This window comes from Romboutsia sp. BSD2780061687b_171204_C1, from assembly GCF_015560225.1.
GTDB lineage: Bacteria > Bacillota > Clostridia > Peptostreptococcales > Peptostreptococcaceae > Romboutsia_C > Romboutsia_C hominis.
Genome location: NZ_JADMRK010000005.1, coordinates 115,344 through 164,949 on the forward strand (window position 1 = coordinate 115,344; position 49,606 = coordinate 164,949).

The window sequence follows — 49,606 nt, forward strand, 5'->3', positions numbered from 1 at the left end:
CCATTTTTAAAATCACCAAAATTAATAGGCAAGGATATAGGCTTAAATGTAAATGACAGTGCTTATATATTCTTAGCACCATCAGTAGCTAGTTATGTAGGAGGAGATATTACAGCAGGGGTATTATCAGCTGGAATATGGACAAGTGAAGAAAATATATTATTTATAGATTTAGGAACTAATGGAGAAATTGTATTTGGAAATAAAGATTATATGATGAGCTGTGCTTGTTCTGCAGGTCCTGCATTTGAAGGTGGAGGTATAAGTTGTGGAATGAGAGCATCAAATGGTGCTATAGAAAAAGTTAGTATAGATAAAGAAACTTTATATCCAAAGTTATCTATTATTGGAGATGATAAACCTATTGGTATATGTGGTTCAGGAATAATAGATTTAATATGCCAAATGTTACTTAGTGGGGTAGTAGATAGAAGAGGTAAGATAAATAAAGATTTAAACAATGACAGAATAAGATTTAATGAACATGAAATAGGGGAATACGTATTAGCATTTAAAGAAGAGTATGGTATTGAAAATGATATAACAGTAACAGAAGTGGATATAGATAATTTTATAAGAGCTAAGGGTGCAATATATTCTGGAGCTGCAACACTAATAGAAAGCTTAGGGATGGACTTTAGTGCTATAGATAAGGTATATATAGCTGGTGGAATAGGAAATAATTTAAATATAGAAAATTCTATTTTAATAGGATTACTTCCAGATATAGAAAGAGAAAAGTTTGCATATATAGGAAATAGTTCATTAGTTGGTTCTTATCTTGCTCTTGTAAGCAAAGATGCTAAAATGAAACTACAAGATATAGGTAATGAAATGACTTATGTAGAATTAAGTGTCTATCCAACATATATGGATGAATTTATATCTGCATGTTTCTTACCACACACTAACATAGAACAGTTCCCAACAGTTAAAGAACTGTTAGGAGATAAAGTGAAAATATAAGTATATAATTAATTAAAATCAATTGCGTTATATAGTACAAGGTGATATACTCAAAGTATATAATGTATAGTGATTTGAAATCATGAAGGTTTCTTTATAGTATTGAAATATTAAATACTAAAAGAGACCTTTTTTTGGAGAAAATCACAAACGTTTTCAAGAGGGTAGTTATAAAGTAAACAATAATAATTTAATATTAAGTTAAAACATGGAGGGGTTATTATGTGTGAATCAGCAGCTTATGTACAAAAAGGGGATAAATTAGAAAGAATAATGGAAAATGTAGTAAGTGTAGATCCATTTGAAGGGAAAGTGTACTTAACTGATTTATTGGGAGAACAGAAAATAGTAGATGGAAGTATAAAAGAGATAAGGCTAATGGAACATAAAATAATAATATCAGAGTAAAAAATAAACATAAGAAAAACAGGGGAAGATAGTATGATAATAGCAGTTATAGATGGAATGGGTGGCGGTATAGGGGCCCAGATAGTATCAAATCTGAGAGAAGAATTACCATCATACATAGACATATATGCACTAGGTACTAATTCAATAGCAACAAGCTCTATGATGAAATCTCATGCAAATAAGGGAGCTACAGGGGAAAATGCAATAGTAACTTCTGTAAAGAAGGCAAATATAATAGTAGCACCAGTATCTGTTTCAATGCCAAATTCTATGATGGGTGAAGTAACTTGCAAAATGAGTGAAGCTATAGTAGATAGTGAAGCTCTAAAGATATTTTTACCTATATTGCCTGAAAATATAGAGGTAGTAGGAGTGGAAAACAAGCCATTAGCGCTGTTAATAAAGGATAGTATAGATTTAATAAAGAAAGAATTTAACATAAAAAAATAAGGGGGAGTATATATGTTAACTAATGATAGAATAAAATTACATCATGCAGATGATCATGATCACCCACATGGGCATTGTCATGATCATTCACACCCACATACACATGGTGAAGATGGAGAAAGTAAAGACGAAAAAACTTTAAAAATATTACTACTTCATTGGGTAAATCATAATGAAAGCCATGAGGAAGGATTTAGAGAGTGGGTAGATAAGGCTAGGGCTATAGGAAAAGAAGAAACAGCTAATAGTATAGAGAAAGCTATAGAATATATGCAAAAAGCTAATGAAATGCTTATAGAAGCTAAAAAGCATATGTAATTAAATATAATAGATATATAGCATACTTAGAATAATTAAATTTAAAAGTATGCTATATACTTGATATGACAATAAAGTTTATAGTAAATTTTTATGCATGATAATGTATATTTTAGTTTAAATTATGTAATCTGTGTCTGTTGATAATTTTAAATACATATTATTTAGTATATTGTAAAAAAATCATAAAAATTAAAGAAAACGTATTGACTAAAATTATATAAAAATATATAATAAATATGTAAACAAATACGTAACAAATATGGAGAAGTACTCAAGTGGCTCAAGAGGAACCCCTGCTAAGGGTTTAGGCTGGGTAACCGGTGCGAGGGTTCGAATCCCTCCTTCTCCGCCAGTAAAGACTATCGATTTTTTTAAGCGATAGTCTTTTTTCCTTTTCAGTGAATATAATATAAATGAAAGGAGTAATTTTATGATAAGTACTAATAAGGAAAGAGCTTATAATATATTAAAGAGAAGTCAAAATTCTAAGTATAGGTTAATAAGAGATTCTTTACTTGTAGGGATAGCTGTAGGTCTAATAATTGTTGTATACAGAATACTGGGTTCAAAACTAATGGAATTATTCAAGGGTCTATATTCTAAGGGTAGAGAAGATATACTATTTATACCAGTTATATTTATGATATTAATAGCTTTAGGATATATTGTAGCTCAACAGGTAAAAAGAGAGCCGATGATATCGGGAAGTGGAATACCTCAAGTTGAGGGAATTCTTACCAGAAGAATTAAAATTAACTGGTTTAGGGTTTTAGTAAATAAATTTATAGGAGGCTTACTTTGTTTAGGAGTAGGTTTTTCAGTAGGTAGAGAAGGTCCATCAGTGCAAATGGGTGCATGTGTAGGAGAAGGTATATCTAAAGGATTAGATAAATTAGATAATGAGGAAAAGTATTTTGTAACATGTGGAGCTAGTGCAGGTTTATCAGCAGCTTTTAATGCACCTTTAGCGGGAGTTATGTTTGCATTAGAAGAAGCACATAAGAACTTTTCTCCATTAGTTTTAGCATCTGCAATGACAGCATCTATAACAGCGGATTTTGTGTCAAAGCAATTTTTTGGATTAATGCCATCATTACATACCGCAAAATTAAATGCAATGCCTTTAAAATACTACTGGGTCTTAATAATATTAGGAATTGTAGTAGGAATAAGTGGTGTATTATTTAATAGTGGTATATTAAAAACTCAAACTATATTTAAAAATAGTAAATTAAGCAAAGAAGTAAAGATAATGATTCCATTCATCTTAACAGGAATTATTGGTCTTATATCACCAGTTTTATTAGGTGGAGGTCATGAACTTATTATGACATTGCAAGAACAGAACTTTACATTAAATTTACTAATGATATTACTTATAGCAAAATTTATATTTACATTTATATGTTTTGGATCAGGGGCTCCAGGAGGGATATTTTTCCCATTGTTAGCATTAGGGTCAATAGTAGGTAATATAGTAGGAATTATAAGTGCTATGTATATGGGAATACCATCAACTTATATAATTAACTTTGTAGTTCTAGCAATGGCAGGTCACTTTGCAGCAATAGTAAAGGCACCTATAACAGCAATTATATTAATACTAGAAATGACGGGATCTCTTGATCATTTGTTACCACTTTCGATAGTTGTAATAATAGCTCAATTGACATCAGATTTACTTAATTCTCATCCTATATATGAAAGTCTTTTAGAAAGACTTCTTGAAGGTGGGGAATATGAATGTGAGACTGGTGTAAATAAAAAGACATTATTTGAAACAGTGGTCCATATTAATAGTGATTTAGATGGAAAATGTGTAAAAGATATAATTTGGCCTAAAAATTGTTTAATAGTAGGGATAACTCGAGGAGATGTTGAGATAATTCCTAAAGGTTCAACAAAGATAATGGCAGGTGATTATTTAACTATAATGGCAAACCAATGTGAATGCTCGAATGTATTAGATGATGTAGTCAATTTAGCGCAAAATTAAAATTGTATAATATGATATATTTCAAATTATAAATTATCGTAATAACTAAGTTATAATAAAAAAAGAACTAAAATCCTTATAAGGATTTTAGTTCTTTTTTTATTATATACTCACATAGGTTATAAATATTTGAGTCTAAAAAATTATCGTTAACTTTTAAAGGAATTATTTTATTTAATTGATAAAATAAAACTATATTATTGTCTTTATCTATACCTTTATTCAAACTTATACTAAGTAAAATGTGCTTATCATCTGATAATATAGAGTAATTATCGCTATAAATATTTATAGGTACTTTGTTACCATCAAATATATTATATTTAAGTGTTAATTTAGAATTATTTATCTTAAAGGATAATGGTATAAGTTTTAAGAATAAATCTTTATTATTAATTACAATGGGCTTTAGTTTCTCTTCTAATATATCTTTTATTTTATAAAGGTACCCTAAATAGTATATATCTTCATAGTTGTGAAGTAATATTTTGCTTTTTAAATCATCAGACTTAGAAGACACAAATTCCTTGTATAGTTTTACGCTTTCTTTTCCTGAAATAGTATCTTCTCTAGATATACCAATGTATTTTTCTATAGTTTTTAGTTTACAATCAGAAAGAGATAGTAAGCCTTTAAATGGCCTTACAATATTTAAAATATCAATATCATCATTTTTATTTAACTCAAAATCAATATTATATTTATTAAAACGAGAATTTAAAAATGGAATATCAAAGGCTAATCCATTAAAGGTTATATGAGTATCAAAGGTACTGATATCATTTATAAATGCTAATAATAAATCTTTTTCATCATCTTCAGTTTGAGCAAAATATTGTTTAATTATGGTTTTATTATCTTTATTAAATAAAATTCCTATAAGTATAACTTTACAAAACTTAGGGCTAAGACCTGTAGTTTCTATATCAAATACGAAGGAATCTGAAGGAATATTTACGAAATTATCTAATGTCTTAGTTATGATTTCCATAAAATTTCTCCTTTTTGAAATTATATATTATAATATAGTTTAGCTATATAACTAATATAAAAAGTTATATTTATATTATAGATTAATGAAAGAATACTTCAAGGTGGTAAGTTATGATAAGTATAGATAAATTAAATGAAAATCAAAAGGTTGCAGTAGAACATGTAGATGGACCTTGTATGGTATTAGCAGGTCCTGGATCAGGTAAAACGAGGGTTATAACATATAGGATAGCAAATATGGTAGTAAATAAAGGTATAAGCCCTCGTAGTATACTTGCTATAAGTTTTACAAAAGCATCCTCAGTAGAAATGAAAAATAGAGCGTTAAGTTTAAGTGATGATCATAGAATGAATAAGGTTACATATGGAACATTCCATTCTGTATTTTTTAGAATACTTAGGTACTTTGAGAAATATAGCTTAGACAATATATTTGATGAAAAATCAAAGAGGCTACTACTAAAAGGCATATTGAAAAGCTTAAATATAGAAAATGCAGATGATGATGAAACTATAGGACAGGTAATAAATGAAATATCCTATGTAAAAAATGAATTGATGGATATTAGAGACTTTACATCCGAGCTATTAACTAGTGATGAATTTTTAAAAACTTATAATCTATATGAAGAACACAAAAATCAACATAATAAAATAGATTTTGATGATATGTTAATAAAGACATACCATTTATTAAAGCACAATAAATCGGCACTAGATATGGTTCGTGGAATATATAGATATATATTAGTAGATGAGTTCCAGGATATAAATAAGGTTCAGTTTGAGGTACTAAAATTAATAGCTAATCCCAACAATAATATATTTGTAGTGGGAGATGAAGATCAAAGTATATATGGATTTAGAGGTGCTAGACCAGACTTTTTATTGGAGTTTGAGCAATATTTTAAAGGAACTAAAAAAGTTCTATTAGATATAAATTATAGGTCAAAAGATGAAATAATAAATATAGCTAATAGACTGATAGAAAAAAATGAGAATAGATATGAAAAAGTTATAAAATGTCATCAAGGAGAAGGTGGAAATGTTAAATATATATCTCCTAATGATTCAGAAGAAGAGGCAGTATTTATAGCTAAAGATATACTAGAAGAAATGAAAAAAGATTATGTTGAGTATACTGATTTTGCTGTAATATATAGAACTAATATACAATCAAGAGCATTAGTAGATGTATTTATGGATATGAGGATACCTTTTATAGTGAAAGATTCGATAATTACTATATATGATCATTGGGCATCTCAAGATATATTAGCTTATTTAAGAATAGGCGTAAATCCAGATTCAAATAAAGATTGGGTTAGGATAATAAATAAACCATTTAGATATATATCAAAAGAACATGTGAATATGGTTAAGGATGAAAAAAACTTTATAAATGCTTTAATAAATAAATGTAACCTTCATCCAAAACAAGTTAAGACTATAAATGATTTGGATATAGATTTAAGTTATTTAAAAACATTAAATCCTAAAAATGCAATTTCTTATATAAGAACAAGTTTAGATTATGATAGATATATACTAGATTATTGTACAAATAGAAAAATAAAGACAAATGGTTTAATAGAAATATTAAATGAACTAGAAAGTTCTGCTACAAATTTCAATACAATACAAGAATATTTAGATCATATAGAAAGAGTAAAGTCAGAATTGATAGAAAATAAAAATAATCAAAATTCTGATGGAGTAATATTTACTACTATGCATAGTGCTAAAGGATTAGAATTTAAAAATGTATATATAATAGGAGCTACAGAAGGAACTATTCCTCATGAAAAGTCTTATGATATAAATGATGAAGAAAAAAAAGTTAATCAGATTGAGGAAGAGAGAAGGCTTATGTATGTGGCTATAACAAGAGCTGAGGAGAATATATATATAAGCTCTCCATCTAATAAATATGGAAAAAAAGTATCTAAATCTAGATTTATAGATGATATTAAAGGAGCGACTAAAAAAGAAATAGAAAGCTTAACAATAGGAGACAAAATTTATCATAAAAGATTTAAGGAAGGTACAATAGTACAAAAAAATAATAACTTAGTTAAAGTTAAGTTTAGTGATGGAGAAAGAACTTTAGATTATAAAGTGTGTTCAATAAAAAATGTAATTTATAAAATATAGCTTTAGTCAAATATAAAATAAGATAACTTAAATATCTTGTCAATAAGCAAAATTACTTGATTGGAGGTAAGTAACTAGAAATATATATTAGGAGAGAGTATGAGTAAGAAAGTATTAAGAAAATTAGCATATAGTCTAACATTATTTATTCAGATAGCATTAGCCGTATCTATCTTTATAATAGAGTATTTAACTAACAAAAATGCTGGAATTATGCAATATGTGCGATATAATAAGTTTGTATTTGAACATGGAATTTTAAATACAAATAACCTACAAGTGATAAAAATAATATCGATAATACTATTTATAATATTTGGAACGATATTTATGCACTGTATTAAGAATAAGAAAAATACATTTATTAGATATCAAATTACTATATCTATGATAATGAGTATAATAGTTAGTATGGTTATAAGTAGTAATTACTTTATAGGTATGTTAGCTTATCATTATTTCATAATAACATTTATTTTAGTATTACTTATACAGATGTTGGTTGTAGGTATAACATTTTATATAGATAATAAACAAAAAAATAGGACTTTATAAAGTCCTATTTTTTATTTTAATAATATATACCTTTTTCAAAGAAATCTTTTATCTCATCTAAATCATTTGTTTTTCCTAAAGCTAGCATAAGCTTTATTCTAGCCTTTTGACCAGGTAACTCTCCTCCAAAAATACATCCTAAGTTCTTTAAGTCTCTTCCAGAACCTAAGTATCCATAACTATCAAATACCCTTCCAGAATGACATCTAGAAACTATTACAACAGGTATATCTTTCTCCCTAGCATATTTTACACCTTCATACATCTTAGGAGGTATATTACCTCTACCCATAGCTTCTATGACAATACCCTTGTATCCATTATCAGTAGCGAATTTTATAAGTTCATCATCCATACCAACTCCAGATTTAAATAGAGCAACTTTAGACTCAACTTTATCTGTATCTATTATAGATCTATTGACAACATCCTTATATAAAACTAATTCGTTACAATCTATTATACCAAGAGGTCCAGATGTTAAAGATTTAAAAGTATTTAATGATAATGTATTAGTTTTAGTAGCTTCAGAAGCTAAAAGTACTTCATTGTTTAAAACTATAAGAACACCTTTTCCTATAGCATCATCAGATATAGCAGTACAAACAGCAGCAGATAAGTTACTTGGACCATCATATCCAAGCTCTGAACTACTTCTCATAGCTCCTGTGACTATAACAGGTTTTATACTAGTTATAGTTAAGTCTAAGAAATAAGCAGTTTCTTCTAAACTATCAGTACCATGAGTTATAACAACACCGCATATATCTTCTCTAATAAGTAAATCATTAACATAATCCTTTAACTCCATCATTCTTTCAGGAGTCATATGAGGACCAGGTATTTCATCAAAGTTTAAAACTTCTATTTCAGCAACTTTATCTATATTAGTTACCATAGACATTATTTGCTCACCAGATAAAGTAGGAATAGCAGCTCCAATTTCTTTATCTACAGTCATTGATATAGTTCCACCTGTGAAAACTATAGCAACTTTTTTCTTTTTAGTCATGAATGTCCCTCCTTAAAAATATATACATATATATCATAAGTAAATTATATCAAAAAAAAACTATATAAGCATGTTAAATAAAGTTAATTATTTATTAAAAAGAAAGTAAAACTCATAGAAATATAGATAAAAAGTTAGAGGATTGCAAAAAAAGACGATAAATGTAAAATAAAAATGAAATTATACTTAGTATATAAAGAACTTTTAAAATTTATAAGAAAATATTCAAAGTCAAAAATTTTAGTAAAATATATACTCATTAAAATAATTTATATTTTATTATATAAAAAAAAAGAGCTCGGGGAAGCTCTTTTTTGCTATCAAGTTGATTTCCGTTATCAACTTGATAAAATGGATATAAAGTTTATCCGTTCAAAAGGGGTATTGGGAATAGAGATTTTAATTAAGGTTATCAGGGGGATAACCATGTCTATATACTATCAAATTTCGACATAAAAATCAATACTTTTCAAGAAAGTTAATTTATTGTCAAACGAAAATTATAAAAATAAAACCTACTTCTTTTCCGATCTGAAGTAGGCCTTAAATGAATTAAATATTCATTTAAAAGGGGTATTGGGAATAGAGATTTTACTAAGGTTATCAGGGGGATAACCATGTTTATATATTATCAAATTTCGACATGAAAATCAATACTTTAAAGAAAAATATTGAAAAAAATTACAATTCTACAAAATAGTGATAATTTATAATTATTAAGTTAAAATTATAAGTGAATATATAAAATAAAACAACAATTATATTTAATATATATTTAGTAATATTATTATTAAACCTTAAAAAATAACGTAAATATGATATAATAAATAAGTCTATTTAGGTTAATATATAATAGATAAAATTTTTATTTCAATTTGATAAAATAATTTATAAATTGGAAAGAATAAATAAAACATATTTGAATAATTTTGAATTTATATAAATACTTAATACAGGAAGCTGGTGAAAAATATGGAAATATATTTAGATAATAGTGCAACAACTAAACCATATAGTGAGGTTATTGAAAAAGTTGTTTATGCACTTAGCCATGATTACGCAAACCCATCATCTTTACATAGAAAGGGTGTTGAGGTAGAAAAGAATATAAAAGCCATAAGAAGTGAGATTGCTAAAACTTTAGGTGCTAAGGATAAAGAAATTTACTTTACATCAGGAGGAACAGAATCTAATAATACTATAATTAGAGGTGTAGTCAATCTACATAAAAAAAGAAAAAACCATATAATATCTACGAGTATAGAGCATCCATCAGTTTTAAATACATTAAAGGATTTAGAAAACGATGGATGTGAGGTAACATATTTAGATGTTGATAGAGAAGGTAAAATAGATTTAGAGGAACTTAAAAAAGCTATAAAGCCTACTACATGCTTAGTAACTATAATGCACGTAAATAATGAAGTAGGATCCATACAACCTATCCAAGAAATAGGTAAGTACCTTAAGTCATTAAAAGACAAAGTTTATTTACATGTAGATGCAGTTCAATCATATTCTAAGATAAACTTTAGACCATCAAGATATAATATAGATTTTATGAGTGTTAGTGGGCATAAATTCCACGGGCCTAAAGGTATAGGATTTATGTATATAAAGGAAACTAACAGGATAAAACCTATGTTAACTGGTGGGGGACAAGAAATCGGTGTAAGAGCAGGGACAGAAAATGCACCTGGTATATATGGATTAGGCGAGGCTATAAAAATTATAAATGATGATTTAAATTCTAAAATAGAAAAAATATCTTCTTTAAAGAATTTACTTAAAGAAGAAATATCTAAAAATATAGAAGATATAAAAATAAATTCTCCAGAAGATGGAGTGTGTCATATACTTAATATCTCATTTAAAGATATAAAAGGAGAAGTGTTACTTCATTGCTTAGAGCAAAAAGGTATGTATGTATCTACAGGTTCTGCATGTTCTTCTAAGAAAAAAGGAAGTCATGTACTAACTCAAATGAAATTAACTAATGAAGAAATAGAAGGAGCTATAAGATTTAGCTTATCAGATTTAAATACAGAAGAAGAGATTTTAGAAGCTGTAAAAATACTTAAAGAGGAAGTTGAATCTTTAAGAAAAATAATAAGAAGAAGTTGAATTTTTAAGAAAAACAACAAGAAGACGATAATCAAAATATGAGGTGATACATTTGTATAATATATTAATAGTTAAGTACGGGGAAATAGGTGTAAAAGGAAAAAATAGATACTTATTTGAAAATAAGTTAATAAAAAATGTAAAAAATATGCTTAAGCCATTAGGTGAATTTAAAGTTTATAAAGAATTTGGAAGAATATATGTAGACTTAGAAGACTATGATTATGAAGAAGTTGCAGAAGGAGTAAGAAAAGTATTTGGTATAGTAGGAGTATGTCCAGCAATAAGAGCTGAAAAAGATTATACTAAATTAAAGGAATTGGCGTTAGAAGTATTAGAAGAAAAAATAGACGCAGGAGCAAAGAGCTTTAAAGTAGAAAGTAAAAGAGGAGACAAGAGCTTTAAATTTACTTCTCAAGAAATGAGTAGAGATATAGCAGGTTACTTAGTATCTCAAGTTAAAGACAAAATAGCAGTAGATATAAGAAATCCAGAAGTTAGAATACGTTGTGAATATAGAGAAAATCATGTAATGGTATACAGCGATACTATACCAGGTTATGGAGGATTACCTCTTGGAACAAACGGTAGAGCTATGTCTTTATTATCTGGAGGTATAGATTCACCAGTTGCATCTTGGATGGTAGCAAAAAGAGGTATGGAACTAGAATGTATACATTTCCACAGTTATCCATTTACTAGTGAAAAATCTCAAGAGAAAGTAAGAGATTTAGGAAAAATATTAGCTAAGTATTGTGGAAGAGTAAGACTTCATAAAGTTAATATGTTAGAAATACAAAAAGCTATAGGTCTAAATTGTAAAGATGAAGAAATGACTATAATATCAAGAAGATTTATGATGAGAATAGCTCAAGCAGTAGCAGAAAAAAGACACTGTGATGCTTTAGTTACAGGAGAGAGTATAGGACAAGTTGCATCTCAAACTATACAAGGACTAACTTGTACAAATGCATCAGTTAGTATACCTGTATTTAGACCTCTTATAGCTATGGATAAAACTGAAATAGTTGATATAGCTCAAAAAATAGGAACATTTGAAACATCAATACTTCCAGAAGAAGATTGTTGTACAGTATTTGCTCCTAAAAAACCTGTGACTAAGCCTAGATTAGAGAGAATAGAAAAGTCAGAAAATGCATTAGATGTAGAAAAATTAATACAAGATGCTATAGATAACATAGAAGTAGAAGATTTAGAATTCTAATTCTAAAATATATAACAAAAAAAAGAAGCCCTAGGACTTCTTTTTTGTTATATATAAATTATTCAAAGAAATTTAAGGGCTTATTTATTAAATACCTCAACACCAAATTCTTTTAAAACTTGGCTAGCTTTTTTAATATCTTCTGGAGTAGCATCAGGAACACCTTTTAACTCATATTCAATTCCCATACTTTCCCATTTGTGAACACCTATTGTATGATATGGTAATAATTCAAGTCTATCTACATTGTTAAGAGTAGATACAAATTTACCTAATGCCTCTAAGTTTTCTCTATCATCTGTTATACCAGGAACTAAAACGTGTCTTATCCAAACAGGTATATTTCTTTCATCTAAGTGTTTAGCTAACTTTAATGTTTTTTGTATTGTTACACCTGTTAAGTCTTTAGCTTTATCATCTATCATATGTTTTAAGTCAAGTAAAACTAAATCAGTATTATCAAGTATTGGATCTATTTTATCTATATCTACAAATCCAGAAGTATCTAAGCAAGTGTGTATACCATTTTTCTTAGCTTTAGCAAATAATTCTGCTACAAATTCTGGTTGAAGTGTAGCTTCACCACCTGAAACAGTTAAACCACCACCAGAGAATTTCATATAAGATGAGTACTTAAGCACCTCAGTGATTAATTCGTCAGTTGTATATTCTTTTCCACCTTTTGCATCCCATGTATCTCTATTGTGGCAATACTTACATCTTAATGGGCATCCTTGCATAAATACTATAAATCTTATTCCTGGACCATCTACTGTACCAAATGTTTCTATTGAATGAACTCTTCCTTTTATCATAATATCCACCTCTAAGTCGTTTTATAAATTGCGTTTTAAATATACTGTATACATAATATCATCTAAATATATTATAAATTATTATATCTTTAAAGTCTATATTGTTTAAGTAATGTATAATTCCTTATATTTTAATTATACCCAGTAAGTACCTATACAAACTATAAATGTAAAAAAATTTTAGATTATAATGTTATTATATATAATTGATTTTAAAATAAATAAAAAAAGAGTGTAAGTTGATGAGACTTACACTCTGAAAAATTATATACTTTGATTTTTGATAATTGTTAAACTATCTGATGTAAGATTATAGATGTTATAAATTAAGCCATTTTTCCGTGGAATGTTCTGTTTATAACGTCTAATTGTTGCTCTCTAGTTAACTTGATGAAGTTTACAGCGTATCCTGAAACTCTTATAGTTAATTGAGGGTATTTTTCTGGATGCTCCATAGCATCTTCTAATGTAGCTCTATCAAATACGTTAACGTTTAAGTGATGAGCTCCTTGAGAGAAGTATCCGTCCATCATTGAAGATAAGTTGTTTACTCTTTCAGTCATATCTTTTCCTAAAGCACCTGGTACTATAGAGAAAGTATTAGATATACCATCTTGAGCATGCTCGTATGGTAATTTAGCAACTGAAGATAATGAAGCTAAAGCTCCGCTGTTATCTCTTCCGTGCATTGGGTTAGCTCCTGGAGCGAATGGCTCACCAGCTCTTCTTCCGTCAGGAGTGTTACCAGTCTTCTTACCGTAAACAACGTTTGAAGTTATTGTTAATATAGATTGAGTATGGTAAGAATCTCTGTAAGTTTTGTTCTTTCTTATTTTATTCATGAAGTTTTCTACTAAGTCACAAGCTATTTGGTCAACTCTGTCATCGTTGTTTCCGAATTTTGGATAATCTCCTTCTATTTCGAAGTCAACAGCTATACCAGCTTCGTTTCTTATAGTTTTAACTTTAGCATGTTTTATAGCAGATAATGAGTCAGCGCAAACTGATAAACCAGCTATACCACAAGCCATAGTTCTGAATATTTCTCTATCATGTAAAGCCATTTCTAATGCTTCATAAGAGTACTTATCATGCATGTAGTGGATTATGTTTAATGTATTTACGTATAAGTTAGCTAACCAATCAGTGAATGGTTCGAACTTAGCCATAACCTCATCGTAATCTAAGTATTCTGAAGTTATTGCTTCGAATTTAGGTCCAACTTGTACTCCTGACTTCTCATCAACACCACCGTTTATAGCGTATAATAAAGTCTTAGCTAAGTTTACTCTAGCTCCGAAGAATTGCATTTGTTTACCTATTCTCATTGCAGATACACAACAAGCTATACCGTAGTCATCTCCCCAGTATGGTCTCATTAAATCATCGTTCTCGTATTGAACAGAACTTGTATCTATTGAAACTTTTGAACAGAAGTCTTTGAATCCTTGAGGTAATCTAGTAGACCATAATACTGTTAAGTTTGGCTCTGGAGATGGTCCAAGAGTGTAAAGAGTATTTAACATTCTGAATGAGTTTTTAGTTACTAATGTTCTACCATCTATACCCATACCACCGATTGATTCAGTTACCCAAGTTGGGTCTCCTGAGAATAAATCGTTGTATTCTGGAGTTCTTAAGAATTTAACCATTCTTAACTTCATAACGAAGTGATCCATTATTTCTTGAACTTCTTCTTCAGTTATTGTTCCGTTAGCTAAATCTCTTTCGAAGTATATGTCTAAGAATGTAGAAGTTCTACCTAATGACATTGCAGCTCCGTTTTGATCTTTTATAGCTCCTAAGTATCCAAAGTATAACCATTGAACAGCTTCTCTTGAGTTAGTAGCTGGCTTAGATATATCGAATCCGTAAGATAAAGCCATTCTCTTTAATGCTTCTAAAGCTTTTATTTGATCAGATATTTCTTCTCTAGCTCTTATAACTTCTTCGTCTATGCATCTTACTTCGTATTCAGCTTTTTGAGCTAATTTATCTTCTATTAATCTATCTATACCGTATAAAGCAACTCTTCTGTAGTCACCTATTATTCTACCTCTTCCGTAAGCATCTGGTAAACCAGTTATTATACCAGATCTTCTAGCAGCTCTCATTTCAGGAGTGTAAGCATCGAATACCCCTTGGTTATGAGTTTTTCTATATTTAGTGAATATTTCGCTTATTTCAGGATCACATTCGTATCCGTAAGCCTTACAAGAATTTTCAACCATTTTTATACCACCGAAAGGCATAACAGCTCTTTTTAATGGTGCGTCAGTTTGGAAACCAACTATTGTTTCTAATTCTTTATCTAAGTATCCTGGTGCATAAGCATCTATCATAGATACTGTTTTAGTATCAACGTCTAAAGTTCCGCCATTTTCTCTTTCTTTTTTGAAAAGAGCCATAGCTTCTTCCCATAATTTTTTAGTGTTTTCAGTAGCTCCAGCTAAGAAAGAATCATTTCCTTCATATGGAGTGTAGTTTTCTTGGATGAACCCTCTAACATCTATTTCTTTAGTCCATCTACCTTCTTTAAATCCTTGCCATGCATTCATGTGAATAGCCTCCTTGTTAGGGTTTAAAATTTGTAAAGTTATTTATTGTTATTTAAATTTAAATATTTAATATTATTATTTAAATTCAAATATTTAAAAAATTTATATTATTAATCTAGCTAGATAATTTTTAGACAATATAATAATAACATATAAAAGGTATTTTGTATACAACCTTTCGCATAAATATTGTCGATAATTTTTAAATTTAATCTGAATTTGTTTTCCTTATAATCATATAATACCCAAGTGTTTTTATGCTAAAACAAAAAAATTTTAAAATAAAAAAATAGTATATATGTCCAAATAATGAATATCTATCTTATATAGGGGAGGGATATTATGTTATTTATTATTATACTATTTATTTTAGGTTTTATATTAATAACAAAAGGAGCAGATATATTTATAAACTATACAGTAATAATAGGGAAGAAGACTAATATATCGGAATTGGTACTTGGTGCTACGATAGTAAGTTTTGCAACAACTCTTCCAGAGTTAACAGTGTCAACAGTAGCATCTTTACAAGGGCATACAACAATGAGCCTAGGGAATGCAGTAGGTTCTATTATTTGTAATACAGGCTTAGTACTTGGGTTAGTAGCATTTATAAGTCCATTTAAAGTAGATAAAAATATGTTTTTTTCAAAATCAATAATTCTTTTAATATCAGTATTTTTAACAATATTGCTTAGTATAGATGGAAATATTAATAGAATAGATGCATTATTGCTTCTTTTAATGCTTTTAGTATATATGTATACAAATTATAAAAGTGTAGAAAAAGATAGTAAAACAGACTTAAGCAAAAATTATAATAGAGGAAGTATAAATATAAAGGAAACATTGAAAATAGCTGTCTTTTTTATACTTGGATTAGTAATGATGGTTTTAGGCTCAAAATTATTAGTAGATAATGGGATAAAAATAGCAGAAATTATAGGCATACCACAAGGAATAATAAGTCTTACTGTAATAGCACTAGGTACGTCACTGCCTGAATTAGTATCATCAATAACTGCTATAAGGAAAAAGCATCATGCTATATCAGTGGGAAATGTATTAGGTGCTAACATATTAAATATAGTATCTGTAATAGGAATATCAGCAATACCAAATGATATACCAATTTTGGCACAAACAGCAAAAATAGATTTTCCTTTTATGATAGCTCTACTTTTGATTTTAATAATACCAACTATTAAAAAACATAAATTACATAGATGGCAGGGAATGCTAATGCTTTCAACATATCTTTTATATATGGCTACACTATATTATATATATATCGTTGCTTAATGGTATAAAACAAGTTGTATTATCTTGAATATTATAGATGAGTAAGGGATAAAATACTAATTGCATATTATTCGAATTAAATATATAATAGATAAGTTAATATAATTAGATAACGGAAAGGAAATAATATATGAACACAATAAAATTCGAAGACTTACCAATAAGTGATGATATAAAAAAAGCTATATCGGACATGGGGTTTGAAGAGCCATCTCCAATACAAGCTCAATCTATACCTGTTGTATTATCAGGTAAAGATGTTATAGGTCAAGCACAAACAGGTACGGGAAAAACAGCAGCATTCAGTATACCAATACTAGAAACTATAAATCCAGAGGACAAAAGTTTACAAGCGGTGGTACTTTGTCCTACTAGAGAACTTGCAATACAAGTTTCTAAAGAAATAAGAAAAATATCTAAATACATGCACGGAATAAAAACTTTACCTATATATGGTGGGCAACCAATAGATAGACAAATAAAGTCTTTAAAAGGGGGAGTTCAAATAGTAATAGGAACTCCAGGTCGTGTTATAGACCATATAAACCGTAAAACATTAAAAATGGATAATGTTAAGATGGTTGTATTAGATGAAGCGGATGAGATGTTAGATATGGGGTTCAGAGAAGATATAGAAACTATAATAAGTAGAACTCCAGAAGATAGACAAACAGTATTCTTCTCAGCTACTATGCCAAAAGGGATATTAGAGTTAACAAAGGCATACCAAAAAAATCCAGAGCACATAAAAGTTGTTAGAAAAGAACTTACAGTGCCTAATATAAAGCAATATTATATAGAAACAAGATCTGCAAATAAATTAGAAGTATTATGTAGATTAATAGATGTTTATAATCCAAAATTATCAGTAGTATTCTGTAATACTAAGAGAGGTTCAGATGAATTAGTTAGTGAATTACAAGCTAGAGGATATTTTGCAGATGCATTACACGGGGATTTAAAGCAAACTCAAAGAGATATAGTTATGGATAAGTTTAGAGGGGGAACTATAGACATACTAGTAGCGACAGATGTTGCAGCTAGAGGAATAGACGTTGATGATGTTGAAGCGGTATTTAACTATGATCTTCCTCAAGATGAAGAATACTATGTTCATAGAATAGGTAGAACTGGTAGAGCTGGTAGAGAAGGTATATCTTTCAGCTTTGTATTTGGAAAAGAAATGAGAAAGATGAAAGATATAGAACGATATACTAAGACTAAGTTAATTAAGCATGGTATACCTTCAATAGCTGATGTTGAAGAAAAGAAAGTAAGTGCATTCTTCAAAGAAGTTAAATCAACTATGGAACAAGGTAAATTAACTAAACAAATGCAATGGTTAGAAACATTCTGTCAAGAAGAAGATTACTCTACAGTTGACGTAGCTGCTGCACTTTTAAAATTAGCTTTAGGTGAAGAACTTAAAGAAGAAATAGTAGAAGAAAAACCAAGACAACGTAGAGAAGCGCGTTCTAAAGGTGGATCAACTGGGGCTCAAGAAGGTATGGCTAGATTATTTATAAATGTAGGTAGAAACCAAAGAGTTCAAGCTAAAGATATATTAGGCGCAATAGCTGGAGAAGTTGGGATACCAGGAAAACTTATAGGAACTATAGATATATATGACAAATATACTTTCGTTGAAGTACCTAAGCAAAATGCTAAAAAAGTATTAGAAAAGATGAAAGATATAAAAATAAAAGGTAACAAGATAAACATAGAAAAAGCAAACAACAAAAGAAGATAGATAAAAAGCATAGCAAAAGCTATGCTTTTTTATATGCAAAAATTTTCTATTAATTATTACTTTATATAAAGATAAATAAATTAATAGAAAAAAATGTATATTAATAAAAAATATGTAAATAATAAATATGTGGATTGCCAACATTTAACATCATTAATTATATAATTTATGTCTGATGTTGATTAAGACATAATAAAACAAAAGTAGTTAAATTTTGTTGAAGGATAAAAAGTAAATATAATAGAATTGATTAAGAGTTAATATACTCAATAATCAGGGGGGATACAAATGATAAACTACTACTTAGAACAAAAAACTCTAACAATAGAGTTTGTATTTACAGAACTAGACCACCATATAACAAATGAGGTTAGAGATGAAATAGATAATATATTACTATCTAAGCCTATAAAAAACATAATATTTGATTTTAGAAATATTAAATTTATGGATTCATCAGGGATAGGTGTAATTATAGGTAGATACAAAAAAATATCAGCTGAAGGTGGAAAAGTATCTATAATAAATGCAAATGAAAGAGTTGAGAAAGTATTTAATTTATCTGGAATGAATAAAATTATAGACATAAACAATACAGATGAAGTAGTAAGTTCTATATAAGGGGGAATACAAAATGAAGAACATTATGGAAGTTAAATTTTCTGCTAAATCTGAGAATGAAAGTTTTGCTAGAGTTATAGTAGCTTCATTTGCTGCGAAATTAGATCCGACTATAGATGAACTAGCAGATATAAAAACTGCAGTATCAGAAGCTGTAACCAATTCAATAATTCATGGATATGATGAAAATGAAGAAGAATTCGTATATTTAAGATGTGAAATAGAAGGAAATACTATAAAAATAGTAGTAGAAGATAGAGGTAATGGTATAGAAGATGTTCAAATGGCTATGCAACCACTTTACACATCAAAGCCAGAGCTTGAAAGATCAGGAATGGGATTTACTGTAATGGAGAGTTTTATGGATGATGTATGGGTAAGTTCAATAAAGGGTGAAGGGACTAAAATTGTAATGACTAAAAAAATAAACTTACCACAATAAAGTCCAAAAGAATAGAGGTTTTATTATGGGGATAATTGCAATAAAAGAAGAAAAGAGAGTATTGCTTAGTCATGAAGAAACATTAAAATTAATAGATAAAGCACAAAATGGAGATGAGGAAGCTAAGGAAATACTAATAACTAACAATCTAGGATTAGTTAGAAGTGTTGTAACTAAATTTTTAAATATAGGTTATGATAGAGATGATTTATTTCAATTAGGGTCAATAGGTTTAATAAAGGCTATATATAAGTTTGATCCTAAGTTTAATGTAAAGTTTTCTACATATGCTGTACCAATGATATTAGGAGAAATAAAAAGATATCTAAGAGATGACGGAATGGTAAAAGTATCTAGGTCTTTAAAGCAAATAGCTATAAAAGCTAAAACACAAAGTGAAATACTTAGCAAGAAACTAGGAAGAGAACCAAGTATAGAAGAAATAGCTAATGTATTAGAAGTGGAAAAAGAAGACTTAGTTATGGCAATGGAATCTAATTTTTCTGTAGAGTATTTACATGGAGTTATACATGAAGAAGAAGGAAATCCAATTTGCTTAATAGATAAGATTAGCTTAAAGGGAGAGTGTGAAGAAGAGAAAGTAATAGATAATCTTCTTTTAAAAGAAGTTTTAGGCAAATTAGAAAAAAGAGAAAGACAGATAATAATGCTTAGATATTTTGAAGATAAAACTCAAAGTGAAATTGGGGATATGTTAAATATATCTCAAGTACAAGTTTCTAGAATAGAGAAAAAAGTATTAGCTAAATTAAAATCATATATTAGTTAATAAAAATAAAAAGCACCCAATAGACAAATATTTGTTTAGTGGGTGCTTTTTATTTGAAATAAATTATAGGTAAAAACAACCTAGGTTAAAATTTATATAAATGTTGCTTAAGTTTTAATATATTAGAATATTTTATTAGCTTAAACAAATAATAAAGTAAGAAGGAGGTATTATATATGGATGATATTTACTTAATACCTAAGAGTATAAAACCTTTTAACATATCAAAAAAAGAGATTTATTTAGGTGAAATATATACTATCTATCCAGAGGCTTATGAAGCGAAAATAAAAGATATATGCTTAAGAAGCTACGACAATAATACATCTAAATATGATGTAATACATTTAGGTGAAGTTATAGAAGAAGTAAATAATAGGTTTCCAAAATTAAGGTTAAATTTTTTGAAACCTGAAGATATAATAATCTTCTTTGACAGCTACAAAAAAGATAGAACTAAATACATAAGAGTTTTCATAGTAGCAGTAGTAGTACTTATGGGTTCTATAATGGGAATAATGAACTTTCATGCAGATGTAAATATGGCTCATTCGCAATTTATGATGGTAAATGCAATCACAAAAGATGCAAAGTCTTATATGCCATATTTTCAAATACCATACTCAATTGGTATAGGAATTGGCGTAGCATTATTTTTTAATAAATTCATACCAAATTATTCTAGAGGAGAGCCTAGTCCTTTAGATTTAAAGATGGTTTCATTAAATAAAGAAATAGAAAATCAACTAAGAAAAAAACAGTGAGGTATTTTGTGAAATTATTTTTAATAATATTTGGAATATCATCAGGAGTAGTTGTTGGGTCAGGAGTAGTTTCTTTACTAATACTTGTAGGTATAATACCTAGAATGGCACAAATAAGTAAGACAAAAGAATTTATAGGGGCATATGAAAGTCTACTGGTTATAGGAACTTTATTTGGAAGCTTAATTTCAATTCAAGGCATGAATATACGCATAGGTAAAATGGGTGCTTTAGTAGCAGGGCTTGCTTATGGAGTATTCGTAGGTTTTTTAAGTTCGGGCCTAACAGAGATATTAGATTATATACCTGTAGTTGCAAGAAGATTAAAAATACCTGCTTTGTATTTAAAATATATAATTATAGCAATGCTTGTGGGAAAAGTAATTGGATCTTTAATAGGATGGTCTATAATTCAAGGAGGTTAATTTATGGATAAAAATTACAAAAAGTATGTTGAAGAAAAAAGCCCAAAACCAACATACGCGAAAAACTATATATTAGCATTTATAGTTGGTGGAATAATATGCGTAATAGGACAAGGTATAAATGATTTTTATATGAATTTTGTAGGGCTTGGTAAACTAGATGCAGCAGGCGCTACATCAATAACTTTGATATTTATAGGAGCTTTATTAACAGGTCTTGGTGTGTATGACCTTATAGGAAAAAGGACAGGTGCAGGTTCAGCTATACCTATAACAGGATTTGCAAATTCTATAGTATCACCTGCTATGGAGTTTAAAAGAGAAGGTTATGTACTTGGAGTAGGAGCAAACTTATTTAAAATTGCAGGTCCAGTATTAGTATATGGAATAGGCTCATCTATTCTATGTGGATTTATATACTATATTTTCAATCTTATAAAATAAGGAGACTAAAATATGAAAAGTAAAAGAATTGGAAATAGAACAGTAAAACTAGAAAATAAGCCAACTATTATATCAGCTAGTTCAGTTGTTGGTCCCAAAGAAGGAGAAGGACCATTAAGAGAATATTTTGATATTATACTTGAGGATGACTTATGTGGTCAAAAATCATGGGAATTAGCAGAAAGTGATATGGTAAAAACTGCTATGAAAAAAACATGTGAAAAAGCTAATAAAAAATTAGAAGATATAAATTATATGATAGGTGGAGATTTGCTCAATCAAATATTTCCTGCATCTTTTGCTGCTAGGGACTTATCTATACCATTTATAGGAATATATGGAGCATGTTCTACTATGGCAGAAGGTATGTGTATAAGCTCTATGCTTATAGACGGAGGATTTGCAGACTTGATACTATCTGGAACATCTAGTCATTTTTGTGCAGCAGAGAGACAATTTAGGTTTCCTCTAGAATTTGGTAATCAAAAACCTATGACAGCTCAATGGACCGTTACTGGTGCAGGTAGTGTATTAATATCTCCAAAAGGGCAAGGGCCTAAGGTTACCCATGTAACTATTGGAAAAGTAATAGATAAGGGTATAGATGATGGTAATAATATGGGAGCAGCTATGGCTCCTGCAGCAGTAGATACTATATACTCATATTTTAATGATACAAAAGATGACCCAAATAGCTTTGATGTAATAGCTACAGGAGATTTGGGAAAACTAGGTAAAGAAATAACAGAAGAATTATTAGCTCAAAGGGGACTTGATATATCAAAAGTATATATGGATTGTGGAATAGAAATGTTTAATATGGAAAAACAAGATGTACACTGTGGAGGTAGTGGATGTGGATGTTCAGCTACTGTTTTCTGTGGATATATTTACAAAAAACTTAAAAATAAAGAATTCAATAAAGTAATGCTAGTATCAACAGGGGCTTTATTATCACCAACTAGTACTTTACAAAAACAAACAATACCCTGTGTAGCTCATGCAGTAATTATTGAAAATAAGGAGTGATTAAATATGCTTATGGATTATGTAAGGGCATTTATAGTAGGAGGAATAATTTGTCTTATTGGTCAGATTCTTCTTGATTACTTTAAAGTACAAATGCCCTATATAATGGTATCTTATGTTACTAGCGGAGTAATTTTAACATTTTTAGGGATATATGAACCTATAGTTAAGTTTGGAGGATCAGGAGCGACAGTACCTATAATAGGATTTGGATATTCATTAGCAAATGGCGTAAAAAAAGCAATAGAGACTGATGGGTTTATGGGAATATTCACAGGAGGTACAATTGCAACTGCAGGAGGAATAGCAGGAGCTATATTTTTTGGATATATGATGGCACTTATTTTTACACCAAAAGCTAAACCTTAAAATTAATAAATGTATATAAGTTAATAATTTAAGTTATATAAAATATTATAATATAAGGCATAAATAAAAAAAGACTATCTCAAAATAGAGAATAGTCTTTTTTATATATATTAAACTATTGTCCAGTTGGATTACTAGCTGGATTAGTAGCTCCACCGCTATTATCGGCAGGAGGAGTAGTATTTCCACCACCATTACTAGGAGGAGGAGTTGCAGTTCCGCCGCCATTATTAGGAGGAGGAGTTGTAGTATTTCCGCCACCATTATCGGCAGGAGGAGTAGTATTTCCGCCACCATTATCAGCAGGAGGAGTAGTATTTCCACCGCCATTATCAGTAGGAGGAGTAGTATTTCCACCGCCATTATCAGCAGGAGGAGTAGTATTATTATCTACAGTACCTTCATTATTTTGGCTTTCAGGAGGTGTAGTAGATTCTTCATGTTTTGGCTTTACAGCATTGGCTCTAGAAGTATATTTAGTTGGAGATGTTCCATCTATAAATGCTGCTTTAACACCAGATGAAGATCTTCCACCATCTATTAAGTTAATTTTAGCAAAGTATACTTTATCAGGAACTTTGAAATCAACTTTCTTTAAGTTTTCATGAATTTGTCTCATAACTATAGACCAAAGTTTTGCTGCTGAACCACTTCCACCTTCAACACTTTCACGAGGTATAAATTCTCCTGTAGTAGGATTTTTTCTACCTGCATCATCACCTATATAAGTTGCACCAACGTAGTATGGAGTGTAACCAACAAACCAAGCATCTAAAGCTTTATTAGTTGTTCCTGTTTTACCAGCAACAGGCATTCCACCAGGTATAGCAGCTTTACCACCGATACCTTCAGTTATAACTGCCTTTAGCATATCAGTAATTACGTAAGCAACATCAGGATCAACAACTTTGTGTTGTTCAGGAGTATTTTTAACTATTAATTGTCCATCATAACTTGTTATAGTTGTAAATATAGTTGGCTCTATATAAACACCGCCATTAGCTAAAGTTCCATAAGCAGAAGCCATTTCAAGAGGTGATATACCATGAGTCATACCTCCAAGTGTTAATGCTGGGAATCTTCTATCATTACTTTCTGCATTTGCAGTATTACTATCAACTAAAGTTGTTATACCAAAATTCTTTAAGTAATCCATCATTATATCAACACAGTCTTTATAAGAATCACCTAAAAGTTCGGCAGTTCTTATAGCTATAGTATTTGATGAGTAAGCTAAAGCTTTACGTAAACTCATGATATCTTTACCAGGAGTAGTCGTATTTGGATTCCACTTATTATTTTCCTTAAATTTATAAGGTGTAAGATTTGCAGTAGTATCACTTAATGCAGTAGCTTGAGTTAATTTAAGTGTATCTATAGCAGGTGTATAAACTGATAATGGCTTTATAGTTGAACCTGGTTGTTGAGGAGTAGTAGCTCTATTTAGAGTTTTTCTTCCTGTTATATGTCTACCACCAACTAAAGCTTTTATTTCACCAGTTTTGTAATCTAATATAACCATAGATGATTGAGGTTGAGTCATTCCATTGCTATGACGGCTACCAGGGAAGTTATTATCATTATCATATTCTTTTTCTAATATTTTTTGCATTTTAGGGTCTATAGTAGTGTGTATCTTTAAACCACCATTATAGAACATATTATATGCTTCGTCTTTAGTATTACCTTGTGCTACTAAAGCATCTATAACTTTATATTCTATTAAATCCTCAACTGAAGAAGAAACACTTTCTTTAGGCTTAGGTAGTTTTATATTTATTTCCTCAGCCACAGCCTCATTGTATTCTGATTGTGTTATAGCTCCAGTTTGTAGCATTTTACCTAAAACAATATTACGTCTTTCTTTAGCCTTAGGATTAGGTACAGCTTTTCTAACAACCATAGTACCAGCTTTTAATTGCTTGTAAGTATCATCGTTAGGAATAAGTCCCCAAGAATTTAACTTTTCAACCATATCTAATTCCATTGGAGTAGGATCATCAAGAGTATCATCAGGAGTATTTATGAAAAATAGTAATCTATTTGCAACATCATCCTTAGTTTCATTACCTTCCAGCTTAGCAGTAATATAAGCTGAATATCTTGACGGGTTTTGAGTAGAACCTGCAAGTAATGCTGACTCACCAAGAGTAAGTTGCGATGCTTTTTTATCAAAATATCCTCTAGCACCAGCCTCAGCACCAGCTAGACCCTTACCAACGAAGAAGTTATTTAAGTAAAGTTCTAATATCTCATCTTTACTTAAGACTTTACTCATTTCATGAGCATAGTATATATCCTTTATTTTACGAGGAAGGCTTTGTTCAGTAGATGTTAGTAACATTTTTGATACCTGCATAGGTATTGTACTACCACCTTGCTTATCTCCAGTAAGAGTTTTTACTACAGATCTTAGCAATCCTCTTATATCTACTCCACCATGTTCATAAAAACGCTCATCTTCTATAGCTACTATTGCCTTAGGAAGATATTTACCCATATCTTTTAGAGGTACAGGTTGCTTTTTATTTACACTAGGGGCATTAGAAAGTAGATCATTATTAGCATAGTATATACGCGTTGTTTGATAAGTCTTTTCTTCTAAAAGAGCTTTTGATATTGGCTCAGCGTTTCTTAATGAAGCAAAGACTACACCAGTTCCAACGGCTACTCCAGCAACTAATAAAACTAAACAAACTACCAAAATAGACCTGAGAGTCTTAAACTTATCTTTTTTCTTTTTTGGTTTAGTTTTTTTATTTGAGCTACTAGTAGATGAACCACGAGAAGTAGATGAACTACGAGTGGTAGATGAATTACGAGTAGCTGTTGAAGAAGAAGAACTTGCTTTCTTTCTTCTTATTTTATTTCTATTTTCATTATTATCATTATTCATTAAGTTAACCTCCTTACTTAATGCAATATTATACCATATATATATGAAATTTTCTAATTACAGAATAAAATAGTCATAATTTATATATACTAAAAATCTGCAAAATACTTCCAAAACAAACATGTTATTAATTATATAATTTAAAAAATTATTATAACTTTAATAATAATTATTTTTATCTAATAATATAAAAAATATGTGATACTTTGTTTGCATAAAATATTATGGGGGTGATATTTTGAATAAAAATAGATATGATTTAAAAAATAGCTTTATTAAAAAACCACTAATAATATTTTTAATTATATCTATATTATCTATATTAATAGGAAGCTTTATATATGTAGATAAAAATTTAAGACCAACAATAACAGTTCTTGCAGAAACAAAAGCGATAGAACTGGCAAACAGATCTATAAATAAAGCTGTTGGAGACATTGTAAAAGATAAGATTAATTATTCAGATTTAATGAATACAAATATGGATTCTCAGGGAAAAATAACTATGATTCAAGCCAACACTATAATGATGAATCAAATAGCTTCAGATGTTGCTTTAGAAATTCAAGAAGAATTAAAAAAGGTAAAATCAACAACTGCATACATACCTATAGGAACAGCTCTTAAAAGTCCCATACTTGCTAAATACGGTCCTCAAATTAAGGTATCTATTGAACCAATAGGAACAGTATCAGTAGATTTTGAAACTAAGTTTGAATCATCTGGTATAAATCAAACTAGACATACAATATATCTTCAAGTTAAGACACAAGTAAGAGTAGTAATACCACTTACAACATCAACTAAAGAAGTTAAAGCTAAAGTACCTATATGTGAAACTATAATAGTAGGAGATGTACCAAATAGCTTTATTAATTTACCAGAAAAAGGTTTACTAAATGTATCTCCTTAAATATAAAGATAAGCCAGGATTAACCTGACTTATCTTTACATTAATTTTCATTCATCCACTTTATATAAACTGCATATCCAAGAGCAGGATTGTTTTCAATAGCATGTGATACAGCTCCGATAATTTTATCACCCTGAACAATAGGAGCTCCACTCATACCTTGAACAATACCACCTGTAAGAGCTAATAAATCTTTATCTACTACTTTTATTTTAAAAGTTTTAGCTTTAGGAGAATGTTGAAGTTGTATATCAACTATTTGTATATCAAATGCATCTTTTGTATAAGAACCAGTTTGTAAGATTATTTGAGCTTTTCCTAGTTTAACCTCATCCAAAGAAGCAACTTTATAAGGTTTTAACAAAGAATCTTTAAATGTAGCTATTTCACCTTTTATACCAAAATCTGAGTTATGGGTAAACTCACCAATAACATCTTTTCTTACAGCATTAATGCAACCAACATGACCTCTACATGACTTGTCGATAGTTAAATCTTTTGTAGTATATATATTACCATTTTTGATAGGAACTTTTCTTGCTAAACCAATACTTATAGGATGGCCGACAGCTCCAAATCTATTTGTTTTAGGATTTATATAAGTTAGTGTAGCAAATCCACTTATATAGTTGTTACAATTTACCTTTTCTAATTCATTTTTAGTAGTTTTAAATGAAAAAGTATTTTCGCCTCTTTTTACAAGAACAACTACATCATCTTTAGTAGATAAATTAGATAATAAATCTGTAAAATCTTTGTAACTATTAACCTGAGTTCCATTAACTTTTAAAATTGAATCTCCCACACAAAATGAAGAACCTTCAATAAAATTTTTAACAACTAAATTTTCTAATTCAGCATCTATCTGGATTAGATTTCCCATAGGAATTAGGTAATCTTCATCTTTTTGGATAGAATGTGAATAAATTAAATTAGTTGAGAGAAAATATAATAAAAATGATACAAATAAGATAAATTTTAACTTTAATAAACTTTTATTTTTTAAATCTAAAAATTTATACATAAAACACCTTCTTTCTGTCTATACTTGATTGATTTTGGTGCCTTAATAATATATTGCACACTAATTTTCTTTTAATCCTTGTAAAATAGAAGCAATATAGTTTTAGATTACATAAATAAATAATTAATCAATAACCTAGAAAAAAATACTTTTTAAAATATAAATACATAATCAAATATCAAAATAAAAATAAAAAGTATTCATTTATAGTTCATAATATAGGGTATTTTAAAAATAAAATAAAAAATAATTACAGTTAAAGTATTTACATAAAAAATATTCACAAAAAAATAAAAACACTTATACAAAAATTGTTAAGTGTTTTTTCTTTTTACTTTTTTATAAACTTTCCTTTTATAAGATTTATTTCTAATTTTTTTAGTAGGTATATTAGTTATAGCAACATCTGGAATAGGAGATGGAACTGGTTCTGAGTCATCTTCTGAAAAGCATGCTTCAACTGATGAAATTAAAGCAAGTTCATCAGACAATACTGCAAAAAAAGAAGCTAAGATACTCAAATCTTGAGTATCAAACTCCTCTGCAAGGGCAATGGATATAGTTGAAGCTAACACTATATAATCAACATAACCAAATTTACATAGTCTAGGCTTATTTTTATCATTACACTTATCATTCATTTTTATAACCACCTCCTATAAAAGGTCATATAAATATATATGAGTTCAATAAAAAAATAAAACCATAATATAAAAGTATAAAAAATTTCAAAAAGTAAAATATGTAATATTTAACTAAAAATGAATATAAGAGTACATTTAATGTAAAAATATATAAAGATATTAGTTTTAATATAAATTGAAATTTAGGAAGGTGTATGTAGTTGAAAAAATATAGAATATTAGTATTATCCATAATGACCATAGCAATTATAATAATATTTACTTCAAACCCAATGAGCAATTTAAATAAAGGGACAGGTTTAATAGGTAACATCATAAAACAAAATGAACAATCTAATGATGAAAAAGAAGCAAAAGATAATAAAGTTAATGACAATAGTACAAAAGAAAAGAATAAAGCTGATCAAAAAGAAATATTAATATGCATAGATCCAGGACACCAAGAAAAAGGAGATAGAAGGCCAGAACAGGTAGCTCCTGGTTCGGGTCAAACAAAGGCAAGAGTGTCATCTGGTGCGACGGGTGTTTCAACAAAAAAACCAGAATACATATTAAATTTAGAAGCATCCATGGTTTTAAAGCATATATTAGAGGGTAAAGGATACAATATAGTGATGACTAGAGAATCTCATAATGTTAATATAAGCAATGCAGAAAGAGCTCAGTTAGCAAATGATAAAAATGCCAAAATGGTAATTAGAATTCATGCAGATAGTATAAGTAATCCATCAAAAACAGGAGCGTCGATTTTAATACCAGCTAAGGATGGTAAATATACAACTTCAATATACGAAGAAAGTAGTAAGTGTGCAAATTTAGTACAGGAAAAGATGAAAAATGATGGTATAAATATAAATGGTATATTTGAAAGAAATGATTTGACAGGATTTAATTGGTCTAAGGTACCAGTAATTTTAATAGAAATGGGATTCTTAAGTAATCATAGTGAAGATCAGATGATGTCAAATCCAGAATATCAAAGAAAGCTTATGCAAAGTGTAGCTGACGGGGTGGAAGAGTATTTTTTGACTAATTAGATTAGGTGAGGACAATGAAAAAAAAAATAGAAGGTGTTTATGCCAAAGCACTAACAAATACTTTTAAGTTTGTAAATCCAATAAAAAAAAGTATAATAAAAACAACTTGTGAAGTACATTTATTTATAAATGAAAATTCACTAGAAATATTAAAAAAAGAAGGAAGTTATGAAATATATAATTTTTTTAAGGAATATGTAAATGATATAGAAAGAGGTCTTGTATGGGCAGATCAAGACTTTAAATCATACCACCATTTTTATAATCCAAAAGAAGGTAAAGGTAAGTATGGGTATGAAGATAATGCTCTAACAGTAGCTATAGGATATTACGATAAAGCAAAGAAATATTTTAAGGCAGGTAATTACACAAGAAGTATGTTTTTCTTTGGAGCAGCGTGTCATATAATACAAGATTTGACAATACCACAACATGCTAAAGGAAGGCTTTTAGATAATCATAGACAGTTTGAAGTGTATGTAAAAAATAACTATAAGAAAATAAAGCGATTTAAAGCACATGAAGAGCCTATTTTATTAAATAGTATAAAAGAATATGCTGATTATAATTCAATGTATGCCTTAAATGTTGACTATATGTATAAAAATGTCACTGACTTAAATACAAAATTTTATTTGATAGCAGTAAAAAGTATAAATATAGCTCAACGAACTACTGCAGGATGTATGGTAATGTTTTTTGAAGATGTAATGCATTTAAACTAATTAAAGAAGAGAATGTTCTAGTATGAATTTTCATAAAAGAGCATTCTTTTTTTATAGATGCTAAAGGTTTGCTATTTACTTGATTTAACTTTAAAAAGAATATATTATATTATAGAATGTAAAGATAAAATAACAAAAGAGGTGTGAAAATGCTAGTAGTAGAAAATGTAAGTCATGGTTTCGGAGCGAGGACTATACTAGAGAATGTTTCATTCAGATTAAGAAAAGGTGAACATATAGCTTTAGTAGGAGCCAATGGAGAAGGAAAATCAACATTTTTAAATATAATAACTAAAAAACTTATGCCAGACGCAGGTAATATAAAGTGGTCATCTAGAGTAAGTGTAGGTTACTTAGACCAGCATACAGTACTTGAAAAAGGTAAAACTATAAGAGATATATTAAGAGATGCCTTTAAGCCTATGTTTGATTTAGAGCAAGAAATGTTAGCTATGTATGATAAAATGGGAGAAGCTAATGACGATGAAATGTCAAAGCTTATGGAAGAAACAGCTGAGATTCAAACAATATTAGAAAATAGTGGATTCTATATGATAGATGCAAAAATTCAAGAGGTAGCAAATGGTTTAGGTCTTGGAGAAATAGGGTTAGATAGAGATGTTACTGATTTAAGTGGTGGGCAAAGAACAAAAGTACTTTTAACTAAATTATTACTTGAAAATCCAACTATATTAATACTAGATGAGCCTACAAACTACCTAGATGAAGAACATATAGTATGGTTAACAAGATATCTACAAGAATATGAGAATAGCTTTGTATTAGTTTCTCACGACATACCATTTATAAATAATACATGTAATGTTATATATCATATGGAAAATGGAGAATTAAATAGATACAAAGGTAACTATGATGAGTTTATGAGACTTCATGAAATTAAAAAGCGTCAAGAAGAACAAGCTTATGATAGACAAGTTGAGGAAAGAAAGAAATTAGAAGACTTTATAGCTAGAAATAAGGCGAGAGTTGCAACTCGTGGAATGGCTAATAGTAGACAAAAACAATTAGATAAAATGGAAATATTAGAAAGACCAAAGGAAAAGATAAAGCCTACATTTGGATTTAAAGAAGCAAGAACTCCAAGTAGATTTATATTTGAAACAAAGGACTTAGTATTAGGATATAATGAACCATTAACAAAGCCATTAAACTTTACTCTAGAGCGAAATCAAAAAATAGCTTTAAAAGGTATGAATGGTATAGGGAAGTCTACACTTCTTAAAACATTACTTGGCATAATAAAACCATTTGGTGGTGAAGTTAAGTTAGGAGATTACTTAGAAGTTGGATATTTTGAACAAGAAAGCTCAAGAGAAAATACAGCTACTCCAATGGATGAAGTATGGGCGGAATTCCCAGGCCTTACAAACTTTGAAGTAAGACAAAATCTTGCTAAATGTGGTCTTACTAATGAACATATAACTAGCCAAATGAGAGTTTTAAGTGGAGGAGAAGCAGCTAAAGTTAGATTATGTAAAATAATGTTAAAAGATATAAACTTATTAGTTCTTGACGAACCTACAAACCACTTAGACGTAGAAGCTAAAGATGAATTAAAGAAAGCTATAAGAGAATTTAAAGGAACTGTATTATTAGTATGCCATGAGCCAGAGTTTTATAGTGATATAGTTGATGATGTATGGAATATAGAGGACTTTACAACTAAAATAGTATAATTATGTATTTAAGAGAATAGAGTATTTTATAAGACTAAGGGGTATGATTAATGAAAAAGATTATAAATATAATATTTTCGTTGTGCTTTAGCATATTAATAATAATTGGTGTAATAAAATTTACAGTAGGTTTTAAGCCTTTATACTACTATGATGTAGATGAGCTTAATATAGTAGAATTAACTAATATTTCTAAGGAAGACATAAAGTTAAATTATGACTATTTGATAGAGTATATTACAAGTAAAAAAGAAAATGATTTTGAAATGCCTACTCTAACTTCTTCAAAAGAAGGTAAAATACATTTTGAAGAAGTTAGAGAAATATATCAAAATGTTAATAAAATATTTAATGTATGTCTTATAATTTCTGTATTAGGAATTGTTTATAACATAAGAAATAAAAATATAAGATTTTTAAATTTAACATCAATATTATTAATAATTATGCCAGTTGCGTTGGCTATACCTATAGTCATAGATTTTGATAGCAGCTTTGTTGTATTTCATAAGCTATTATTTGACAATGACTATTGGATATTTGATCCAATATTAGATCCTGTTATAAAAATTTTGCCAGCAGAATTTTTTATGAATTCAGGTTTGATGATATTAGGTTTGATATTAGCATCTAGTATAATTATTCAGGGTATATATAGACTTTTAAAAAGAAAGAGAGAGCAATAGTATTATGCTCTCTCTTTAGTATATTACTCTTTTTCACTAGCTACTTTAATAATATCTTGAAATTTACTCATAATATAGTCATAGTTGTTTTTATTATGAGGAAGTAGACACTGAGAACAATCTTTTATACCTTTGTCTGTATATCTAAAATTTCCACCACAGTTTTTTCCTAGAGCGTATAAAGGACAGTAGCAAAATAAACAATTAAATTCCTCGGGTTTATTAGTTTTATGACAAGGAAAATACTCGCAATTTTTATGGTTAAAAAACTTATAATTTTCACTCATGAGACTAACCTCCTAATTAATTAAACTAAGATAATTATACTAAATATTTCTATTAGTGGTATAATAAAAACATTAAAATCTTTGGAAAATCAGTAAGATAATGAGGTGTTATAATGGAACATATAGAAGAAAAAAAACAAGAAAGAGCCTTGCTTGTAGGACTTAATATAACTTCTACAGCAAAAAGAACAGATGATATAGATATAAATGAATCAATGGAGGAATTAAAAGAACTTGCAAAAGCTGCAGGAGCGGAAGTTGTAGGAAGTTTAATTCAAAATAGGCAATCAAGAGATTCTGCATTTTATGTAGGAAAAGGCAAAGTAGAAGAAATAAAGGCATACTGTGAATCTTTAGATGCTACAATGGTAATATTTAATGATGAATTATCAGGTGCTCATATAAGAAATATAGAAGAAATAGTAGGCATAAAAATAATAGATAGAACTACTTTAATACTTGATATATTTGCACAAAGGGCATTAAGTAAAGAAGGTAAACTTCAAGTTGAACTAGCTCAGTTAAACTACAGACTTCCAAGATTATATGGAATGGGTGGCCAAATGAGTAGAACTGGTGCAGGTATAGGTACTAGAGGACCAGGTGAACAAAAGTTAGAAATAGATAAGAGAAATATACTTAACAAAGCAGCTGACATAAGACGTGAACTTAGAGAAGTTAAAAAAATAAGAGAAACTCAAAGAGTACAACGTATAAAATCAAATATACCTATAGTTGCACTTGTGGGTTACACTAATGCAGGAAAATCAACATTATTAAATGAATTAATAAAAACACATAAAGATTATGAAGCTGAAAAAGAAGTATTTGCAAAAGATATGCTGTTTGCTACTTTAGATGTAACTTTAAGAAAAGCAGTACTTCCAAGCAAAAAAGAATTTTTAGCAGTAGATACAGTTGGATTTGTAAGTAAACTTCCACATGATTTAGTAGAGGCATTTAAAGCAACTCTAGAAGAAGTTCAATATGCTGATTTAATACTTCATGTAGTAGACGCTACAAACTCAAATTATGAAATACAAATGAAAACAACTGAAAAAGTTCTTAAGGAATTAGGAGCAGATAATAAAAATACAATACTTGTATATAACAAAATAGACAGATTAGACCTAGATATATACCCTAAAAACAGAGATGATGTAGTATATATATCTGCTAAAAAAGGTGTGAACATGGATAAGTTATTAGAACTTATAGAAAATGCCCTAAGCGAAGCTACATATCAAGTTAAGCTTTTATTACCTTATGAAAGAGGAGATATATTTAGTAAACTTAAAAATAAATACAATGTAGAAAATTTTGAATATGTAGAAAATGGAATAACAGTTGATGTTAATTTGTTAGAAGAGGATTATAATATATATAAGGAGTATATATTAGAAAAGTAGGTAATAATATGAATATAAGTTGGGACAATATAGGCAACTTAGAGGACCATTATATAACTTATCTTCTATACAAAGAATCTAAAACAGTTTCTCAAATCAGTAAAATAAGAAATATATCAGTTACAGAGGTAAATGACCAATTAATAAAGGCAAAGCTAGAAATAAAATCAATGTTAAAAGAAAAAATTGAGTTATCAAAAGACATAATAGACAAATTTTTAGGGAAAAACAAAAATGACAGATTAGATTTTATAAGTAGCCTAAGTGAAGAAAATTTAATAGACTTTAAAAGAAAGCTATACAAAAGAATACTGACAGAAAAAAATGCAGAAGACTTAATGATATTGATTTGGACAACAGGAGAGCTAAAGGATGATAGGTTCCTAAAATTACTACATCCTCTTACAAGTCATAGACATTCGGACGTAAGAAGGATAACATATTCAGCCCTTAGGAAGATAGAATCACCTAAAAGTAGAGAGTACTTACAAAGGGGATTATATGATACCAATCCTCAAACTAGACAATACTGTGCAAAAGCACTTGCTAAAATTGGAAATGAAAATAGCTTAAAGATGTTAAAACAACTAAAAAGCAAAAAACAATTTGAGAAAGACTACGTATTAAGAGCATATGAAGACGCTATTTATAATTTAGAAAATATAGATAAATAACTTAACATAAAGGAAAAATATTTTACATATAATTAACAAATTAGTTATTTATCTATAAGACATTAAAAACCTAACATTAGAAAATCTAATAAAAACTTTGAAACATTACTTTTTAAGCAAAATATCTAAAAATTTATTACATGCTATAGAAAGTTAAATAGGAGGGGTTTTAAATGATAGTAAGACATTGTGCTGGTGGAGTAGTATTTTATGCAAATAAGGTTCTTTTGATAAAAAACGATAGAGGAGAATGGACACTTCCAAAAGGTAAAATATTTAATGGTGAACTAAAAACAGAAAGTGCAATATTAAGTGTAAAGCAAGAAACAGGTGTAGAAGGAAAAGTTTTAGGGGTAGCCGGAGATAGTATGTATGAATTTTTCTCTAGAAGCAGACAACAACAAGTATGCAACTCAGTTACTTGGTATATAATGGAAACATCAGATACTAGTTGTGTATTAAATAAAGAATTATTAGATGGTGGATTCTTTAAGGTAAAGGATGCTATAGAACAACTAACACATAAAAAGGAAAAATCATTAGTAGAAATATCTTATAAAAAGTACAAAGAATTAAAAAAAGAAGTGGTTGAAACTAGTGCAAGTATATAATATATATTAAATATAAATAAGAGAAAGGGTTTAGCCCTTTCTTTTTTGATTTATAATAGCTTATTCGATATAATATATTATAAAAAGTATAAAATAAAGTTAGTAAATTAAGAACTAATATTTAGATAGATGGAGGCTTTTATGAGTACATACAAAACATTGCATGAATTTGGAATGGATGAAGTTATAATAGAAAAATCAACTTTTATAGGGTATGCAAAGCCTATAAAAACAGAAGAAGAAGCAGTAGAATTTATAAACGAAATAAAGAAAAAGCATAAGGATGCAACTCACAATGTGTGGGCATATACAGTGGGAAAAAGTATGAACATACAAAGATATAGTGATGATGGAGAGCCGCAAGGAACAGCAGGAATACCAAGCTTAGAAGTTATAAAAAAAGAAGACTTAAGGGATGTGGTAGTTGTTGTTACTAGATACTTTGGAGGAGTTAAGCTAGGTGCAGGAGGACTTGTTAGAGCATATACTAAAGGTGCTAAGATAGGCCTTGAAGCTGGTAAAATTATAGATAAGGTTATGTATAAAGAGGTTAGAATAAAGATAGATTACAATCAACTTGGAAAAATACAAAATGAGATAATGAACATGGGGTATTTTGTAAAAGATACTATTTATGAAGATAGTGTTGAGATGATAGTTTATTCAAGACTTAATGAGGTTGATGCACTTACATCAAGAATGACAGATATAACTAGTGCTACGGCAGATATAACATTAGGTGAGGAATTTTATTTATCAGAAAAAGATGGTCAAATAATAGTTTAGTATATATTAAATTGCCATATAAAAAACTAGTTTTAATCTAGGTTTATTAACTAATTTTACATTTTAAAAATCTTATAATATAAGAGATTATTATAACTTTAGCTTATTGTACATCGGTTGTTTTTTAATTGGAGAATCTAAAATAAATCCATAAATAATTTTAGTGATATTCTTATAAACCAAATAGATTAAGTATTTTGACTTACTCTATTTTTATATACTAAAGTATTAATATGTAAACTTTTTATTGATATTCAATTATTATGAAAATAAAGAAAGATGTAATGCATTAATTATAGGATTTTTACTTTACTTAAAATATTAGCCAAAATTTTTGATTTGTAACTTAAGAGAATTAAATTTTCTATTCACTAAGTGATATTTAAATGCATATTATATATAAAATTGATTTTTAGGAGGAAATATGATAAACGATCAAAAGTATGCTATTTTATCGCTTGAATTACATCTATTTTTTGCAAGAATAATGAAGGAGCACTCTATTTTTTTAGCGGCCGGATTTACACCTAAAAACTCAGACCTTGCTAATGAGGCAGAACATTACAAAAGGGAATTTGAAAAATTACTATCATTTGCAGTGAGTGCTAGTAATGGAATAATTAGACCTAATGTCTTACAATCTGGAGAAATTATTACTAACTATACATTAGGTACAGAAGAAAAGACACAAAATTTAACAGGAATAGAAATAGACCAAAATATAACTAGATCAGAATCAAGGCTACGTAGTGGAAATAATCCTAATGTTAGCGCTAATTTAGTAAATTATGTAGGTCAACTTAATGACAATGCAAAGAGATTACTTAAGGGACTTATTGGTTTTAAGGAAAGATTATTAGATGGAGTATTATCTTGTAACTTGTTTACAGTTAACTACCCATTACTTATTGAACATATACTTCGTGAGGCAAAATTATATCTTTCATTAGTGGAAGATCTTGATAATAGAGTTGATATTGATTCTAAAGATGCTAGAGAAACAGAGTTATTCTGGGATCGAATAATGATGGAACATGCACTATTTATAAGGGGACTACTTGATCCTTCTGAAAATAACTTAATTGAAACTGCAGATGAATTTGCAGATGATTTTGAGGATTTAATAGAAGATGCAAAAAATATGATGAATGCAACGATAAATAGTATTACAAATAAAACATTAAATCAAACTATTCAACTTAGAAACTTCAAACAAGCAGGAACAGAGGGGATTGCAAGTTGTAAAATAAGATCTATAATACTTCCACTTCTTGGAGATCATGTATTAAGAGAAGCTAATCATTATATAAGATTATTACAATCTTACCAAAACATGTAAATAAAAAAATGAGTTCTATTTATTAGAACTCATTTTTTTATTTTCTTAAAACTACATTTACAAGATTTAGGAGGGCATTTTATACCTTTGTAAATCTCTAAACATCCTATGGATAAAAGGAATACTCCAAATATTTTTCTAAGTAGTTCTGATGAAAGGTGGTTAGCTACTAGAGAACCAATAACAGCACCAATAACACCGAAGGTTGCAATTGGAATTATAAGTTTTAAAATAGTGTTTTTATTTTTTATATGAACCATTAATGCAAATATTGTCATTGGAATTGAAGAAAGTAAGTTTATGCTTTGAGCTATCTTTGGATCAATATTTAGGAATAAGATTAGGGCTGGTATTAAAATAGTTCCGCCGCCCATACCCATTCCACCTATTATCCCACCTAAAAATCCTATTAAATACAGCAATCTAAAACACCATCCTTAAAGATGCAATAATCATAATAAGCCCAAATGAAATCCGTAAAAAACGCCCGGTTACTTTACACAAAAGCTTGGCTCCTAATATTCCACCGATAACACTTCCTACAGCCACTTTAAATGTAAGCTCAAGATCATAGGTACCATTAGAAATATATACAACAGAACTTGCACTTGTAAGAAAAACTATTATCGCCAATGCAGTAGCATGGGACTTGTGTTCTTCAACCTTTAATATGTTGTTTAATATAGGAACTAATAAAGTACCTCCTCCAGATCCAAATACCCCATTTATAAACCCTGTTATAAGACCTATTAATGTATTTTTAATATTAAAATTAAAATGTTTATTTTTCATTATAATCACCTTTTAAAGATAGCTTTTACAGAAATGCTAAATTATATTTATGTAATATATAATAATTAAGAGAAAATAATTTTGAATTTTAATTTATATATATGGTTATACTATGATTAAACGAGCTTAAATACCTTCAATTAGAAGGAGAAATTCAGAAAATCATCTGAAAATATATTTATGTAGGAGAGTTCAATTATGAAAGCAGTAGTAGATAAAGATACATGTATATCATGTGGCCTATGTCCAACTATATGTCCAGAAGTATTTTCAATGGACGATGATGGAAAAGCAGTGGCAATAAGTGGCGAAGTTCCAGAAGGTGAACAAGATGCATCTAAAGAAGCTGAAGAAAGCTGTCCAGTTGATGCAATAAGCGTAGACTAATTTAAAATAAAAAATCCATCTATTTTTAGATAGCTATTTAAGTAATTAATTAGTTCTAAATAGATGGATTTTTTTTATTTATAAACATATGATATAATGAAAATATACAAAATATGTAAAGTGTGGATAGGAGATAAATATGAAAGATATAAAGTTAAAGATAGAAAAAACTGTAGAGTGGTTAAGGGAAAAAGTTAAGGAAGCTAATAGTAAAGGCTTAATTGTTGGAGTATCTGGTGGGATAGATTCAGCTGTAGTAGCTTACCTTATAAAAAAAGCATTTCCTGAAAATTCTATGGGTGTAATAATGAGCATAAAAAGCAATCCAAATGATAGAGAAGATGCCCTTAAAGTTATAAATGGATGCGGTATAGAATTTCTTGACTTAGATTTAACACAGCCGCAAGACTTAATATTAAGTACAGTAATAAATTCTCTTAAAGAAAAGAATTTATATAAAGAAGATTATTTAAAAATGACAGATGCAAATTTAAGAGCGAGAGTTAGAATGAGTACTGTATATACAGTGGCAAATAATTTAGGATACTTAGTAGTAGGAACAGATAATGCGGCGGAAATACATACAGGTTACTTCACAAAATATGGAGATGGAGGAGTAGATTTAGTGCCGTTATCAAACCTTACTAAAAAAGAAGTATACGAGTGGGCAAAAGTATTAGGCGTACATGAAGATGTAATAAATAAAGCACCATCAGCAGGTCTTTGGGAAGGACAAACTGATGAAAATGAAATGGGTACAACTTATGATATGATAGATGCAGTAGTTGAAGGAAGGTTAGATGAAGTTCCACAAAAAGATAAGGAAATAATCGACAGACTCCACAGAGTGAGTGAGCATAAAAGACACACGCCAGCAGGTCCTCCTAAGTTCTAATTTACTAATTTGAATATATATGCTAAAATTTACGAGTAATAATAAATTTATGAGAATTTATTAAATGATTAGAAATATATATATATTTCTAAATAATATAAAATTAATCATACGTAGTAAGGAGTGAAAGTATGGGACGTATAGGAAACATAATAAATAGAAAAGGTAAGCAAGATGCCAAAAGAGCAAAGATATTCACTAAGCATGCTAGAGCAATAGCTGTTGCAGCTAAAGAAGGTGGAGGAGATCCAGAATACAATGCTACTTTAAAAACTGCTATAGAAAAAGCTAAAGCTGATAATATGCCAAACGACAACATAGATAGAGCTATAGCTAAAGGAGCAGGCGGTGGAGCTAACGAGAACTATGAGACTATAGTTTATGAAGGATACGGACCAGGTGGAGTTGCTGTTATAGTTGAAGCTTTAACAGACAACAAAAACAGAACTGCTGGTAACGTAAGATATTATTTTGATAAAAACGGTGGAAACTTAGGAACTAGCGGATGTGTATCATTTATGTTCGATAAAAAAGGACAAATGTTAATAGAAGCTACTGATGAAGTTTCAGAAGAAGAATTAATGGATGCTGCTCTAGAAGCTGGTGCAGAAGACTTCATAACAGAAGAAGATGGATTTGAAGTAATAACAGCTCCAGAAGACTTTACAGCTGTAAGAGATGAGTTACAAGCTAAGGGATATGAATTTATATCTGCTGAGGTAAAATTAATACCTCAAACTACAACAGTATTAACTGATGAAGAACAATTAAAGTTCATGGAAAAATTAGTTGATATGTTAGAAGAAGATGATGATGTTCAATCTATAGCTCATAACTGGGAAATCGAAGAATAATAGCGGTATCGAAGTTATATCAACGATTGTAGAATTTTAAGTAATTAAAAAATCTTAAAATATTGCAATTGTTACGGTAAACATCTTATATACTATATGAAAATGTAATGAAATATGTATAGAGTGTTACGGTAAACGAAAACACCTCTATGTTACGATGTATAGATTAATCTATGAAGTAATATGGAGGTGTTTTTGTATGCTCATAAATGATGTATATAGAGAGTATATGTATGAAATTAAAACTAAAAATTATTCTGAAAGAACTATAAAGGGTTATAAGAATAACCTTAATAAGTTTTTCAACTATTGTAAGTCAGAGTTTGAAGTACTGGAGCTAGAAGAGATAACTCACTTGCACATAAGGCAATATCTTAACTTTCTAAAAAATAAAAACTTAAGTGAAACTTATATAAACACAATATTGAAGAATATAAGAAGCTTCTATGCATATTGCTACAAAGAAGAATACTGTTTAAACATTGCAAAAAAAGTTAGCTTCTTAAAGGAGAAAAAAGTAATCATTGATTCATTTACTGATGCAGAAGTAAGGAAGATGCTAGATGCATATAAGATGGATACTTATATGAATGCACGCAATAAGTGTATTGTAGCAATGCTTATAGACACAGGAGTTAGAAATTCAGAGCTATGTGATATAACTAAGATTGATGTTAAGGAAACAGTAATACATATATATGGTAAAGGAAGAAAAGAACGTATTGTTCCGATAAGCCCGATGTTGAAAAAGATAATGATAAAATATGAGCGAATAAGGGAGATGTACCTAAAGGATAGTATAGTTAACTATGACAATTATTTCCTTAGCTACAGAGGAAGACCTTTAACAGTAGAAGCTATAGAAAGAGTATTAAAGATAGCAGGAGAAAGAGCAAGGGTTAGGGGGTCTATTAGATGCTCACCTCATACTTGCAGACATTATTTTGCACAGGCTCAGCTTCGCAATGGATTAGATATATATAGTTTATCTAGATTACTCGGTCACGAGACTGTGGATATAACTAAAAGATATTTACAAAGTATAAAAGATGAAAAAATAATAGAAATGAGTGTGTCCACAAGCCCTCTGATGAACTTGAAGTAAATAGTTGATATTAAGTAATTAAATCACCTATATAAGTATCAGGTGATTTAATATTCATTATTGAATTTAAGCTCGATATCTATAAGGGTGTCTATAGTTTTTTGACCTCTAGAATCTAAAAGTCTGTACTTTTTTATTAGCTCTAACTCTTTTAGGGTTATAGTATTTTTGTTATCTAAATTAAAGAAGTAGTTAGGGCTTACTTCTAAGATGTAACATAATGATTCTAGAATATTTATATCGGGCTTACTTTGATTATTTTCCCAACTACTTACAGCTGTATTTCTTATTCCAAGCATATTGGATAAATCAGATTGCTTTAATCCTTTGTTAGTTCTTGCAAGTCTGATTTTTTCACCTAGAGATAATTGATTTTCCACAATAAATCACCACCTTTATTAATAGATTAACATAATTATAAAGTGTATAGCTATCAAAAATCCACAATAATTGGAATATAGAGGGGAATAGAATTGACATTCCGAAAATACTGAAATAAAATATAATTAGTCCGATTAAAATGGAATAAGAAGGGGATGAAAAATGTCTATTTGTAGTAAGTTAAACGATTATATTAAAGAAAATAATATATCTAAGGAAGATGTATCAAAACTGACAGGAATATCTTTGAAATGTTTAGATTTAAGTTTGGATGGAAAGCGTACTTTAAGTTTTGAAGAATTTGAAAAAATACTAATTGTGATTGGTGAAAAGGCAGATACATTTATAGAACTAAAAAGTAATGATAGTAAAAAGAGAGGAGACTTATAGAATGGATGATAATTTAGGTTGTGCACTGATAGTATGGCTACCACTTTCAGTTGTATTCGCAATAACTAATATTTTTAAGGGTAATATGGGAATATCTGGTATTTGGTTATTGGTAGCAATAGCATCATATTTATCTTTACATTTTGACTTTAAATCCACAGCTAAAAAAGATACTAAGAATAAGTCTTGGATGAAAGAAGCGTACAAACAAAATGATATTGATGACTTTAAAATGGAGTTTATACTTAAAAGTGCTTTAGCTCAATATCCTGATAAGCAACTATTATACACGAAGGATAAAAGGTTATTTTGTTTAGAAATGCACAAAGGAGTAAAACAAATAGAGTTAAATAGTATATTAAAGGTTGACGTTGAATGCACAACAATGGAGAAAAATAGACAACGTATCGTTGCACTGACAACAACATTTGATAATATAAAGTCCGTTGTAGGATTAAAGGTTAAGGTTATAACAGATAGAGATGTTTACAATATAGAGTTAGACCCGAGTCCTGCTACAATAGATAAGGCTAAACAATGTCAATTAATATTAGAGAGGGATTTGAAAGCATTAAATCAATAGTATATAGGGGGAATGAGATGAAAAAGGTATTATTAGGAGCAATAGTATTATTAGCATTAGGAGTAGTTGGATGTAGTAGTGGAGAGAAACAAGAAAAAGTAATAATATCAGAATATAAAGATAGACTGGAAAGAGCGTACAATAAAACAATAAAAGGGAATTATACAAAGACATACCTAGGGGAAAAAGAAGACGAATATGCTGATAGATACAAGGATTCAGAAAATATAGCGGAAATGTCTGGTAATGGAGCAATAAGAGATAGGTATAAAGACTTTGTAGAAGACATATCTACATACGGTGTAGAAGATATGGAAATAAACAGCTTACATAATAAACTAATAGAAGTTTCTACAAATGTATATGATTTATACGCTGAATATATAGAGTCAAGTGGTAAACTAGGAGACATGGAAGAAGTAGATAATCCAGACTATGACAGTATGAATAATATAGCAGAAACTATGACTGAAACAATTGAAGAAGCAAGAAATCAAGAAAAACATGTGGTTAATTTATTAAAGGAAATAGAAATTAAGTTAGATGATAAGTAAGTTATTTCAATATGTAGCGAAAATGTAAGGTTGAGTGAATCACCTTAAATTATAGCTACAAATGTCTAGTACAAGTTGTATGACTATAGAACACTATAAGATGCTCTAGGAGTTGAAAGATATAGAGGACAGGCATTACTATAATAGAGCAAAATAATTGAATATATTAGATATGAGGAGACTAGAGTTACATCTAGTCTTTTTTGTTTGATTATTTATTGACAAAATATAATATTAGTAATATTATTAATATTAGTAATATTATATTGATGAAAGGCTGTGATGTAATGGGTAACAAGTTAATAAAAACTGATGAACTTATAAAATCTGACATAGGTAATTTAACAATAAATGAACTTAGTAAAAATGCAACTAAAGTTGTATATGAAAATAATAAGCTTAATATAATAAATGAGACAGATGAAAAGAGAATATCAATTGAGATAACTCAATATCCAAATGGTCAAAAAAGAAGTGTGGGTGTATATGATAAAGTTGATTCAAAAAAAGACTATATAGATACAATAAGGCAAATGAAATCAGATGGAATGACTCAGAGAGAAATTGCAGAGGAGTTAGGACTATCTCAAAGTTATGTTTCAAAGTTACTTAGTGAATAGAAGTAGCAAAGTAGAAAGGGCTTTTACAAGTCCTTTTTTTATGCATGTTAATAAGTTCGTCTTTTCTATAAAACACGAACTTACTATTGTAAATATTGAAATCAAGCTATTTATGTAGTGTATGAAAGTAAAATTAAATAAAAAGCGAACTTTTGATTTACAAAACACGAATTTTTAAATACAATCAAAGTATAAGATTAAATAAAAGAGGTGTTTAATAATGACTATGAGACCACTAGAGGTAAGTGAATATAAAGAGATAATAGAATTAATACAAAAAGGTTTTACATATGCAGAAGGTAACAAGGAAAAGCATTTTAGAGCTAATACTCAAATGGCTTTAGCATTAACATTACAGGCTAATATAGGATTGAGAATAGGGGATGTATTAGAGCTTAAGTTAGCGAACTTCAAAGGAAATAAGTTAGAGGTTAGGGAAGATAAAACTGATAAGCTACAATATAGAGACATTAATTCGGCTATAACTCAATTGGTTCTTGAATATGCACTTGATAAAAGGCTTAATAAGAGTGACAACTTATTTAATATTGGAGTAAGAGCTATACAAAAGCAATTAAAGATAATATGTAACTACTTAGGGCTTGAAAATATATCAACTCATAGCTTTAGAAAAATGTATGCAACATTGCAGTATGAAGCTAATAATCATAACTTAGAACTTATTAAAGAATTATTAAATCACTCAAGCATATCAACGACACAAAGATATATAAGAGTAAGTCAGCAGGCTATCAATAAAGCTTCAAGTGATTTCTTTATTGATTGAATAATATGAGAAAATTGATTACATAATTAGATAAATCAATTTTCTAGGATGACTATTATTAAGCACTTATATAAATAGATGATTTGATTATAACCATTAAAATCTACTAACAAGTATGTAAGTATAAGAGACTAGTGGTGCAACATAGTCAAAAGGGGAGATGATACAATGAGAAAAATAAATAATAGTATATGGAAATATATAGTGTATATAGTTATGGTTTTAGCAATAATACTTTTTTCAACTTACTTAATAAATGTACTGATAATAACCAAAGCACCTTTTGAGGTTGCTCAAGGTAATGATTGGATTGGTTTTTGGGGAAGTGTATTGGGGAGTTCAATAGGAGGAGTTATTACTTTTGTAGTATTAAAAATTACTATTAATCATGAGAATGAAAAAAGAGAAGATGATAAAAGAATGAGTGTACTACCATATTTAGATTATAAGATTGTAAGTGATGAGTATATAAATCAGAATGTAAAACATAAAAATATACTGACTTCTATTAATAAATATTATCCAACATGCAATATTAATATATGTGCTGAAGATAGATTTAATATGGAGCTTAAATTATTTATAGAAAATCTAGGATTAGGGATAGCTATAAAACCTAGGTTGGATAGGATTAATTATCGGGGTGGTTATAATGATAAATTTGGAACATGGGCTAGGAATACTACTTCTATTGGAGTCGGTAATAGTGGAATAATTGAAATCAATTTAACTATGGATGTAAGAGAAAAAAATATAGAGCCAATGGAATTAGTAGTTGGATATTTTAATTTGAGAATGGATTATTATGAGCAAAAAATAAAGATAGGATTCTTTTCAGTAAGAAGTCCAATAGAAGCAAATAAAGTAGTAGGATATAAACCGATAATTAAAAATATATCTAAGCCAATTATTATAGCAAACTACGAAGAACCTGATGTTGAATGGTAGAGAAATATATATAAAATCTTAGTTTTAAAAATTATAGGTTAGTAGCTTGGAAAGGTATCTGTGTGACTTCTTGAGAACCATTCTAAGAGCTTGTAGAGGGTGCTGTAGTTAATATATATACATAGAAAAATATTATCTTCGAGCGACAGACTACTTTATGGTGTGAAATCAGCTTCTAGACCTTTAAATAAGGTAAGTTACGGGAACAGTACGATAGACACTAGTGGTTATACATAGAACTATAGTTGGAGAAGAGTAGGGGGGGTACTTTTATAAAATTGTTAACATTGATAATTGATAAAAAAGTTAGTTATTACACTAACGTAATAAGCCGTAAAATCGATTTATAGCAATTTTGAGGAATCATATACATTTAATATTAAAAAAGCTGACAAAGGATATCTCAGGTTAATATAGAAGGTAAAAATATTTTTTTGAAAAAATACGTTATAAAATTAGCTCTTCTCAGAGCTAATAGAAAAATTCCTATAAGGTAGGTATCCACGGTGAAAATTGTAGTTAAATCCTACAACGTAAAAAAAAAATTATATGGCATTATATGAGGGGGGGTATAACCAAGGGCATTTACTTTTGGTGATTTGGAATTTTATTGATAATTTGATAAAATATTAGTAATGAATAAATTGCCAAATAAAATATAAAGGAGGATAAAAATGTGGCAAAAACACTAGAAGAATTAAAAGATGAAACAAGGATATGCAAATATTGTGGGGAGAAACTTTTAGCATCTACAAATCAATATGTGAGTCATTTTGGAGTATATGAAAAGAAGAGTAAAGGGTACTACTATCAAACTAATTGCAAAGAATGTCAAAGAGAAGCTGTTAAGTTAAAGAAATATAACAATATAGAACAAATGAAAGAAAAACTTAGAGCAAAGAGAGCATTAGAAAGAGCTAATAGAAGGTGGAGTATATACAAGATAACTATAAATACAGACTTTATGATAAATAGAATTAAAAAGAAATATACTGTATGGCACAATGATATTTACTATGTAGGAGTAACTAAACAAGAAGTTAAAAATAGATGGTATGAACATCTATATGAAATGAGAACTAATACACATTGTAATAGGTTAATTCAAGATAAGTATAACAAGATTAGAGAGCTATATTCTGAGTTAGATGATAAAGAGTTCCAAGTACTATTTGAAACAGAGATAGTAAAGTTTGAGGTTATAACTACATTAGACAAAGATATGAGTAAAGAGGATGCTCATTTATATGAAAGATTTGAGATTAAAGCATTAGAGAATAAATTAAAGCGAGATGTAAAAGAGGATTACTTACAAGCTATTATGGATAACAAGAGCATAGAGAAGTTAATATATACACAAAATGATGTAATACTTAACTTAGAGCATTGCAAAAGTAGCAGAGACTACTTAAAAGAAATAGATAAAAAAAATACTCTCGGCGACCAAACTAAGAGTATTTCAGAAAAATAAAAAATTTATATTGAGCAATACTACACACTAAACTGCAATTTAGTAAGGGACTGCAATCCCTATTGTAGAAATGCTATTTTTACATTAATAATATGTACAATAAGTGAGTTTAATAATCATCCTTTTGTATAAGTCAATTATAACTTTTTTGAAATGACTAGTCAAGAGTCATTGACTTGATTTTTAAAAGTCACTTATAAAATAGTGTGTAATTTCAGTGTGTGTGTTGCTCCAATGACAAAATAATAATAAGGAGAACACAAAACAATGGCAACAATAGAAGTAAGTATAACAGACGTAAGTCAGCTAATAGGGATAAGTGAAAATCAACTTTATAAGAACTTTAAAAGGTGTGAAGAAAGATTAAAAGAATACAACATCTTATACGAAGGTGTAGGAAAGAGTCGAAAGTTTTATCAAGTTGAAAGTGACATACCGTCGTCAAAGGAAAAGGTAGCATATGATATATTTAAAGAGATAGCCTATAATGTATGGAAATTTAATAGGCAAACCAATATAGATAAGTTACTGTATTATATGGGGCTTATATTATCTAAACAAAAAAGTGAATCAGATGCAAGTGTATTATCCACCAAAGAGATTGCAAGACAAATGAAAGTAAGTGAAAGTACTATACGTAAATACAAAAAAATATTAGTAAGTAACAATGTATTTAAACCGAGTAATTTAAGCAAAATGGTAACTTATATAAGTACAGAATATATGGAATTTAATACACGTACAAGTACGCTAATACCTTATGCAGATAATACAGAGGATTGTTTTAAATACAGAATTAAAATAGTCAATGGAGAGCCTGCCTATCAGTTTGCTGAAGAAAAAATATTAGTTGATAATGAGTTAATGGATACTTTTAATAAACTAGTTATTGAAATAGCAAATAGAGCAAATATGAAAAATCAATCTGATTATAATAGAGTTAAATCGATGTTTGAAAATGGAGAGAAAGCACTAAATGTTAATATGCATCATAAGTATTTAGCCTTTGATTATTTTAAAAGAGAATTAGGAATAACTAAACTTTGGAGTGTGTATAAAACAGAATATGAGCCTGCTTTTATGAAGGATGATATAATGTTAGATATAATTACAAATGCATTTAATTATAAGTTTAATGATATCAAAAAGATAACTCGAAATTTAGAAGGATATAATATTATCTACTTAGATGATAGCTTTAAAGAAGTTTTAGATTTAGATATAAAAAATGCAAGTTAATTGAGACTTCCCCTAGGTGTATCATTTATATTAATATATATATAACCATTACACTTGGGGGAATATAAATTTGTTGAAATGACCTATACAGATGTTAAGGTATATGCTAGTATAGGAGTAGAAGGAAGTATTTAATAAAAAATAATACTTTTATAGGTTAAGATATACGTTGTAATTTTATTACATTTAATATAGTAAGAACTAGCAGTAAAAAGAGGTAAAATTAATACCTCAAACTACAACAGTATTAACTGATGAAGAACAATTAAAGTTCATGGAAAAATTAGTTGATATGTTAGAAGAAGATGATGATGTTCAATCTATAGCTCATAACTGGGAAATCGAAGAATAAT

The 49,606-nt window shown here is 28.8% G+C and carries 54 protein-coding genes and 1 tRNA gene (1 of these 55 running past the window's edge); 44 read left to right on the plus strand and 11 right to left on the minus strand.

Going from position 1 to position 49,606, the window contains the following annotated elements:
• From acsV to I2H23_RS10910, 6 genes are all read left to right on the plus strand, one after another.
• Window positions 1-966, plus strand: the final stretch of a protein-coding gene (gene acsV, locus I2H23_RS10885; RefSeq protein WP_195581626.1) for a corrinoid activation/regeneration protein AcsV. 975 nt of this gene lie to the left of the window's left edge; the window shows 966 of its 1,941 coding nt (coding positions 976-1,941); its start codon lies off the left edge, out of view; its stop codon occupies window positions 964-966.
• Window positions 967-1,188: 222 nt separating this feature from the next.
• Window positions 1,189-1,374 carry a CooT family nickel-binding protein gene (locus tag I2H23_RS10890; protein ID WP_092923609.1) on the plus strand — a complete coding sequence of 62 codons (186 nt, stop codon included), beginning with the start codon at window positions 1,189-1,191 and terminating at the stop codon, window positions 1,372-1,374.
• A 33-nt stretch (window positions 1,375-1,407) separates the two neighbouring features.
• Window positions 1,408-1,827: a DUF3842 family protein gene (locus I2H23_RS10895; RefSeq protein WP_092923612.1), complete on the plus strand. Its 420-nt coding sequence runs from the start codon at window positions 1,408-1,410 to the stop codon at window positions 1,825-1,827.
• A 12-nt stretch (window positions 1,828-1,839) separates the two neighbouring features.
• On the plus strand, window positions 1,840-2,145 hold the full coding sequence (locus I2H23_RS10900) for a zinc transporter (RefSeq protein WP_092923615.1): 306 nt from the start codon (window positions 1,840-1,842) through the stop codon (window positions 2,143-2,145).
• Between the two features lie 264 nt (window positions 2,146-2,409).
• A tRNA-Ser gene (locus I2H23_RS10905) sits at window positions 2,410-2,500 on the plus strand.
• A 78-nt stretch (window positions 2,501-2,578) separates the two neighbouring features.
• Window positions 2,579-4,144 (plus strand): ClC family H(+)/Cl(-) exchange transporter, encoded by a 1,566-nt coding sequence (locus I2H23_RS10910; RefSeq protein ID WP_092923618.1) that lies wholly within the window; start codon window positions 2,579-2,581, stop codon window positions 4,142-4,144.
• Window positions 4,145-4,220: 76 nt separating this feature from the next.
• Here I2H23_RS10910 and I2H23_RS10915 read toward each other — a convergent pair whose 3' ends face one another.
• The gene (locus tag I2H23_RS10915; protein ID WP_092923621.1) at window positions 4,221-5,135 is read right to left on the minus strand and encodes a ribonuclease H-like domain-containing protein; all 915 of its coding nucleotides are present in this window, start codon (window positions 5,133-5,135) and stop codon (window positions 4,221-4,223) included.
• 113 nt (window positions 5,136-5,248) lie between these two features.
• Here I2H23_RS10915 and I2H23_RS10920 point away from each other — a divergent pair, with 113 nt between their 5' ends.
• Both I2H23_RS10920 and I2H23_RS10925 read left to right on the plus strand, forming a co-directional pair.
• Window positions 5,249-7,291 carry an ATP-dependent helicase gene (locus I2H23_RS10920; protein WP_195581627.1) on the plus strand — a complete coding sequence of 681 codons (2,043 nt, stop codon included), beginning with the start codon at window positions 5,249-5,251 and terminating at the stop codon, window positions 7,289-7,291.
• A gap of 99 nt (window positions 7,292-7,390) precedes the next feature.
• The gene (locus I2H23_RS10925; RefSeq protein WP_092923626.1) at window positions 7,391-7,846 is read left to right on the plus strand and encodes a hypothetical protein; all 456 of its coding nucleotides are present in this window, start codon (window positions 7,391-7,393) and stop codon (window positions 7,844-7,846) included.
• Between the two features lie 16 nt (window positions 7,847-7,862).
• Here the strand turns inward: I2H23_RS10925 and I2H23_RS10930 are convergent, their stop codons facing one another.
• A complete protein-coding gene (locus I2H23_RS10930; RefSeq protein WP_092923629.1) occupies window positions 7,863-8,858 on the minus strand; it encodes an asparaginase in 996 nt (331 codons plus the stop codon).
• Between the two features lie 174 nt (window positions 8,859-9,032).
• Here I2H23_RS10930 and I2H23_RS10935 point away from each other — a divergent pair, with 174 nt between their 5' ends.
• The 3 genes from I2H23_RS10935 to thiI all read left to right on the plus strand — a co-directional run bounded on the left by I2H23_RS10935 (window position 9,033) and on the right by thiI (window position 12,207).
• The gene (locus tag I2H23_RS10935) at window positions 9,033-9,314 is read left to right on the plus strand and encodes a hypothetical protein (protein ID WP_092923632.1); all 282 of its coding nucleotides are present in this window, start codon (window positions 9,033-9,035) and stop codon (window positions 9,312-9,314) included.
• Window positions 9,315-9,830: 516 nt separating this feature from the next.
• Entirely contained in the window at window positions 9,831-10,982 is a 1,152-nt protein-coding gene (locus tag I2H23_RS10940) for a cysteine desulfurase family protein (protein ID WP_092923635.1), read from the plus strand.
• A 52-nt stretch (window positions 10,983-11,034) separates the two neighbouring features.
• On the plus strand, window positions 11,035-12,207 hold the full coding sequence (gene thiI / locus I2H23_RS10945; protein ID WP_195581628.1) for a tRNA uracil 4-sulfurtransferase ThiI: 1,173 nt from the start codon (window positions 11,035-11,037) through the stop codon (window positions 12,205-12,207).
• Between the two features lie 80 nt (window positions 12,208-12,287).
• Here thiI and pflA read toward each other — a convergent pair whose 3' ends face one another.
• Both pflA and pflB read right to left on the minus strand, forming a co-directional pair.
• Window positions 12,288-13,022, minus strand: coding sequence for a pyruvate formate-lyase-activating protein (gene pflA, locus I2H23_RS10950; protein WP_092923641.1), 735 nt, complete (start codon window positions 13,020-13,022; stop codon window positions 12,288-12,290).
• A 326-nt stretch (window positions 13,023-13,348) separates the two neighbouring features.
• Window positions 13,349-15,580, minus strand: coding sequence for a formate C-acetyltransferase (gene pflB, locus I2H23_RS10955; RefSeq protein ID WP_092923644.1), 2,232 nt, complete (start codon window positions 15,578-15,580; stop codon window positions 13,349-13,351).
• Window positions 15,581-15,922: 342 nt separating this feature from the next.
• Between pflB and I2H23_RS10960 the strand changes: the two genes are divergently transcribed.
• The 10 genes from I2H23_RS10960 to spoVAE all read left to right on the plus strand — a co-directional run bounded on the left by I2H23_RS10960 (window position 15,923) and on the right by spoVAE (window position 23,516).
• On the plus strand, window positions 15,923-16,882 hold the full coding sequence (locus I2H23_RS10960) for a calcium/sodium antiporter (protein WP_092923647.1): 960 nt from the start codon (window positions 15,923-15,925) through the stop codon (window positions 16,880-16,882).
• A gap of 130 nt (window positions 16,883-17,012) precedes the next feature.
• Window positions 17,013-18,632: a DEAD/DEAH box helicase gene (locus I2H23_RS10965; protein ID WP_092923650.1), complete on the plus strand. Its 1,620-nt coding sequence runs from the start codon at window positions 17,013-17,015 to the stop codon at window positions 18,630-18,632.
• 288 nt (window positions 18,633-18,920) lie between these two features.
• Window positions 18,921-19,253, plus strand: coding sequence for an anti-sigma F factor antagonist (gene spoIIAA, locus I2H23_RS10970; protein WP_092923653.1), 333 nt, complete (start codon window positions 18,921-18,923; stop codon window positions 19,251-19,253).
• A 13-nt stretch (window positions 19,254-19,266) separates the two neighbouring features.
• Window positions 19,267-19,695: an anti-sigma F factor gene (gene spoIIAB / locus I2H23_RS10975; protein ID WP_092923656.1), complete on the plus strand. Its 429-nt coding sequence runs from the start codon at window positions 19,267-19,269 to the stop codon at window positions 19,693-19,695.
• Between the two features lie 25 nt (window positions 19,696-19,720).
• A complete protein-coding gene (gene sigF / locus I2H23_RS10980) occupies window positions 19,721-20,485 on the plus strand; it encodes an RNA polymerase sporulation sigma factor SigF (protein ID WP_092923659.1) in 765 nt (254 codons plus the stop codon).
• Window positions 20,486-20,661: 176 nt separating this feature from the next.
• A complete protein-coding gene (locus I2H23_RS10985) occupies window positions 20,662-21,249 on the plus strand; it encodes a stage V sporulation protein AA (protein WP_092923662.1) in 588 nt (195 codons plus the stop codon).
• Between the two features lie 8 nt (window positions 21,250-21,257).
• Window positions 21,258-21,674, plus strand: a complete 417-nt coding sequence (locus I2H23_RS10990; protein ID WP_092923665.1) for a stage V sporulation protein AB — start codon at window positions 21,258-21,260, stop codon at window positions 21,672-21,674.
• A 3-nt stretch (window positions 21,675-21,677) separates the two neighbouring features.
• Window positions 21,678-22,118: a stage V sporulation protein AC gene (spoVAC, locus tag I2H23_RS10995; protein ID WP_195581629.1), complete on the plus strand. Its 441-nt coding sequence runs from the start codon at window positions 21,678-21,680 to the stop codon at window positions 22,116-22,118.
• Between the two features lie 12 nt (window positions 22,119-22,130).
• Window positions 22,131-23,147 (plus strand): stage V sporulation protein AD, encoded by a 1,017-nt coding sequence (gene spoVAD, locus I2H23_RS11000; RefSeq protein WP_092923672.1) that lies wholly within the window; start codon window positions 22,131-22,133, stop codon window positions 23,145-23,147.
• Window positions 23,148-23,153: 6 nt separating this feature from the next.
• Window positions 23,154-23,516 (plus strand): stage V sporulation protein AE, encoded by a 363-nt coding sequence (gene spoVAE, locus I2H23_RS11005; RefSeq protein WP_166505999.1) that lies wholly within the window; start codon window positions 23,154-23,156, stop codon window positions 23,514-23,516.
• A gap of 115 nt (window positions 23,517-23,631) precedes the next feature.
• Here the strand turns inward: spoVAE and I2H23_RS11010 are convergent, their stop codons facing one another.
• A complete protein-coding gene (locus tag I2H23_RS11010) occupies window positions 23,632-26,412 on the minus strand; it encodes a transglycosylase domain-containing protein (RefSeq protein WP_195581630.1) in 2,781 nt (926 codons plus the stop codon).
• A gap of 238 nt (window positions 26,413-26,650) precedes the next feature.
• On the opposite strand from I2H23_RS11010, the gene yunB reads away from it, so the two are divergent.
• Window positions 26,651-27,325, plus strand: a complete 675-nt coding sequence (yunB, locus tag I2H23_RS11015; protein WP_207741720.1) for a sporulation protein YunB — start codon at window positions 26,651-26,653, stop codon at window positions 27,323-27,325.
• Between the two features lie 40 nt (window positions 27,326-27,365).
• Here yunB and I2H23_RS11020 read toward each other — a convergent pair whose 3' ends face one another.
• Together I2H23_RS11020 and I2H23_RS11025 are read right to left on the minus strand one after the other, a co-directional pair.
• Window positions 27,366-28,349 (minus strand): SpoIVB peptidase S55 domain-containing protein, encoded by a 984-nt coding sequence (locus I2H23_RS11020; protein WP_195581631.1) that lies wholly within the window; start codon window positions 28,347-28,349, stop codon window positions 27,366-27,368.
• A 314-nt stretch (window positions 28,350-28,663) separates the two neighbouring features.
• The gene (locus tag I2H23_RS11025; protein ID WP_092923687.1) at window positions 28,664-28,990 is read right to left on the minus strand and encodes a hypothetical protein; all 327 of its coding nucleotides are present in this window, start codon (window positions 28,988-28,990) and stop codon (window positions 28,664-28,666) included.
• Between the two features lie 203 nt (window positions 28,991-29,193).
• Here I2H23_RS11025 and I2H23_RS11030 point away from each other — a divergent pair, with 203 nt between their 5' ends.
• From I2H23_RS11030 to I2H23_RS11045, 4 genes are all read left to right on the plus strand, one after another.
• Window positions 29,194-30,030 (plus strand): N-acetylmuramoyl-L-alanine amidase, encoded by an 837-nt coding sequence (locus I2H23_RS11030; protein ID WP_092923690.1) that lies wholly within the window; start codon window positions 29,194-29,196, stop codon window positions 30,028-30,030.
• A 14-nt stretch (window positions 30,031-30,044) separates the two neighbouring features.
• Window positions 30,045-30,755: a zinc dependent phospholipase C family protein gene (locus I2H23_RS11035; RefSeq protein ID WP_166505996.1), complete on the plus strand. Its 711-nt coding sequence runs from the start codon at window positions 30,045-30,047 to the stop codon at window positions 30,753-30,755.
• A gap of 149 nt (window positions 30,756-30,904) precedes the next feature.
• Window positions 30,905-32,455: an ABC-F family ATP-binding cassette domain-containing protein gene (locus I2H23_RS11040; protein WP_195581632.1), complete on the plus strand. Its 1,551-nt coding sequence runs from the start codon at window positions 30,905-30,907 to the stop codon at window positions 32,453-32,455.
• A gap of 50 nt (window positions 32,456-32,505) precedes the next feature.
• Window positions 32,506-33,141 (plus strand): TIGR01906 family membrane protein, encoded by a 636-nt coding sequence (locus I2H23_RS11045; protein ID WP_195581633.1) that lies wholly within the window; start codon window positions 32,506-32,508, stop codon window positions 33,139-33,141.
• A gap of 23 nt (window positions 33,142-33,164) precedes the next feature.
• Here I2H23_RS11045 and I2H23_RS11050 read toward each other — a convergent pair whose 3' ends face one another.
• The gene (locus tag I2H23_RS11050; protein ID WP_092923702.1) at window positions 33,165-33,428 is read right to left on the minus strand and encodes a cysteine-rich small domain-containing protein; all 264 of its coding nucleotides are present in this window, start codon (window positions 33,426-33,428) and stop codon (window positions 33,165-33,167) included.
• Window positions 33,429-33,541: 113 nt separating this feature from the next.
• On the opposite strand from I2H23_RS11050, the gene hflX reads away from it, so the two are divergent.
• From hflX to I2H23_RS11075, 5 genes are all read left to right on the plus strand, one after another.
• Window positions 33,542-34,837 (plus strand): GTPase HflX, encoded by a 1,296-nt coding sequence (gene hflX, locus I2H23_RS11055; protein WP_092923704.1) that lies wholly within the window; start codon window positions 33,542-33,544, stop codon window positions 34,835-34,837.
• 8 nt (window positions 34,838-34,845) lie between these two features.
• Window positions 34,846-35,511, plus strand: a complete 666-nt coding sequence (locus tag I2H23_RS11060; protein ID WP_166505993.1) for a HEAT repeat domain-containing protein — start codon at window positions 34,846-34,848, stop codon at window positions 35,509-35,511.
• A 173-nt stretch (window positions 35,512-35,684) separates the two neighbouring features.
• On the plus strand, window positions 35,685-36,122 hold the full coding sequence (locus I2H23_RS11065) for an NUDIX domain-containing protein (protein ID WP_092923710.1): 438 nt from the start codon (window positions 35,685-35,687) through the stop codon (window positions 36,120-36,122).
• Window positions 36,123-36,263: 141 nt separating this feature from the next.
• Entirely contained in the window at window positions 36,264-36,908 is a 645-nt protein-coding gene (locus I2H23_RS11070; protein WP_092923713.1) for a YigZ family protein, read from the plus strand.
• Between the two features lie 424 nt (window positions 36,909-37,332).
• Window positions 37,333-38,247 carry a DUF2935 domain-containing protein gene (locus I2H23_RS11075; protein ID WP_195581634.1) on the plus strand — a complete coding sequence of 305 codons (915 nt, stop codon included), beginning with the start codon at window positions 37,333-37,335 and terminating at the stop codon, window positions 38,245-38,247.
• Window positions 38,248-38,276: 29 nt separating this feature from the next.
• On the opposite strand, the gene I2H23_RS11080 is transcribed toward I2H23_RS11075, so the two are convergent.
• Together I2H23_RS11080 and I2H23_RS11085 are read right to left on the minus strand one after the other, a co-directional pair.
• Complete coding sequence (locus I2H23_RS11080; RefSeq protein ID WP_166505991.1) at window positions 38,277-38,669, minus strand: sulfite exporter TauE/SafE family protein; 393 nt, start codon at window positions 38,667-38,669, stop codon at window positions 38,277-38,279.
• Between the two features lies 1 nt (window position 38,670).
• Window positions 38,671-39,039, minus strand: coding sequence for a sulfite exporter TauE/SafE family protein (locus tag I2H23_RS11085; RefSeq protein WP_195238293.1), 369 nt, complete (start codon window positions 39,037-39,039; stop codon window positions 38,671-38,673).
• 198 nt (window positions 39,040-39,237) lie between these two features.
• On the opposite strand from I2H23_RS11085, the gene I2H23_RS11090 reads away from it, so the two are divergent.
• The 4 genes from I2H23_RS11090 to I2H23_RS11105 all read left to right on the plus strand — a co-directional run bounded on the left by I2H23_RS11090 (window position 39,238) and on the right by I2H23_RS11105 (window position 42,280).
• On the plus strand, window positions 39,238-39,426 hold the full coding sequence (locus I2H23_RS11090; RefSeq protein ID WP_092923725.1) for a ferredoxin: 189 nt from the start codon (window positions 39,238-39,240) through the stop codon (window positions 39,424-39,426).
• Between the two features lie 139 nt (window positions 39,427-39,565).
• On the plus strand, window positions 39,566-40,321 hold the full coding sequence (nadE, locus tag I2H23_RS11095; RefSeq protein ID WP_195581635.1) for an NAD(+) synthase: 756 nt from the start codon (window positions 39,566-39,568) through the stop codon (window positions 40,319-40,321).
• Window positions 40,322-40,452: 131 nt separating this feature from the next.
• Window positions 40,453-41,175, plus strand: coding sequence for a YebC/PmpR family DNA-binding transcriptional regulator (locus I2H23_RS11100; RefSeq protein WP_092923731.1), 723 nt, complete (start codon window positions 40,453-40,455; stop codon window positions 41,173-41,175).
• Window positions 41,176-41,374: 199 nt separating this feature from the next.
• Window positions 41,375-42,280 (plus strand): tyrosine-type recombinase/integrase, encoded by a 906-nt coding sequence (locus tag I2H23_RS11105; protein ID WP_195581636.1) that lies wholly within the window; start codon window positions 41,375-41,377, stop codon window positions 42,278-42,280.
• 47 nt (window positions 42,281-42,327) lie between these two features.
• On the opposite strand, the gene I2H23_RS11110 is transcribed toward I2H23_RS11105, so the two are convergent.
• Window positions 42,328-42,660 (minus strand): helix-turn-helix domain-containing protein, encoded by a 333-nt coding sequence (locus I2H23_RS11110; protein ID WP_195581637.1) that lies wholly within the window; start codon window positions 42,658-42,660, stop codon window positions 42,328-42,330.
• A gap of 163 nt (window positions 42,661-42,823) precedes the next feature.
• On the opposite strand from I2H23_RS11110, the gene I2H23_RS11115 reads away from it, so the two are divergent.
• From I2H23_RS11115 to I2H23_RS15665, 9 genes are all read left to right on the plus strand, one after another.
• The gene (locus I2H23_RS11115) at window positions 42,824-43,051 is read left to right on the plus strand and encodes a helix-turn-helix domain-containing protein (RefSeq protein ID WP_195581638.1); all 228 of its coding nucleotides are present in this window, start codon (window positions 42,824-42,826) and stop codon (window positions 43,049-43,051) included.
• Between the two features lies 1 nt (window position 43,052).
• Window positions 43,053-43,634 carry a hypothetical protein gene (locus I2H23_RS11120; protein ID WP_195581639.1) on the plus strand — a complete coding sequence of 194 codons (582 nt, stop codon included), beginning with the start codon at window positions 43,053-43,055 and terminating at the stop codon, window positions 43,632-43,634.
• Window positions 43,635-43,651: 17 nt separating this feature from the next.
• Window positions 43,652-44,188: a hypothetical protein gene (locus I2H23_RS11125; protein WP_195581640.1), complete on the plus strand. Its 537-nt coding sequence runs from the start codon at window positions 43,652-43,654 to the stop codon at window positions 44,186-44,188.
• 287 nt (window positions 44,189-44,475) lie between these two features.
• Window positions 44,476-44,808: a helix-turn-helix domain-containing protein gene (locus I2H23_RS11130; protein WP_195581641.1), complete on the plus strand. Its 333-nt coding sequence runs from the start codon at window positions 44,476-44,478 to the stop codon at window positions 44,806-44,808.
• A gap of 220 nt (window positions 44,809-45,028) precedes the next feature.
• The gene (locus I2H23_RS11135) at window positions 45,029-45,595 is read left to right on the plus strand and encodes a tyrosine-type recombinase/integrase (RefSeq protein ID WP_195581642.1); all 567 of its coding nucleotides are present in this window, start codon (window positions 45,029-45,031) and stop codon (window positions 45,593-45,595) included.
• Between the two features lie 168 nt (window positions 45,596-45,763).
• Window positions 45,764-46,543, plus strand: coding sequence for a hypothetical protein (locus I2H23_RS11140; protein ID WP_195581643.1), 780 nt, complete (start codon window positions 45,764-45,766; stop codon window positions 46,541-46,543).
• A 676-nt stretch (window positions 46,544-47,219) separates the two neighbouring features.
• On the plus strand, window positions 47,220-48,014 hold the full coding sequence (locus tag I2H23_RS11145) for a hypothetical protein (RefSeq protein ID WP_195581644.1): 795 nt from the start codon (window positions 47,220-47,222) through the stop codon (window positions 48,012-48,014).
• Window positions 48,015-48,281: 267 nt separating this feature from the next.
• Window positions 48,282-49,253, plus strand: a complete 972-nt coding sequence (locus I2H23_RS11150; RefSeq protein ID WP_195581645.1) for a response regulator transcription factor — start codon at window positions 48,282-48,284, stop codon at window positions 49,251-49,253.
• Between the two features lie 226 nt (window positions 49,254-49,479).
• The gene (locus I2H23_RS15665) at window positions 49,480-49,605 is read left to right on the plus strand and encodes a YebC/PmpR family DNA-binding transcriptional regulator (RefSeq protein ID WP_195581650.1); all 126 of its coding nucleotides are present in this window, start codon (window positions 49,480-49,482) and stop codon (window positions 49,603-49,605) included.
• Window position 49,606 lies beyond the last annotated feature (1 nt).

Coding starts and splice junctions, on each gene's coding strand:
- I2H23_RS10920 (WP_195581627.1), top strand. CDS start 5,249: ATGATAAGTATAGATAAATTAAATGAAAATCAAAAGGTTGCAGTAGAA.
- I2H23_RS10900 (WP_092923615.1), top strand. CDS start 1,840: ATGTTAACTAATGATAGAATAAAATTACATCATGCAGATGATCATGAT.
- I2H23_RS11105 (WP_195581636.1), top strand. CDS start 41,375: ATGCTCATAAATGATGTATATAGAGAGTATATGTATGAAATTAAAACT.
- I2H23_RS11120 (WP_195581639.1), top strand. CDS start 43,053: ATGGATGATAATTTAGGTTGTGCACTGATAGTATGGCTACCACTTTCA.
- sigF (WP_092923659.1), top strand. CDS start 19,721: ATGGGGATAATTGCAATAAAAGAAGAAAAGAGAGTATTGCTTAGTCAT.
- I2H23_RS11140 (WP_195581643.1), top strand. CDS start 45,764: ATGAGAAAAATAAATAATAGTATATGGAAATATATAGTGTATATAGTT.
- I2H23_RS11135 (WP_195581642.1), top strand. CDS start 45,029: ATGACTATGAGACCACTAGAGGTAAGTGAATATAAAGAGATAATAGAA.
- pflB (WP_092923644.1), bottom strand. CDS start 15,580: ATGAATGCATGGCAAGGATTTAAAGAAGGTAGATGGACTAAAGAAATA.
- I2H23_RS10940 (WP_092923635.1), top strand. CDS start 9,831: ATGGAAATATATTTAGATAATAGTGCAACAACTAAACCATATAGTGAG.
- spoVAD (WP_092923672.1), top strand. CDS start 22,131: ATGAAAAGTAAAAGAATTGGAAATAGAACAGTAAAACTAGAAAATAAG.
- I2H23_RS10895 (WP_092923612.1), top strand. CDS start 1,408: ATGATAATAGCAGTTATAGATGGAATGGGTGGCGGTATAGGGGCCCAG.
- spoIIAA (WP_092923653.1), top strand. CDS start 18,921: ATGATAAACTACTACTTAGAACAAAAAACTCTAACAATAGAGTTTGTA.
- I2H23_RS11150 (WP_195581645.1), top strand. CDS start 48,282: ATGGCAACAATAGAAGTAAGTATAACAGACGTAAGTCAGCTAATAGGG.
- I2H23_RS11020 (WP_195581631.1), bottom strand. CDS start 28,349: ATGTATAAATTTTTAGATTTAAAAAATAAAAGTTTATTAAAGTTAAAA.
- I2H23_RS10960 (WP_092923647.1), top strand. CDS start 15,923: ATGTTATTTATTATTATACTATTTATTTTAGGTTTTATATTAATAACA.
- I2H23_RS11060 (WP_166505993.1), top strand. CDS start 34,846: ATGAATATAAGTTGGGACAATATAGGCAACTTAGAGGACCATTATATA.
- I2H23_RS11085 (WP_195238293.1), bottom strand. CDS start 39,039: ATGAAAAATAAACATTTTAATTTTAATATTAAAAATACATTAATAGGT.
- spoVAE (WP_166505999.1), top strand. CDS start 23,154: ATGCTTATGGATTATGTAAGGGCATTTATAGTAGGAGGAATAATTTGT.
- I2H23_RS10965 (WP_092923650.1), top strand. CDS start 17,013: ATGAACACAATAAAATTCGAAGACTTACCAATAAGTGATGATATAAAA.
- I2H23_RS11130 (WP_195581641.1), top strand. CDS start 44,476: ATGGGTAACAAGTTAATAAAAACTGATGAACTTATAAAATCTGACATA.
- I2H23_RS11045 (WP_195581633.1), top strand. CDS start 32,506: ATGAAAAAGATTATAAATATAATATTTTCGTTGTGCTTTAGCATATTA.
- spoIIAB (WP_092923656.1), top strand. CDS start 19,267: ATGAAGAACATTATGGAAGTTAAATTTTCTGCTAAATCTGAGAATGAA.
- I2H23_RS10935 (WP_092923632.1), top strand. CDS start 9,033: ATGAAATTATACTTAGTATATAAAGAACTTTTAAAATTTATAAGAAAA.
- I2H23_RS11040 (WP_195581632.1), top strand. CDS start 30,905: ATGCTAGTAGTAGAAAATGTAAGTCATGGTTTCGGAGCGAGGACTATA.
- I2H23_RS11010 (WP_195581630.1), bottom strand. CDS start 26,412: ATGAATAATGATAATAATGAAAATAGAAATAAAATAAGAAGAAAGAAA.
- I2H23_RS10925 (WP_092923626.1), top strand. CDS start 7,391: ATGAGTAAGAAAGTATTAAGAAAATTAGCATATAGTCTAACATTATTT.
- hflX (WP_092923704.1), top strand. CDS start 33,542: ATGGAACATATAGAAGAAAAAAAACAAGAAAGAGCCTTGCTTGTAGGA.
- I2H23_RS10985 (WP_092923662.1), top strand. CDS start 20,662: ATGGATGATATTTACTTAATACCTAAGAGTATAAAACCTTTTAACATA.
- I2H23_RS11115 (WP_195581638.1), top strand. CDS start 42,824: ATGTCTATTTGTAGTAAGTTAAACGATTATATTAAAGAAAATAATATA.
- I2H23_RS10890 (WP_092923609.1), top strand. CDS start 1,189: ATGTGTGAATCAGCAGCTTATGTACAAAAAGGGGATAAATTAGAAAGA.
- I2H23_RS10915 (WP_092923621.1), bottom strand. CDS start 5,135: ATGGAAATCATAACTAAGACATTAGATAATTTCGTAAATATTCCTTCA.
- I2H23_RS11125 (WP_195581640.1), top strand. CDS start 43,652: ATGAAAAAGGTATTATTAGGAGCAATAGTATTATTAGCATTAGGAGTA.
- I2H23_RS11035 (WP_166505996.1), top strand. CDS start 30,045: ATGAAAAAAAAAATAGAAGGTGTTTATGCCAAAGCACTAACAAATACT.
- I2H23_RS11075 (WP_195581634.1), top strand. CDS start 37,333: ATGATAAACGATCAAAAGTATGCTATTTTATCGCTTGAATTACATCTA.
- pflA (WP_092923641.1), bottom strand. CDS start 13,022: ATGATAAAAGGAAGAGTTCATTCAATAGAAACATTTGGTACAGTAGAT.
- I2H23_RS11100 (WP_092923731.1), top strand. CDS start 40,453: ATGGGACGTATAGGAAACATAATAAATAGAAAAGGTAAGCAAGATGCC.
- I2H23_RS11090 (WP_092923725.1), top strand. CDS start 39,238: ATGAAAGCAGTAGTAGATAAAGATACATGTATATCATGTGGCCTATGT.
- I2H23_RS11050 (WP_092923702.1), bottom strand. CDS start 33,428: ATGAGTGAAAATTATAAGTTTTTTAACCATAAAAATTGCGAGTATTTT.
- spoVAC (WP_195581629.1), top strand. CDS start 21,678: ATGGATAAAAATTACAAAAAGTATGTTGAAGAAAAAAGCCCAAAACCA.
- I2H23_RS10910 (WP_092923618.1), top strand. CDS start 2,579: ATGATAAGTACTAATAAGGAAAGAGCTTATAATATATTAAAGAGAAGT.
- I2H23_RS11070 (WP_092923713.1), top strand. CDS start 36,264: ATGAGTACATACAAAACATTGCATGAATTTGGAATGGATGAAGTTATA.
- I2H23_RS10930 (WP_092923629.1), bottom strand. CDS start 8,858: ATGACTAAAAAGAAAAAAGTTGCTATAGTTTTCACAGGTGGAACTATA.
- I2H23_RS11025 (WP_092923687.1), bottom strand. CDS start 28,990: ATGAATGATAAGTGTAATGATAAAAATAAGCCTAGACTATGTAAATTT.
- nadE (WP_195581635.1), top strand. CDS start 39,566: ATGAAAGATATAAAGTTAAAGATAGAAAAAACTGTAGAGTGGTTAAGG.
- I2H23_RS11065 (WP_092923710.1), top strand. CDS start 35,685: ATGATAGTAAGACATTGTGCTGGTGGAGTAGTATTTTATGCAAATAAG.